A 57,671-nucleotide genomic window follows, 5' to 3' on the forward strand; every position below is an offset into this window, starting at 1 on the left:
AGAGGACAGGTAGCCAAATAATGGCTACCTTCCTACTCGATTTAATTCTGTATCTTTTTCAGATGGGGAATTATGATGTTATTGTAGTGGGTGGGGGCCTGGCCGGATTAACCGCTGCCCTGCATTTGCAATTAAAAAAGGTTCATGTGGCTGTTTTTGAAAGGCAGAAATACCCCCATCATAAGGTTTGTGGGGAATATCTCTCCAAGGAGGTGGTTCCCTATTTGGAAAGCTTAGGCGTCTGCTTACCCAAGCTTAATAATATTGACCGGATGCTATTGAGTACTGAAAATGGAAGGTCTATTACCACAAAGTTGCCCTTAGGTGGATTGGGAATTAGTAGGGTTCATTTAGATCACGCCCTGTACTCTCAAGCGGTATCAACAGGTGTACCCGTCCTCCAAAGAACTATAACCTCCATTGAATATTCAAATTCCAAATTTACGGTTTTGGACTCCAAGGGAGCGCAATACTCTGCTAAGTTTGTGGTGGGGGCTTATGGAAAACGGGATGGGCTAGATAAAAATCTGCAGCGCAGCTTTATTAAAGGGAAATCGCCTTGGCTAGGGGTTAAAGCTCATTATAAATCAACTTCCTTTCCCAGTAATTTAGTAGCCGTTCATAATTTTAGAGGAGGTTATGGTGGGCTATCAAAGACAGAAACCGGAGCAATTAATTTCTGTTATTTGGTTTCGTACGACAGTTTTAAGAGGGAAAAAGATTTGGAGAGCTTTCAGCAGAATGTACTTTGCAAAAACCCGTATTTAAAAGATTTTTTTGAAAGGTCTCAAATGCTATTTGATAAACCTATGACCATAGGACAAATTGCATTTGGTAAAAAGAGCGCCATAACCAACCATATTATACTATGTGGTGACACTGCGGGACTAATTCATCCCTTTTGTGGAAACGGGATGGCAATGGCGGTACATAGTGCAAAAATAGCCTCGCAATTGATTCATCGCTACTTTACGGATTCCAATTATAAAAGGCAGGACTTGGAAAAAGATTATACTACCCAATGGCAAGCCACCTACGAGAAACGATTATGGATGGGAAGACAATTACAGTCCCTTTTACTGAGTCCCGCAATTTTCCAAAGGACCATGCAGTTTTTGAACTATTCTCCTTATATTGTTAGTAAGTTGGTCCAAGCCACCCATGGAAAACAAATAGATACGGTATGAATTTCACCCATCGATTTACAGGAAGGGAACTAATGGACGATCATACTTTAGATGTGGCCTCTTTAGAAAAAGTATTGCTAGACATCAATAGGGTGAACAAGCTGTTACATGGGACTGCTATCACCCTTAACGCTATACGGAAATTGATTAGGGAATATCCAAAAAGCGCGTATAGCATTATGGATATCGGCTGCGGAGATGGACAAATGCTAAGGGAAGTGGCCAGATTTTATAAGGATACGGGGATAGGCTTAGTCCTGATAGGAGTAGATCTCAATGAAAAGTCGTTGGAAATTGCAAAAAGAAATTCGTTGGATTATCCCAACATCTCCTATATAAATCAGAATGTGCTGTTAATGAAAGAGGAGGAGATGCAAGCAGATATTGTTTTGTGCACCCTTACCATGCACCATTTTAATAACCAAGAGATTCCAATATTTCTTAAGAAGACTTTGGGGTTGGCCCGGGTTGGGGTGGTGATAAACGATTTACAAAGAAGCAGAATCGCTTATCAGCTGTTTAGGTTGTATAGTGCAATTTTCATGACAACCGAGGTTGCAAAGCACGATGGACTAGTTTCCATAAAAAGCGCTTTTACCAGATCCGAATTACGGAAATATGCCAGACAGCTCCCAACGGCACAGCATAATTTAAGTTGGAAATGGGCCTTCAGGTATCTTTGGGTAATCCGATTAAAAAGAGAATAACCGATCCATGATTCACACAAGAATAGTAACCGTCACCAAGGAAACCCCTGCTTTTAGTAGGGCTACGAAGGAAATATTGCCTCTTGTTGAAAATTGGTTGAGCGGTCAGCCGGACCGGTATAGACGAAAAGTAATAAAAATATTTGAGGGAGCAGCCGTAGATAAACGGTATAGTATAATGAGTCCAGAGGACGTCTTTACTGCCACCTCCTTCGAGGAAAAGAATGATATTTATGTGCGCGAGGTAAAAAAACTAGGGAGTAGGGTACTTTCAAATGCGCTTGAAAAAAGTAACTGGGAGGCTCAAAGCTTGGATTACATCATAACGGTTAGTTGCACCGGGATTATGATTCCTTCCCTAGATGCTTATTTAATTAATTCACTATCACTCAGAAAAGATGTGGTGCGGTTGCCAGTAACGGAAATGGGTTGCGCTGCTGGCATTTCTGGATTAATCTATGCCAATAACTTTTTGAAAGCGAATCCTGGTAAAAGGGCCGCCGTGGTAGCTGTGGAGAGTCCCACCGCCACTTTCCAACTTTCGGATTATTCCATGGCAAATATGGTAAGTGCTGCCATTTTTGGGGATGGAGCAGCCTGTGTATTGTTATCCTCCGATGAGGATGCTGTGGGACCCAAAATTATAGGGGATGCGATGTACCATTTTAAAGATACCACCCAACTAATGGGATTTCACCTAAGCAATCATGGATTAAAGATGATTTTGGACCCTGGGGTTCCCGGAACCATCGCGACCCATTTTCCAGCTATAATCCATCCTTTCCTTGCCAAATTTGGGACTGATATTGAAGCGATAGATCATTTAATTTTTCATCCTGGCGGAAAGAAAATAGTGGAGACAGTGGAGCAGTTATTTGGAAAAATGGGGAAAAACGTGGACCACACTAGGGAAACGCTACGCTTATACGGAAATATGAGTAGCGCAACGGTGCTCTATGTGTTAGAGCGATTTATGGAAAAGAATATTCCTAAGGGAGAACAAGGGCTTATGTTGAGTTTTGGTCCTGGATTCTCTGCGCAACGGATACTATTAGAGTGGTAGATTACTCAATTAATAATCCCTAATACTGGAGGAGAGAGGTACTTTTAATTACCCTTAAGTCCAATATTCTGAACAAAACAGACTAACCGGATATGAAATTAACGATTCAATTGTGCCTATGGATGTACATCATATTTTAATGAAACTCCCATACGAAGCTCCCTTTTTATTTGTCGATTCAATTATGGAGATTAATGAACAATCTGTTAAGGGAAGCTACACCTTTAAGGAAAACGAATATTTCTATAAAGGACATTTTAGCGGGAATCCGGTAACCCCAGGGGTAATATTAACAGAGTGTTGCGCCCAAATAGGATTGGTAGCATTGGGGATCTATTTGCTAGACGAGGAAAATTATAATTTAACCCACCCACAAATAGCCATGAGTGGTAGCGAAATGAAATTTTTCTTGCCAGTATACCCTTTGGAAAAGGTAATAGTGAGCTCTCAAAAATTATACTTCCGATTCCAGAAATTAAAATGCTCCGTAAAAATGTATAATTCCGAAGGCGATCTAGTCTGTAGTGGAACTTTGTCCGGAATGTTTAAAAATAATATACAATGAAGACTAGGGTAGTAGTTTCGGGATTAGGGGTTTGCGCGCCCAATGGAATTGGACTCACCAATTTCACAAACAGCCTTGCTTTGGGGAAGAGTGGTATTACCTTCCACCAAGAATTGGCAGATTTGGGCTTTGGATGCCAAATTGCCGGCAAGCCAGCAATTAAAGAGGAACATATGAATGCTTACTTTACACCCCTACAACGCAAAGGGTTAAATAGCAGCGGGTTGGTTTATGGGGTAATCGCTGGGATGGATGCTTGGGCAGATGCAGGGCTAAAGTCCACCGCCAAAGACCATCCAGACTGGGATAGCGGAATTGTATTTGGCACTGGGATACTGGGGACCAATAAGTTTAGGGAGGCCATACATCTTATAGACAATAAACAAACCCGCAGATTGGGAAGTACCTCGGTAATGCAGACCATGGCCAGCGGTATAAGCGCCCAATTAGGAGGGGTACTGGGGTTAGGGAACCAGGTAACCACAAATTCCTCTGCCTGCGCCACTGGAACGGAGGCTATTATTTTGGGCATGGAACGGATTAGGGCAGGAAAAGCCAAAAGGATGTTAGTGGGTAGTTGTAGTGATAGCGGTCCTTATATTTGGGGCGGATTTGATGCTATGCGCATCCTTCCAGTGCGTTACAACGATAATCCGGAACGGGGCAGTAGACCAATGAGTGCCTCTGCAGCTGGCTTTGTACCTGGGAGCGGGGCAGGGGCATTGGTCCTAGAGTCCTTGGAGGACGCTCTGGCTAGGGGGGCAAAAATATATGCCGAACTCCTGGGCGGTGTCGTAAATAGTGGCGGACAAAGGGGAGGTGGAAGTATGACCGCTCCCAATAGTGAGGCAGTACAACGATGTATTTTAACCGCTTTGGAAGATGCTGATATTGGCAAAAACGAGGTAGATGTAATAAATGGACATCTTACAGCAACCGCTAAGGACGTAGAAGAAATTAGCAATTGGAGTAAGGCCTTGGGGCGAAGTGGGAAGGATTTCCCCTTTATCAATACTACTAAGGGGCTAGTGGGTCATTGCCTGGCGGCTTCGGGAAGTGTGGAAGCCGTTGCTAGTATATTGCAGTTCAAGGAAAAGCTGGTGTTTGGCAATATAAATTGTAGTGACCTAAATCCAGCAATTTTAGAAATTGTGGATGCATCCAAAATCCCCTTACAAACCTTTTCGTATAATCCCCATATTATTGCAAAAGCCAGTTTTGGTTTTGGGGACGTTAATGCCTGCATTATCTTTAAAGCATATAAACCAGACCAACCATGAACAATAAAACCCATTATGAAAGGCTGAAAAAAATTATCGAGGATTATTTACCCGAAGATGTAGCTACCTCAGAAATTAAGGAAAACAGTAATTTTATAACAGAACTAAATATTAATTCGGCCAATTTGGTAGATATTGTCCTTGATGTAGAAGATGCTTATGGGATTACTTTTGAAAATGAGGATATGGCCCGGATGGAAACTGTTAAAGATGCCCTTAGGATTCTGACTCAAAAAATATCGGACAAAGAATAATCATTTTTAAAATTAAGAGTGACGCTATTAGTCTTTCTTCTGACGAAATCTGTTGGGGAGGAGACTGGATACGAGAGTATCTATTGGTTTTTATTTGTAGCAATTAGATGAAAAAAAACACCCCGAAAACTCATTTTTGGTTTTCGGGGTGTTCTTAGGAAAGTTCTTTATACTAATGTGTTTTCATTTTTCCCTTCCTTTTTTGCAATTGCCTTTCCAAGTCATCAATGGATTCAGCAATAGACATCTCAAACTTTTCGTTGTTGGATTCTGCAAACAATAACGGTCCTGGGGCACTTAGTTTAACACTACAAATAAACCCCTTATTTGAGGCGGAATTTTCTTTTTTGAAGAACACATCGGCACGAACTATAAAATCATATTTGTCTTCTAATTTCTCTAGTCTTTTTGTTACCATCTCCTCTAAGCGAGCACTGGCTTTTACATCAACATACTCAAAATTGATATTCATATATATCTAGTTTAATAATTAGTTTCACTTAATTTATTAATCTCTAATTCTCAAACATTAATATAGTACTTATTTTCATCAAACCCAAGAAAAAAAGACTTCTATGCTTTTACAATCCTCCCTTTCTGTTAGGGGCACGTGGTGTTGGCCAAGATCTCTGTATTCCAGTCTTAAAATCTGTTGGAAGTACAATTTTTTCCTTGGAGGTGGTATTGGGGTCCTCACTTGCCATATAGGTCAAAATTGCTGTTAGAATTACGTTGTTCCTAACATCGTCAAAAACAATTTTATCATAGGTATCCAAATTGGTATGCCAAGTATAATTCCAATATGCCCAGTTTAAAGCGGTTAAGTTAAAGGCAGGTGCACCTGCTGCAATAAACGATGCATTATCCGAACCACCTGTGGCAGGACTTCCTGGGAAATTAGTCTCAATATGTCCAGTGATTTCTTCGGGTACGGCAGATAACCAGTTAGATATGAAATCATAGGAATGTAAAAATCCCGCTCCGTTAATATTCACTACTCTTCCCGTACCGTTGTCCTGGTTAAAAACGGCCTGAATATTATTGACAATCTCAGGATGGTCCTCTACAAATGCTCTAGACCCGTTTAAACCTTGCTCTTCGCTGCCCCATAGGCCTACAAGGATGGTTCTCTTAGGATTGGGATAATATTTCTTTAGGATTCTGGCAGCTTCCATCATTACTAAAACACCCGTACCATTATCCGTTGCACCAGTACCACCATCCCAAGAATCGAAATGTGCCGATAGAATTACGTACTCTTCAGGCTTTTCAGTTCCTTTAATAGTAGCAATGGTATTAAAACTGGGCATCATTCCTAAGTCTTTGGATTGAGCAACAATTTTTAATTGAGGTTTACTACCGTGTTCTACCAAGCGGTATAGCATGGTATAATCTTCCAAGGAAATATCTACCGTGGGAATTTTTTTGGTGCTAGCGCTAAAAATCTTATTGGCCCCAAATCCCCTAGACCAGTAGGAGGTAACAATTCCTATGGCACCTGCTTCTTCCAAAACCGTAGGTAGGGTACGTCTGTTATGACCAATACGCCTCATGTTTTCTGCCCACTCTTCTCTTTGTAGTTGGCGCTTTTCCTTCATTTTTTCAAAAGACTCTTCCGTTGCAAATTCCTCCCAGTTATAATCTGGGCGCCCGGTAAGTTCCTTCATATTAATCATTACTAGCTTTCCTTTTACATTGGGTAGCCAAGCTTCAAATTGTGCAGCATTTTCCACCATGGGTAAGGTTATTAATTCGCCAGTAACTCCTCTCTTACCCGTGCTTGGACTCCAGGCTAACTGGGTTCCGTTTAAGCTTTGTATTCTAGGGTGAACCATATCTATATGGGTTATACCACGGTCCCATCCACGCCATTCTCCCCACTGTTCATTTTCGGCCGGAATTCCCCATTCCTTGTATTTTTCTACTGCCCAATCTCCAGCCTGCTGCATCTGTGGTGTTCCTACCAATCGAGGACCAATAACATCTAGCATTTCATGCGCCAACAACTCCAATTGCGAGTTTTCATTGGCCTCCTTTACCATTTGTTGGATAATTTCCTTGTCTACTTGAGCGAAAGTAAGTTGACCTATGGCAAGGCCAACCACCGTAATAAATAATTTAATTCTCTTCATTTTTAAGGTATTAATTGATTTTGAGTTACTAATAAAAAAATACCGGTTGAAATTAGGGATCAATAGGCATTCGAAAAAAGTCGATTCTTAAGAAAATCCTCACACAACAATGCTACCTAACAACATTTGCTCCCTTGGGAACAGGGTTAGAAAGGTCTTTATATACCGTGCAGTTTATTTTTTAATAATCGAATTGATAAACATACGAACTTCTTTAGGAATATTAAACTCATCAAACTCAAAATTATATACCCTATCCAGGTCCGTTAGTTCTAGATGGTAAGTAAGTGCATCTCTGGCGTTGGTGTTTCTTTTGGGAGATGTCTTTTGTAGGTGGTGAATCAATTGGGATTTTTCCTTATTATCCATCCTATGTTCCCCCTGGTAAGTCTTTGGGATACCGACAAAGCCACCTTCTATAGTCATTTTGTATTTCATACTGTAAGGGGAATTATACCCACCGCGGAAAAACTTTCCATAATGGCGGTAGAGGCAGTGTTGCACACCTTTTCCTCTTTCATTAATTGATTTGCAACCTCCGTAATTACCCCCAACATATCTTGAAAATTGGCAGTACGCCAAAGTTTACGTAAGGTACTAAACCATATTAGGGAACAGTCATCAATGCCTATGGCCATACAGCTTAAATAAAACGCCTTGTTTGGGATTCCAGAGTTAATATGCACCCCATAATTATCGGAAGCTCCTGTATAATAGTTATCCATATGATTAGGCTGACTATCAAATTGGTTGGCTGTGCCAGGAGCTTTCATGGATCGTATTGCTTTTCCGGGAAAATCCCTGCCTACCACTGTATCCCCAATAAGCCAATCTGCCTCGGTGATGTCTTGTGCATAAAAACGTTGTTTTATAATAGTTGCAAAAACATCGGAAAAATGCTCGTTCAGGGCGCCAGACTGTCCCTTGTATTCCAAATTCCCTAAAAATTGGGTTATACCATGGGTGAGTTCATGGGCAACCACATCTATACCAGCTGCAAAATTGGAGAATTGTACCCCATCGCCATCACCGTAAGTAATTTCATCTCCATCCCAAAATGCATTGTTATAATCCTTACCATAATGTACATTGGACCGAATGGCCATGCCTTTTCCATCTATAGAATTTAACATAAAGGCTTCCTTAAAATAATCCCTTACATAACCAGAATAATCATAGGCGTAGTTAGTTGTTTTATCCGCTACTGGGGCTTCTCCCTCACTTCGCGAAATTTTCACCTGTTGCCGATATTCATTTAAACAATCGTAAACAAACCGCTCTCCAGCGCCTTCCAAATCTATTCGTTGAAGAAGGTTGTTAATGGCCAGGTTTCTGCTTAGGGCAATCCGTTGAGTTTCCAAAAGGGTCTTCTTGCAACTGCTGCTGCCCCGCTTGGCTAATTGTTCCAAGATATAGGGGGGAACAATGCTGCATTTAAATTTTTGGCACATAAGATGCTGGATTAAAGGTTATAGCTACAATTTACCAACATTTTTTCACCTACATATAATTTTCCTTACCAATTAACCTTTATTATTGCTCTAGAGGCTTTACTACTAGATAAGTACTTGGGTTTAAAGACATGCTTACTTGGGAGTTTTATAGTTTTAGGGAATAAAACTGCAAACTAGCTGCTAATTAGTTGGTGGATATAGGGTGGAAGGTGGGTTTTTGCAGGATTATTGGTATTATAGGAATAATGTGGTTAAATTTAGTTTTACCTTTGGCCAAAATATAAGAAATGACCACTTTTCAGGATTTAAATCTATCAAAACAAATATTGTACGGAATTGAGGATTTGGGATTTGATTCCCCAACCCCCATTCAAGAACAATCATTTTCGGTAATCCGATCCGGAAAAGACATGGTAGGAATAGCCCAGACAGGGACTGGTAAGACCTTGGCCTATATCCTCCCAATCCTACAAGAATTAAAATTCTCCAAGCAAATAAATCCCCGTGTTTTAATTTTAGTGCCCACAAGAGAGCTGGTAGTTCAAGTGGTAGAGAATATAAACTCTTTTGCCACCTATACGAGTAGTAGGGTATGTGGAATTTATGGAGGAGCCAATATAAATACACAGCGACAAGCGGTAGCCCAGGGTTGCGATATTTTAGTGGCCACTCCCGGACGGTTGTACGATCTTTGTTTAGACCGGACGGTTAAGTTGCGAGATGTGAAAAAGCTGGTGATAGACGAGGTAGATGTTATGTTAGACCTTGGCTTCCGATTTCAGATTACCAATATTTTGGAATTGCTTCCCTCAAAAAGGCAAAATATTATGTTCTCGGCTACCATGACAGAGGATGTAGCCAAGCTTATAGAGGACTTCTTTATCAGTCCGGTTAAGGTATCCATCGCCATTAGCGGTACTCCCTTGGCCAATATTGATCAGACTTCCTATGCCGTTGAAAATTTTTACACCAAAATAAACTTATTGTGTTATTTATTAAAGGACAAGACGCTATATAACAAGGTTTTGATTTTTATTTCAAGCAAAAGAAGTGCCGACCGATTATATGAAGCAATGAATGAGGTGTTTGGTGCTGAAATTGATGTGATACACTCTAATAAGACCCAGAATTATAGGTTGCGTTCCATTGATCGGTTTGATGAAGGGCAGAATAGGATTTTAATCTCTACGGACATTATGGCTAGGGGAATTGACCTAGATAGAGTGAGTCACGTCATTAACTTTGACACCCCAAAGTTTCCTGAAAATTACATTCACCGAATTGGAAGAACCGGAAGGGCCAAGCAAAAAGGGAAATCCATCTTATTGTTTACAGAGATGGAAGAGGATTTTAAATCCAGTATAGAAGCTTTAATGGATTTTTCAATTCCCGTACTAGAGTTCCCTAAGGAAGTAGAAATTTCCGAAAAATTGGCTCCTGAAGAACGTCCTATAGATATGGAACTTGCCAAGGCCAACAGAGCTGCCAACGACCAAGAAGGTGGGGGTGCCTTTCATGAGAAATTGGAAAAGAATCAAAAGGTTAATTTGGGAGGATCCTACAAACGAACTATAGCTAGAAAATATAAAAAACCTCTGACTAGGGGGGATAAGAACGCGGCCAAAAGAAACAAAAACAGAAGGTAGTCTGTGCTTCCCTTTAGGTAAAATAGTCATAAAATAACAACCCCATGAGTAGTAACGATCCATTGCATGGAAAAACATTAGCGGTGATCCTAGAATCCCTCGTAGATCACTACGGATGGGAAGCCTTGGGAACCAAGATAAATATTAGATGTTTTAATCACGACCCTTCCATTAAGTCTAGTCTTACCTTTTTGAGAAGAACACCTTGGGCGCGACAAAAGGTAGAGCAACTTTACCTAAAAACCGTTAAGAGTCAGCATCCCTGATTAAAAGACTGCATATCTTAATGCAAGCGAGTGGAAAATGTCGATTTTCGGCTACTCCTTCCATACAACTTATTTAAGTAACAGGATAAATAAAACGAGCCGTTCTATATGTTGATATTGTGATTTCTAGGAGGGTATTTCAAGTAAACTCATCCCTAATTGTTTATTATATTATCAACTATAGGCCTATATTAAAAAATTCCTATTTACTTACAGCCCTAATATTATTTCAACCAAAATATATAATGAAAACACTTAGAGTAGAAGAAGTTTGCCAATTATTAGGAGGAGAGCTTCAGGGAAGCTATGACAAACCCATAACTGGCGCAGAACAATTAGAACGTGCCCAAAGTTAACAAATCACTTTTATAAGTACCGCCAAATATGCCCGAATCTGGGAAAGTTCGCAGGCTAGCGCAGCCATTGTAGGTGAAAACATATCTATATTACCCGGAGAAAATAGAGCTTTTATCAGGGTGGGGAATCCGGACTTGGCAATGGCTAAATTATTGGAGGCCTTGGAGCCTGAGGGCCCTTTGTTGGAAGATGAAATTCATCCTATGGCATCGGTTCACCCCACTGCTGTTCTTGGTAATGGATGTAAGGTTGGTGCAGGATGTTATATAGGTAAAAACGTAAGCTTGGGAGATGGGGTGATTTTGTACCCCAACGTTTCTGTCTTTGACGATTCTACCATCGGAGACCATACGGTAATTTGGTCTGGAACGGTAGTCAGGGAACGTAGTGTAATTGGTGCCCATTGTATTTTTCACAACAACGTGAGTATTGGTGCAGATGGTTTTGGCTATAGACCTAGTGAAGACGGTAGGGGATTGGTTAAAGTACCACAAATTGGAAATGTGATTATTGGAAATTACGTAGAAATTGGAGCTAACTCCTGTGTAGATAGAGGGAAGTTTAGTGCAACTATCATTGGAGACGGATGTAAAATAGATAATTTGGTGCAGATTGCCCACAACTGTATTTTGGGTAGATCTTGTATCATGGCCGGGAATAGTGGCCTTGCAGGCTCTGTAACTTTGGGGGATGGGGTAATTATAGGAGGCAGTGCTTCAATAAAAGACCATACCACTATAAACGCAGGTGCAGTAGTAGGTGCCGGATCTGGTGTAATGAATGATGTATCTTCCGGGAAAACTGTTTTGGGGTACCCAGCAACGGACGCTAGGGAAATGTTAAAGCAATGGGCAACCTTGAGAAAACTGACTAGGAACTAAATATAAAAACCTGAATTTAATTTAATTTTAAGATAATAGCGCTTATTTTTTTGAGAAATCATTCGTTAAACACCCCTTAAAGTGCGTAGTTTTGCAACGCTATAATTAAGAAAAGGAAATTATGTCGGAGATTTCGATTGCAGATGCTATTGTTGATAAAAAAACAGATAAGGAATTATACAGTTACCAAAAAGGGGCGATAGATAAGATTTTTGATAAATTTGAAACTGCTCCTGATGATTATCATCTTTTATATCAGTTACCAACCGGCGGTGGAAAGACCGTTATTTTCTCTGAAATTGTTAGGCAATACCTTAAGCACCATCAAAAGAAGGTGTTAATTATGACCCACCGTCTGGAACTTTGCAGGCAAACCTCCAATATGTTGGATAGTTTTGGGGTTACCAATAAGGTGGTAGACAGTAAGGCTAATTTGGACGACCAAGATCAGTATAGCTGTTTTGTGGCCATGGTGGAAACCTTAAATAATAGGCTTCAGGACGATAAATTGGATATTTCCGATGTAGGTCTTGTAATTATTGATGAGGCGCACTATAATTCCTTCACCAAACTATTTAAGTTCTTTGAGAGCTCCTTTATTTTAGGGGTAACGGCAACCCCCTTGAGTTCCAATAAGAACTTGCCAATGAAGAATAACTATGATGAGTTGATTGTTGGGGAAAGTATTCAATCCTTGATAGATAACGAGTTCTTGGCCAAGGCAGAGTTCTATTCATACAATATGGGACTAACTTCTTTGGAAGTTGGTTCTAATGGGGACTATACCGTAAAATCATCCGAGGATCTGTACAACAACAGTCAGATGCTGGGGAAACTTTTGGAGGCGTATGAAAAGCATTCCAAAGGAAAGAAAACATTGATTTTTAACAACGGTATTAATACCTCGTTACACGTATATGAAACCTTTAGGGCGGCAGGATTACCTATTGCCCATTTGGATAATACAGCTACCAAAAAACAACGAAAACAAATTTTAAAGTGGTTTAAAAACACGCCTGATGCCATTTTAACCTCGGTAAGTATATTGACCACAGGTTTTGATGAACCTACGATAGATACCATTATATTGAACAGGGCAACCAAATCGCTTACCCTGTATTATCAAATGATAGGTAGGGGTTCTAGGATATTGCAAAATAAATCTACCTTCTCGGTAATAGATTTAGGAAACAATTACCACCGTTTTGGACCTTGGGGAGCAGATTTGGACTGGCAAGCTATCTTTACCGCACCAAACTTCTATTGGGATAGGATTATTAGTGATGAAGAGCTGGAAAGTACTTTTAAATGGGAAATGCCAGAGGCATTGCGCGCAGAGTTTGCTAATACAGAGGACGTTTATTTCGATATTAAGGAAACCTATGTAAACTCGGTAAAGAATGGAGAATCGTCCAAAGTAGTATTGGAGCGTTCCATAGAGCAACATGCCAGAATATGCGTAGAAAATAGTGAGGACGTTTATGACGCCCTTGGCCTGGCCAAAATGTTAGGACCCGATATAGAGGATAGAATACAACGGTATGCCAAATGTATTAGTAAAAGTACCTTTAACTTCCTTAAGTGGCTGAAGGACGATTACCGCAAAAAATTGCATTCGTACATACGTCAGAATTTCGACACTATTTATGAAGACATTCACGGGTACCCTCTCGAAGACTAATTTTAGAAATTGTAAGTAATATAATAATGGGGCTCATCCTCATTTAATATAAACCCTCGCCATAACGGTGAGGGTTTTTTATTGGTTTTAGGCGTGAAAAACTCAACCTTATTTTAATAAATAGGAGTCAAGGACCAGCCAATAGCCCCACCTAATTATAGGGGAGAACTTCCGGGGATAAGGGATGTCCATAAATTCAATCCTACCAATTAGCGTGCCTTCCGTTCTCTGGGTGGTCTAAATATTATCGGTGGTTATTGTCCGGTGCCTTATGAACCCGATTTTAGGGAGTTGATGAACCAATTTTTTTGTGCCCCATAAAGTGCTACTATACAGCGGGTATCCCCCCTGCACTTCCTTAGTATCTAAAATTAGACAGGATATCCTAATTAGACATTGGCACCTCCATTAAAAGGACCTTACTGGGGGCTGTTGCGGTAATATTAATTTTTTCCACCTCCATAATACCAAGTCCGTCCCTTCTTTCCAATGGTAAGTCCTCCACTAATATTGCCCCCTCCAATACAAATAAATATACTCCGTTATCTCTTTTGTTTAAAGTATAGGTAGTGCTTTTATCCTTCTCAAAATTTCCCATACTAAACCAGGCATCTTGATGTATCCAAACCCCTTGATCTTTTGGGTTTGGAGATAAAATCTGATAGAATTCATTCTCAACGGCCAGGTCACTAATCTTAATTTGATCGTACCTGGGAGTTACGTTGGGGGAATGGGGAAGTACCCATATCTGTAAAAACTGTACCTCCTCAGTTTGGCTAGCGTTGTATTCGCTGTGGTATACTCCAGTCCCTGCACTCATTACCTGAATATCGCCCTCTCTTATAAGGGTGGTATTGCCCATACTGTCCTTATGTTCCAAATCTCCTTTAAGAGGAATGGAGATGATTTCCATGTTTTTGTGAGGGTGCTCACCAAAGCCTTGTCCGGCCGCTACCTTGTCATCATTTAACACCCTTAGCATTCCAAAATTCATTCGATCTTGGTCATAATAGTTGGCAAAACTAAACGTGTGGTAAGAATTTAACCAGCCATGGTTGGCATGGCCTCTGCTAGACGCTTTATGTACTACTGTTTTCATACTTCATAAAATTTAACAGGACAAAACTACAACTAGAATAATTAATCCCCTCGCCGGTTGATAAGTAATGGCTTTAATATCAGTATTGAAAATGGATTGCAATGCCTACAAAATAGCGTATCTCTTTATATCATTATAGACTACTAATCCATTAGTTTCAAATTCTAGGTCATTCCAAGAAACTTGTAAATCATCTATTTATAAAAATTAGGTTGAATGGCCAAGTATTCAAAAATTTGGGTAAATTAGCTACATACGTAAAAAAAAACCAACCTATGACTACCATTATTATTTTATTGATTTTTATTGTCCTATTAGCCTTTTTCTTGGTTCATGTTTACAATAAGTTTGTCCGATTTAGAAATTTAGTGAAGGATGCATGGAGCAATATAGATGTTGCTTTGAAACGTCGTTACGATTTAATTCCCAATTTAGTAGAAACGGTTAAAGGCTATGCCTCCCATGAGAAGTCTACCTTTGATGCCGTTATCCAAGCGCGTAATGAGGCACTAGCAGTGCCTGCGGGAGACATCAATACCCAAATAAAGGCCGAACAACAATTGAAACGCAGTTTAGGCGGAATTTTTGCTTTAGTGGAAGCCTATCCAGATCTAAAGGCAAATACCAATTTTTTGGATTTACAAGAAAAGTTAAATCATATAGAGGAGAATTTAGAACGTGCCAGAAGGTATTATAACGGTACCGTCCGAGAGAACAATACGTATGGCGAGAGTTTTCCGGGCGTTTTAGTGGCCGGTATGTTTAATTACCAGAAATATGATTATTACGAGGTAGAAGAAGAAGCTAGAGGTAATGTAAAAGTAAGCTTTCAATAATGGTCTATAGGATTGTACTACTCTTAGCGTTCTTGTGTTGGTCTTTTGGCCATGCTCAGGGCTTTACCGTAAATAATTTTAAGGTAGATATCACCATCCATAAAGAGGGATATTTTGACGTGGTAGAAAATTACGATGTAAATTTTGAGGAGCCCAAGCACGGGATCTACAGAACCATCCAAACCTTATATGAAGTACAAGATTCCACTGGGGCCATTTCCAAAAGAAGAATACAAATTAAAGATATAGAAGTTCCTAATCACAAGTTTGATATTCCCTTCAATTTTATGCAGAAATATCAAGAGAATCTAGATATCAAGATAGGGGATAAAGACATTACGCTCTTGGGGCCACAGCATTACGAAATTAGGTACAGGGTATACAATGCATTCATTTTTGACGAAGCAAATATTCAATTTTATTGGAATATTAAGCCCGATGGATGGGACGCCAATTTCAATCAGATCAGTTTTACTATTAACGTTCCCCAAGATGTGTATTTAAGTAAGGAAAACACCTTCTTATATTCTGGGAAAACAGGAACTACTGGGGTGAGTACTGATTTTCAGACCTATTTTACAAATAGCCAATTTTCTGGTAGCAGCAAATTGGGATCTATTTCTTATCCTGGACAAAGCGTTACCGTATTGATTAAAATGCCCGTTGGAGCCATTGCCGAATATAAGCCGTGGTGGCCATTTTGGACCAATTACGGCTATGTCTTTCCAGTAGGTATGATGATAGTAGCCTTTTTTTGGGTGTGGCGCATCTTTGGCAGAGATGAGCGGGTAATTGCTACAACTACCTATTACCCTCCCGATAATATAGATCCGGCCATGGCAGGATTTCTTATTAACGATAGGGAAGATTATTCAGATTTAATTGCGCTGTTCCCTTATTGGGGTATGAAAGGACTAATTAGGATAGAAGAGATTTCCAAAAAAGGCATTTTTGGATCCAAGGATACCAAAATAATAAAATTAAAGCCCTTGCCAGCGGATGCCACTGTGTATGAACGAGAAATATTTAACGGATTGTTCACTGATACAACCACCAAGGAAGAAAAGGATGAAGTATTGATAAGTAGCCTTAAAAACAGCTTTTATACAAAAATGAACAGTGCAAAGGAGTTACTCAACGAAAAGGCCCAACCATTTTATGAGGGAGAGTCCAAAAAGGTGCAGGGCATACTTTATGTGGTATTAATATTATTGGCCCTAGCACTCACTGCGATTGGATTGTTTGTATGGGGTTTTATGGGAGCGGCGGCTATGATAATCACTTGTTTGGTGCTGATTTATCTTAATAAGTATATGATTAAGAAAAATGACAAGGGAAATAGGCTTCTATCCGAATTAAAAGGGTTTAAGCGGTTTGTAAAAGTAGCTGAAGAAAACAAGTTAAAGATGTTGTTGGAAGAGGATCCCCATTATTTTGAAAGCACCATGGGGTACGCATTGGCATTCGGTATGTTTTCTAGATGGGCCAAAAAATTTGATGCTTTAAATTTACCTCCCCCAAATTGGTATATTGGCCAAAGTGGAATGAGTATGCACGGATTCTCCAAATCCTTTTCCAGTTCTATGTCTCAGGCGCAATCCAATATGGTAAGCATTCCTTCCAGTTCGGGAGGGGGTTCTTCCGGTGGCGGTTCTTCCGGTGGGGGATTTGGCGGTGGCGGTGGTGGCAGTTGGTAATATTGTCCAAAACTAAGCTTAGAATAAGGACTTGGTTATAGGTTCTTATGGTTACCTTTGCTGCTTCTTTTAAACAGCATCTATTATTGTAATGACTAAAACCAAGCACCCCTTTATGGTTATATTGGCATTCTTTGCCATCTATGTAATTTGGGGTTCCACCTATTTATTCAATAAAATCGCGGTACAGGAATTACCCCCTTTTATGCTGGCCTCGGTGCGATTTACCGTAGCTGGCCTCCTGATATTTCTGCTATGTAAGATATTGGGAATTCCACTGACCATAACTAGAAAGCAGTTGAAAAACTGTATTATAGCGGGATTCCTATTTTTATCGGTAGGTAATGGTTTTGTAGTGTGGTCCTTGCAATATGTAGATAGTGGATTGGCAGCCTTGGAGATTGCAGCCCAACCCTTAGTAGTCTTGTTATTGATGCGTATTTTACAGGGTAAAAAAATTATGCCCATGTCCCTCTTGGGGGTGGCTTTAGGGATTTTGGGTATTTTCCTTCTTGTAAGCCAAAATCAGATAGTAAGTAACGAGAATACCTTAGTGGGAATGGCCATGATATTTATGTGTATGTTAAGTTGGGCTTTTTCCAGTCTATTTGTAGCCAGAGCAGACCTCCCTACCAATTACTTTGTGAATACAGGCTTTCAGATGTTCTCTGGAGGGATAATTTTAATGATTGGAAGTCTAGTTATTGGTGAGCCATGGAGTCTACCTTCCCAATGGAGTAGTACTGTGCTATATTCCTTGGGATTCTTAATACTATTTGGCAGTATTCTGGCCTTTACGGCTTTTAATTACCTGCTAAAGATCGTTTCCCCAGAAAAAGTGGCCACCTCCACCTATGTAAATCCTATCATTGCCCTGCTTTTGGGGTGGTTGTATTTGGAGGAGCAAATAACTACACAGTCGGCCATTGCGGCCCTTGTTTTATTAACCGGAGTCTATTTTATTAATACCAAGAAGAAATTAGTGCTGTTTAGTCGGTTTTCCTCTAAAAATTAATATTCTTAGGCAAACTCTCTTGATATTGCATCAGCCATCCATAAAAAACTCGCATTTAAAGCTGTTTATCTTTTTAGGATTATTCTAAATTCCAAATCCCTTGAATATGAGTAGATAGGAGAAAAGGTACTGATTTTCAATTTTTTCCAAAAACAAGCGATATGTAATACATTGCTATTTGGGTGAAAAATTAACAAATCCATAGCAATTATCTTAAAATGGTATTGGTTTCTAAATTCTTAGATATTTCCCCCCGCAGCTTTGCCCAAGGCATTTAAGAACCTATAAGTTTGCATATTATTAATTGAATTATTATTACAATTTTTGGTTATGAGTAAAGTAAAAGCGAACGATACGGTAAAGGTACATTACACTGGTAAGTTGAGCGACGGGACAGTTTTTGATAGTTCTTTGGAAAGGGAACCCATTAATGTCACCTTGGGTCAAGGAAGTCTTATCCCAGGATTTGAAAAGGGGTTGATAGATATGGCCCCCAACGAGAAGAAAACCATCACTATCCCCAAAGAAGAAGCGTATGGTGAAGTTAGAAAAGATATGTTCCACCCTGTAAAGAAAGAGGAATTACCTGCAGACGTAAAACCTGAGGTAGGTATGGGCCTAGTAGCTACTAGTCCAGACGGTGTGGAAAACCAATTAAGGGTAGCTGAAGTGCATGAAGATCACATCATCATTGATGCTAATCACCCATTGGCTGGTCAAGATTTAACTTTTGAGTTAGAACTTGTTAGCATAGGATAATCAATCTATAATACGTATTAGTACGTATTGCAATATAGTATAGGATTTAAAGAGAAGAGGCCACTTATTTAAGTGGCCTCTTCTTTTATGGAGTTGATTTAAACTAATTAAGAGTAAAATTCAATCTGGCAAATAGGAATCTACCGCCTATTCCAAATTGTTGTGCTCTTCTAGACCAATCAAATCGGCCGTCACTCCTATTGCCAAACTCTTCTTTGGCCCTGTCCGGGTATACATCAAATAGGTTATTGGCACCAAGTGTTAGGGTGATAGATTCTGTGGCCTTGTAGCCTACAGAAAGATCGGTTACTAACTTTTCACTAAATACTTGCTGATTGGCCACCGTGGTGGTTGCTTCCGTTACCTCCCCGAAATACACATTCCTTAGGAAGATTACAAACTTATCGGAGGTAAGGTTGTTGGAGAGGTTAAACTTGGTTCGGGGAACCGCTTCCTCTAAATACACCCTACTATCCTCAGGGAAATAGGTGCCTACCAAGCCTGCATCACTCAAAATTTTGGAAGCATTGATTGGCCCTACTTGTTTAGTTTTTGAAAAGGTACCTGCAAGGTCGGATTTCAACTTCCAATTGGCTCCCAAATTGGTATCATGGGTTACCACTATATCCAACCCTTTAGATTCCGTATCAATTGCGTTGGCAAAGAAAGAAGCTGCAGTGGCATTGGCTTGTCGCAACAAGTTGAACAATTCCAGTTGTGCACCGGAATAGGTTGCAGGAACGCCACCGCTTCCTGTACCCGCATCGGCCGTAGGGGCAAACTGCCCTGTATAAACCACGCGGTCATCTATAGATACAAAGTAGCCGTCTACGGTTACCGTAATCTTGGCATCCGGGAATTTAGCGGTTAGTCCAAGACTTATACTTTGGGAAGTTTCCTCCTTTAGCTGAGGAATTCCCAAAAGCTTAGCCGCCCTACTGTCATTGGCAAAGGTTCCCACTTCCTGAGGATTACCCTCATTGTCAAAAATAGTGGAGGTGGAGTTAAAGTTAATTTGGTGTAAGGAGGGGGCTCTGAATCCCGTATTTAATGCACCTCGAATATTTAGGTTATCGGTAGCTTTATATCTCCCGGCCAATTTAAAATTAATCGTGGAGCCAAAATCGCTGTAATTCTCATATCGGGTCGCAAAACTAGCAAGAAATGCCTCGGAGAAGTCGGCCTCCACATCAAAATACCCAGCAACACTACTGCGCTCCCTAGATAATTCGTTTTGAGGAGCAAATCCGGGGAATACCTGGGATCCACCTGGTCTGGAATTTCCAAAGAAATCTTTTGAAGGCTGTTGGGAAGCTAGGGTAATTCGTTGACCATCGGCGGTATATTGCGAGTAAGAAGCTTCCTCCCCAGCTATAATGTCGTAATTTTCTACCCTGTATTCCGCTCCAAAGGCGATATTGAGGCCAGACATGACATCGTCAAAAAATTGGGTGATGTCTAAATTGGAGGTGTTTTGTGCGAATGAGAATCCACCAGCATCAAACAGGGTAGGGGAAGCATTCTGCAGCGAGGCATTAAAGGTATTCCCAATGGTGTATAAAAAGGCATTTTTACCATAGGTGTTGCTTAAGTCCACATTCCAGTCCCCAATCATTCCTTTTATTCCTAGGGAAAACGATTGGTCTTTAATATGTGAGTTTATCTCTGGTAGAAACCCGTTAATATAGGCAGGGGTAAAGGTTCTACTCTGATTGGGCAGCCTGTAAAATCCGGCAGAATTTCCGGTTCTAGCGCTAATTCCTGCAAATGAGTACAATTCAGTACCATTGTTATCTAAAGGCATGGAGAAGTTTGCAAATAAACGGCCCCCTCGTAACGAGGATTGACCAACTCTCATATTAAAATCACTTCTTTGCAAACCTCTGGCAGCTAGTTCGGCAGTGGTTGCATCGGCACTCAATACAGTTCTCAATTCTTCTTTGGTGGTGGCACCGTTTCTATTGATACCTGCCTGATCTGCATACTGAATTACATCGTTTACATCGTCGTCCAATAACTTAGTAATATCATAGCCATCGGCATTGGCCACCCGTTCTACCGTATTATACAGGTTAAAGATTTCTCCTTCCCATTCTTTCATCCTGCTGTACTCTTTTCGCACGTCAAAATCTCCAGAAAGGGTTATAAAACCACCATTATCTCCCAATGGTATTCCATAGCTGGCGGCCACATTGGTAGTTTCGCCATCTACCCCTCCAGTTTGGTCATTAGCCTCTTTGGTGAAATTAGCCCCAGTAGTTACAGTGGTGGTAAGTTCGTTCACATTTTTATTCAGGATGATATTGATAACCCCAGCAATTGCATCAGAACCATATTGTGCTGCTGCTCCATCGCGCAATACCTCTATACGCTGAATGGCCGCTGCAGGGATAGCATTTAAATCCGTACCAACACTTCCACGACCAAAAGTACCGTTCACGTTAATTAAGGAAGAGGTGTGTCTTCTTTTGCCATTGATAAGCACTAAAACTTGATCCGGGCCCAAGCCTCTTAGGGAGGCAGGGTCTATATGGTCTGTACCATCGGATATGGTTTGTGTATTGGAGGTGAATGAAGGGGCAACATAATTTAATATCTGATTTAAATTTACCTGGGGTGCCACATTATTCAGCTCTTTCATAGAGATTACGTCTACTGGGACCGTACTTTCTGTAGCCGTCCTATTGGGATTCCTAGATCCTACAATAATTACCTCAGATAGAGCTACCCCAGAGGTTAATGTAATATTCATTACGGACTGGCTAACCCTAACCTCCTTAGTTTCATAGCCTATATAAGAAACCTTAAGAAGGTCTCCAATAGCAGCTTCTATGGTGAAATTACCATCAAAATCGGTGGTTGCACCTATGGTGGTACCAACAATTACAATGGATGCACCTGGTAGCGGCCCTCCACCCTCTTCGGTAACCGTTCCGGTGACCTGGGCATTGGTTAGGCCAATTGCCCCCATAACAAATGCAATCAAAACTAAATAGTGCTTTTTCATACTTGGTGGTTTTTAGTTATTAATGCTAGAAGTTAAGAATTTTTAGATGACAATCAATATGTTAGGATGTTAATTTGGTGAAATTGCTTCTCGGGAAAAGTGTAAAAAGCACATGGGAGAGGGCATATAAAACTTATTTACTTATTAAAATAAGAGGAGCTTCATACGATGAATATTTTTGATAAAAATGAATGGTAATTTCAATTTTGCTGAAAATTTAGAGTAAATTTAGTTTAGAAATTTTGGATAAAGTAAAAATACATTTATTCAACTTCATAAATTGAAATACATAGCTTATCTTTGTAAAAGTCACATGAGTAGAGGTAGGTTTATAAAACCTAATTATTACTTGGAATGGTCTTTACAAGGGCCATGGGAAAAGCGAAATATCGATTGGTGTTTTTTAGACGACTACCCTCATGGAATATTATATTAACAATTAAATCAAGGAATGGCAAAATCGCAACAAACGTATAATAAAAGCGAAAAAGAAAAAAAGCGTTTAAAGAAGAGAGAAGAAAAGCAAAAGAGGAAATTGGCCAGAAAGGCGGAGGCTAAAGATAATCCAGGAATTCAATTTGCCTATGTAGACCATGATGGCAATTTAACTGATACGCCACCAGATCCATCTGAAAAGGTAGAGATTGATGCTTCTACCATAGAAATAGGGATTCCAAAGAAGGAAGAGGGAGATGAGGAATTTGATCCGCTAAGAAACGGGAAAGTGTCCTTTTTTGATCACTCTAAAGGATTCGGATTTATTATCGATTCTGAAAATAACGAAAAGTACTTTACCCATATTAGCGGTATTATTGACGAAATAACGGAAAACGACAAGGTATCCTTCGAATTAGAAAAAGGGATGAAGGGAATGAACGCGGTCCGAGTAAAGAAGATTTAATTTTCGAAATTTATACTTCAACATATTAGTACCATCGGAATAGCATATAAATTACATCAAAATGTAGTTTTAGTGTTATTCCGATTTTTTTTTTTGGGAAGGTTACTAAATTAAACGGTTTGTCATTCTAGGATTTAGCCAACTAGCCAGCCTTCCTTTCTGCAATACCTGCTCTCTCTCTCTCTCTCGCTCTCTAAATAGAGGTTTTACATTTTTTAAATAAACATAAAGAGGCTTATTATTACGCTTTGAGTTGAATCTACCGTTGAAATTTAACTCATTAAATGACAGCATCTTTTTATGCTGTATTCTACACTTCTTACTTTCAGAAAACTGCCTTATACCTTTTATAACGAATTGGTGGGGCAAAGGGTTATTTTTCACATTCTTAGGGCTTTTATTGTGCATACTCCCAAATAACTTTTATCTTTTGTCTCACTTTATGATTACCTGAAATAACCGCTAAATATTGAGACATTATGAAGAAATTATTCAACTTAAATGTATTATTAATATTCCTGCTATGGGTGTCTTTTGGACAGACCCAAAATCTTGCTTCTTCCCTCCCAGAAGAAGTAGGGATGTCTACCCAGAGGTTAAACCTACTTTCCACGGTGATGGAGCAGTATGTAAAAGATGGGAAAATGGCAGGGAATGTTACCTTGGTCGCCAGGAAAGGCAAGATTGTTTATCATAAGGCCTTTGGACATGCCGATATAGAGGCTGATAGGGAAATGAAAACGGATGCTATTTTTAGAATTGCATCCCAAACCAAGGCAATCGTTAGTGTGGCCATTATGATTCTTCAGGAGGAGGGAAAACTTTTAATTGCCGATCCTATTGGTAATTATTTACCTGAATGGAAATCGACTACCGTGGCACAGAAAACCGATAATGGAGGGTATGAGCTTGTACCCGCCAAAAGAGAAATTACTATTAGAGATCTGCTTACACATACTGCGGGGATTGGATACGGACATGGTTTAGCGAAAGAGCAATGGAAAGCTGCAGAAATCCAAAACTGGTATTTTGCCGACAGGGACGAACCCATTTCAGCAACGGTTGCCCGCATGGCCAAATTACCCATGGATGCCCAACCGGGAGAACGGTTTGTATATGGATATAGCACTGATATTCTAGGGGTGATTGTTGAAAAGGTTTCTGGACAGTCCCTAGATCAATTTCTTAAAGACCGTATTTTAGACCCTTTAGGAATGGCGGACACCTATTTTTACCTACCTGAAAACAAGGAAGATAAATTGGCTACCTCCTATATGGCACATAGTGGTAAAGCTTTAGAACGAGCACCAAACCCTGGGCTGGGGGTGGGGCAGGGGCATTATGTAAAAGGGCCACGGAAAAGTTTTTCTGGTGGAGCAGGGCTCCTCTCAACCTCCTTGGATTATGCTAAATTCTTGCAGATGATGCTCAACGACGGAGCCTATAATGGCAAACAAATCTTATCCCCTAAGACTGTAGAATTAATGATTTCGGATCACGTGGTATCTAGAGATATTCCCTATTCTGGTAGAAGTGGAACCGGATTTGGCCTTGGGTTTTCCATTACTAAGGATATTGGAATGCGTGGAGAACCGGGTTCCGTAGGAACTTTTGAATGGGGCGGTGCGTATGGATCCACTTATTGGGTAGATCCCGTGGAGGAATTGGTTGTGGTGTACTTTAAACAACTTATCCCTACTAATGGGGTGGATGATCACGCCAAATTGAGAAACCTAGTATATCAGGCAATTGTAGAATAAGTTGTTAGCTGCGTCAAATATAGTATGGATTGGATACGAAAATTAGATCGTACGCATAACCTTAATTAGGATTAATGTTTAATCTATTTATTAAACTCAGTGTAAATTCTGCCAGTGATTAGGAGTAAATTGTTAAGCTTCTGCAAACTATCTAGAATTTTTTACCCATTATTCTTTTAAAAATGTAAAATCCCATAGTTTTGTTACACATGATAACCGTAAAAATTAGGAGATTTAAATTTTATGAGTAGAGTAAAAGAAGACGACACGGTGAAGGTTCATTACACCGGCAAATTAAAAAATGGACAGGTTTTCGATAGTTCTTTACAAGGAGACCCCTTGGAAATCACCCTAGGAAAAGGATTGTTGATTCCGGGATTTGAGAAGGGATTGCTAAATATGAAGGAGAAGGAAAAGAAAACCATCAGTGTTCCTAAGGAAGAGGCTTATGGGGATATTATTAATGAATTGTTTCACGAAGTTGGGCTCAATCAACTTCCCCCAGAAATTGAACCAGAAATTGGGATGGCCCTGATGGCCGAAGGTGAAGACGGGACCAAAAATCACTTGCGCATTACGGATGTCAAAGAAAACACCGTAGTACTAGACGCTAACCACATACTTGCTGGTCAAGACCTGACCTTTGAATTAGAATTGGTTGAAATAGTATAGAGGTTATTTTACCTTACCATAGAAAAGCCCGACTAGATAATTAGTCGGGCTTTTCTATTATGGTCCTAGTTCCAACTATTATTGGGACTCCTTTAGAATTTTAAGAACTAAATCTTTGGTCAGCTGTTTTCCATTGGCCTTGATCTTTAAATCTTCAAAAGAAAATCTAAAATCACATCCCTCACGGAAATTACTACAGCCGTATGCCGATTTCCCTTTTACAATTTCTCCCGACTTGCATTTGGGGCAAAGGGGGACTTCCTTTTTCGGACTAGGCGCTACCTTGGGTTCTAAACACAACTTAAACGCTTCATCAAAACGAAGCAAACCTTCAACTTCCTGCTCGTTATTGTGTTTAAACCCTTTGAGATTTACGGTACATCCCTTTGTTAATAGCCTTAGGAATTGATTTTCGGAGATGGTCTTTCCGTGAATAGCAAACGGCAACAAAAAATCACAACCAGATTTATAGGCGCTGCAGCCGTAGGCCGACTTCCCCTTTAGAAGTTTGCCCTCCTTACATTTGGGGCAGCTAGTTCCTTGTACCTCTTTTTTCTTTTTTACCGATTTTTTTTGGTCGGATTTTGGAACAGCAGTGGTATGGGAGATATTGGCGCGCTTGGTTTCACTCCGCACTTCGTAGACCAATTGATCTACCATGCGTTTCATATTCTTAATAAAAACAGCAGCACTAAACTCACCTTTCTCTATATCTTTTAATTGCTTCTCCCATAGACCTGTTAGTTCGGCCGATTTAAGTAGTTCGTTCTGTATGGTATCTATAAGTTGAATCCCTGTAGTGGTAGGTAATACCTGTTTTTTATTTCGTTTTATATACTTGCGCTTAAAAAGGGTCTCAATAATACTTGCCCTGGTAGAGGGCCGGCCAATCCCATTTTCCTTCATTAATTCGCGCATTTCTTCATCATCCACTTGTTTCCCCGCGGTTTCCATAGCCCGTAATAAAGTGGCTTCAGTAAATTGTTTGGGTGGCTTGGTCTCTTTCTCCATAAAGGAAGGTTCGTGGGGTCCTTTTTCCCCCTTCACAAAACTGGGTAAGACTCCCGCTTCCCTTTTCCCCTTGCCATCGGGTGTATCAAAAACAATTCTCCATCCCTTTTTTAGGATTTCTTTTCCCGTAGCCTTAAAATTAATGGTGGTCACTTTTCCTATGACCGTGGTATTGGAAACTTCGCAATCCGTATAAAATGCAGCAATAAATCGCCTTACAATAATATCATATACCTGTTTTTGGGCAGGATTCATGTTAATTTCCACCCCAGTCGGAATAATGGCATGGTGGTCTGTAACCTTTTTATCATTAAATACCTTGGGAGATTTTTTTATCTTCTTACCTAATAGAGGAGTACATAATTCTTCATACATGCTTAGATTGCGTAGAATCCCCTCTATTTTGGGATACATATCATTGGGAAGAAAGGTGGTATCTACCCTTGGATAGGTTACTGCTTTTTGCTCGTATAGTTTTTGAACGATTTTTAGGGTTTCATCGGCCGAAAAACCAAATTTAGTATTACAATACACCTGTAATCCAGTAAGGTCGAATAATTTTGGAGCATATTCCTTTCCCTTTTTTTTCTTGATGGACACAATCTCAAAATCGTGCTCCTTTACCTTGGCCGCTACGGCTTCCCCTTCCTCTTTCTTTAGAAACCGGCCTTCCTCATAACTAAATGTAGTTTCCCGGTATAAGGTTTGTAGTTCCCAATAGGGTTGGGGTTTAAAATCTTCAATCTCCTTATACCTGTTTACTACCATGGCTAGGGTAGGGGTCTGTACCCTGCCCACCGATAGCATTTGTTTGTATCCCCCATGTTTCACAGTATAGAGTCGGGTTGCATTCATCCCCAACAACCAATCCCCAATGGCTCGGGAGAATCCGGCATAGTAAAGCTGGTCATAATCTTCCGAGGGTTTTAGTTGGGAGAATCCTTCTTTTATTGCTTCGGTAGTTAGGGAAGAGATCCACAGTCGTTTTACCTCCCCCGTATAATTGGCCTGATTGATAACCCATCGTTGGATGAGCTCTCCCTCTTGCCCAGCATCCCCGCAGTTGATTACCAACTCTGCCTTTTTAAAAAGCTCCTTTACAATATTAAATTGTTTTTGAATTCCTGGGTTATCTGCTACCTTGGTCTTAAACTTGTCTGGGAGCATCGGTAAATTATTAAGATCCCAACTTTTCCAATGTGGCTTATAATCCTTGGGTTCCAATAAAGTACATAGATGTCCAAAGGTATAGGTTACCGCATAGCCGTTGCCTTCAAAATACCCATCATGTTTGGTGTTGGCACCTAAAACTTGGGCAATCTCTCTAGCTACACTAGGTTTTTCAGCAATACAGACCTTCACGTTTGTTTCTATTTTTAGTGGGTGCAAAATACTCAATTTTCACCGAATGGCTAATGCTTTCCTAAGTATCAAGTTTTCAGTAAACTTCCCCGTATTTTACTTTAGTTTCCATGTACAAACATCTTTAATATAGGACGGTTAAATTATTATAATCTTTAATAATCAGTAAATAGTGAAAAATTTAACACAGGAAATAAGCTGGTTTTTTTTCGTTTATCGTAATATTGCAATAAAGAGATACAAAGGAATGGGACTTACCAAATCAGAGAAATTTACCGACCATCAGAATGCCATCGCATTGGTAGCCAAGGCTTTTGGACATCCTGCAAGAATTGCAATTCTACAGCATATGTTTAAAATGGAATCTTGTATTTGTGGTGATTTGGTAGAGGAAATTGGCTTAGCCCAGCCTACCATTTCCCAGCATCTTAAGGAATTGAGAAATCTGGGACTTATAAAGGGAACCATAGAAGGAACCCGTATATGTTATTGCATAGATCAAGATAAATGGGAGGAGATAAAAGTAATGTTCCAAGACTTTCTAAAACAAAATCCAGTTAACGATACCTGTTGTTAGTAATGGTTGACTTATTTAATTCAAATTAAAAAACTAAAAAATATTATTATGACACTGAGAGAAATAAAATCGCATTTACAGTCTTTGGATACTATTGCTTTCCAACTGCCCAACGGCCAATTTGTACCCAGCCATTTTCACGTAACAGAGGTTGGAAAAGTGCACAAACACTTTATAGATTGCGGGGGTACCGTGAGGGAAGAAGAGGTTATTAATTTTCAGCTCTGGGAAGCAAATGATTACGATCATCGAATTCATCCAGAAAAATTGAGTCAGATCATCGCGCTATCGGAAAAAACCTTGAATTTAAAAAACCATGAGATTGAGGTGGAATATCAAGGAGATACCATAGGGAAGTATGGGTTAGAATTTAACGGCAGCCACTTTATACTTACCAATAGGCAAACAGATTGTTTGGCAAAGGACAATTGTGGAGTCCCAGAGACCAAACAGAAGATTAAGTTAGAGGAATTGGGTGCCAATCAGCAGAATGCCTGTGCTCCTGGATCGGGTTGTTGCTAATAAAATTCTATATGGTATTTAATAAAATTAAAGCATTTTTGGAATGCGTGGACCTAAAGTCCATCCCAGAAGATAGAAAAATGAGACTACAATCTTTAATAGATCATTTAAAGTCTCAAATGCCCCATGCGGAAATCATTAATCTAAACTTTATCTGCACCCACAATTCAAGAAGGAGTCACTTATCACAGGTTTGGGCACAAGTGATGGCCTACCACTTCCAATACAATAAAATCCAATGTTACTCTGGGGGGACAGAGGCCACTGCCATTTTTCCCATGGTAATTAACACCTTGGAGAACACCGGCTTTGTCATCAATAAATTGTCGGAAGGTACTAATCCCATATATGCTATTAAATATGCGCCTAACCAGCTGCCAATAATCGGGTTCTCCAAAGCTTTCGATCATAGTTTTAATCCTATTAGCCAATTTACAGCAGTCATGACCTGTTCTGAAGCCAACGAAGCCTGTCCAGTAATTACAGGTACAGAGAATCGGATTTCATTGACCTATGAAGATCCAAAATTGTTTGACGACACTTCACTGCAAGAGGAAAAATATTTGGAACGAAGTACCCAAATTGCCACAGAACTATACTATGTTTTTTCAAATTTGAGGTAATTAGTAATAGCATATCTTTAAAAAGACAGAGGTGGTGCCAGGAGGTTCTGTTTATCACTAGCTTTTATGGAATGACTAGGTTTTTGCAATGGATTTATTAAATTTAAAAGATTTTCTTAAAGATAAAATATGAGACGTACTTCCCTTGTTTGTTCCTTTTTATTAGCGGTAGTGGTATGCCATGCCCAAAAATCCATTGAACTTTTTAATGGTAAAGACCTGTCTGGTTGGCATATAGACATACCCGATATGGATAATAATCCAAAGGCGATAACACCGTTTATAGTACGTAATCAACAACTGGTAAGTCTTGGTGAACCTCGTGGTCACTTAATTACGGACAAGCAGTATGCCGATTTTAGGTTGAATGTAGAATATCGATTTCCGGGGAAACCAGGAAATTGTGGAGTATTGGTCTTTGCCTCAACCCCAAGGGCCCTTTATGGTATGTTCCCTAAATCTATTGAGGTGCAAATGATGCATGAAAATGCGGGCGATTTCTGGTGCATTGTTGAAGATATTACTACAGACAATATGGAGGAAAGAAGGGGACCTAAGGCAGATTGGGGCATCACCGAAGGAAAATTGCGAAGGATAAAAAACTTAACTGAGGGCTCGGAAAATGCCTTAGGAGAGTGGAACTATATGACCATAGAGTGTCTTAACAATGAAATAAAGGTCTGGCTAAATGGTGATTTAGTAAATCACGGGTATAATGCTACGGCCAGTAGTGGACAGATAGCGGTACAGGCGGAGGGAGCAGAAGTCGAATTTCGAAAAATAACCCTTACACCTATTAAAGAGTTAAGTATGCAAGAACCTCAGTAAATGCAGGTTATTTTAAATTTTAAAAAGGATTGGCCCCTAATTGGATCAATCCTTTTTTATTGAAGGATTTCTTTTTACTACATAAATACTCATAAAAATTAACGATTAAAATTTCTGTATTGTGCCCATTGTACTCTTTTACAGTCCCTAAAGGAGGAGAAGTAGTTAAAGGTTTTAGACTCGGTTGCTGTTTTTGAACTGGATGCTCTCATGATTTTTGATGTTTTTAGGTGGATAGTGATTTTACTTAACGATTAAAATTTCTGTATTGTGCCCATTGCACTCTTTTACAGTCCCTAAAGGAGGAAAAGTAGTTAAAGGTTTTAGACTCGGTTGCTGTTTTTGAACTGGATGCTCTCATGATTATTATATTTTTTTAGGTGGATAGTGATTTTACTTAACGATTAAAATTTCTGTATTGTGCCCATTGCACTCTTTTACAATCCCTAAAGGAAGAAAAGTAGTTAAAGGTTTTAGACTCGGTTGCTGTTTTTGAACTGGATGCTCTCATGATTACTATATGTTTATGTGAATATTTATTCTTTTGGTTCCATTTCTTTGGTCGTACCACCTGTCAGTAACCCAACCAAGTTTGCTTTTAAAATATATTTTAGGTCTTCTTAAATGTGGGTATACCGTTTCCATGTTGTATGTTTTTTGATGGTTTACACGATTAAGACGAAGGATGAATATTTTTGTTACAGTACTATGTATAAAAAGGTACCTTTTTATGATTTAATTAACACCTTTGGTTGTTGAATCCTATTAAATAGGGGGTCGGTGTTTTTGTGTGTTATGTAGATTTGCGGATCCTTGGTGTTTTCAAGCTATCCCTTCAGTAGGGGATGACGCTTCATTGTACTATGATTAAATTTTGGAGGTTACTTTAAATAGGGTCCATTTTCTTCTATTGAAAATTATATTGTATCTTATAGGGTATAACAGCCACTTTCCTAAACTTTATATAAAATGCGTATTTCGTATCTTTTAGTAGTGAGCTCCATTTTTTGTATGCTAACTAATTCTGTGGCACAAGAAGACAGGGCTTTAGAAAGAAAAATCATGGTAGAAAGACAACTTATAGCGAGGGGTATCAAAGACCCTTCCACCTTAGAGGCAATGAAACAAGTGCCTAGGCATAAATTTGTGCCTAAAAAGATTGCAAAGCAGGCGTATAGCGATTATGCCCTTCCCATAGGCAATGAGCAGACCATTTCCCAACCGTATATTGTAGCATTAATGACCGAAGCACTAGCGTTGGGTTCAACAGACAAGGTACTGGAGGTTGGCACCGGGTCTGGCTACCAAGCGGCGGTATTGGGCGAAATTGTAAATTCGGTATATACCATAGAGATTATTCAAGACCTAGCTCAATCGGCTAAAGAGCGGTTAGATTCCTTGGGGTACAACAACGTTACCGTTAAATGGGGAGACGGCTATCACGGATGGCCAGAAAATGGCCCCTTTGACGGGATTATGGTTACGGCCGGTGCCGAAGAAATTCCCGAACCTTTAATTTCCCAATTAAAAGTAGGTGGGCGTATGGTGATACCTGTGGATGATAGGGACGGAACTTATTTAATAAAAATCACTAAAAAAGCTAATAAACTTAAGAAGAAGATTCTGGCTCCGGTACGATTTGTCCCCTTCACAAGGGATAAAAGGGATCATTAGTTGCTTGTTTTGGATATGGTACTAAGGCGGGGGCTCTCTTAAATAGGAGCATCATTTAAATTAAGTTAGTAATTGCTGCTAGGGGAGCCACTTCGCCAGGTTCTAGATCCCACAATCCAATATTTCCAATTCGCACCCTTACTAACCTCACTGTGGGAAAACCCACTGCTGCCGTCATCTTACGCACCTGTCTAAACTTTCCTTCGGTAAGGATTATACTTATCCAGGAAGTGGGCCGGTGCCGGCCAATTCTAAGTTTGGAGTTTGGTTCAACTAGATTAGGAGGCTCATTTAATAAGGAGATTTCTGCTGGTTTGGTAGTATATCTTTTTCCATGAAACCCAATTTCCACCCCATTTTGTAGCGCTTCCAATGCATTGGTAGTGATATCACCATCTAATTGTACATAGTATTCTTTTTCTACCCCCATACGATTAACCTGGTCACTTAGTTTCCCATCGGTAGTAAGGAGAAGGAGTCCCTCAGATTTTTCGTCTAATCTTCCAATGGGCATAATTAGAGGAGGGAAGGGATAAAACTCCCCAAGAAATCGCTTTTTTCTGGCCTCCTTGGAGTCATTGGAGGTAAACTGACTAAGGACGCCAAAAGGTTTGTGTATTTTAAAGTGAACATGGGAATCTACCATCATCGGAAGTTTAGAATCGGGATTTTGAAATAAAATGAAAGACAAAGCTAAATTAAAGACGCAAGGAAACCAAGGGTAGTACAAGGAAGATGTACATGGGAGTAACGTTATCTATTAAGGTAGACATAAAATCATGGGATAATTAGATACTCTTTATCCTGTTATAATGAGGGACTTACTTGCACAATACCAGGAAGTTTGGTAAATTTACTTGTATCCCCATGATGATTTTCATGTTCAGCAAACTGGAATTCACCATGAATGCTCCAAGTAATTAAAAGAGCAGGCTATTTAGTAAAAGGGAGAACAGACGAAGTCATCCCCTCCCATTTTTTTTCACTCCCTCCCTGATTATTATATATCTTGTTTTTTGAACTAAAATCTATGTACCATGAAAAAAATTATCATCCCAATTTTTGCCTTGCTGTTAGTTGGATTTAATCTTGCGGATTCCCCATTAACAAAGGCAGAACGGACCCGTGCAATTAAGGAAATGAACAAGAGCTCTCAGCATTTAACTAAGACGGTAAGAGGACTTAGTGAGGCGCAATTAAATTTTAAAATGAATCCGAACTCCTGGTCTATAGCTGAAAACACGGAACATATTGCACTTTCTGAAAGCATCATATTTGAAATGTTGGAAAACCTATTAAAGGAACCTTCAAATTCAAACAGACGTTCGGAAGTTAATTTATCAGATGACGCAGTGTTAGGCATAATCACTGATAGAAGCAATAAGATTAAGACCCAAAAGCCCTTTGAACCGTCCGGAAAATACGGAACTCATGAAGCAGCGCTAAAAGCATTTAAGAGTAAAAGGAAGGATAACATAAAATTCATTAAGAAAACGCAAGAAGACCTTCGAAACCGATATGCCGAATTTCCCTTTGGTACTATAGATGCCTATCAGCTTATACTCTTTATGTCTGGACATACGGAAAGACATACGCTTCAAATAGAAGAGATAATGGCGCATGCGGACTTTCCATCCAAATAGGGAGCGTAAGGCATTAAGCTACGCTGATATGCTTAATTAAAATCAGCCTACATTGTAGTGATGAAGGAGTTTTTAAGGGATGGAAAACAGGTATATCAACCCCATTATTATGACCCTTGTAAAGTGTTTATTCCTATTAGTACTGCTATTCCCTCAGGGAATGCTGAAACCTTATGCTTAGTGAGATTTTCTACCTAATATTGTGAAAAATGTTTCCTGTAAGCAATACCTATCCAATTTAATATATTGCTATAGGAAACTGAAAGTTTGCAGTATATTAAGGTATGAAAGAATCTGAAAGACAATTAAAAGAATTTGGTATTCGGCCAACGGCTATGCGAATTTTGGTCCATCAATTTATGAGCGGTCAAACGTCGGCCGTGAGTCTCTCTGCTGTGGAAGATAATTTTGAAAAATCGGATAGAACCACCCTCTACCGCACCCTTAAAACATTTGAGGAAAAATGTATGGTCCACCAAATAGATGATGGCACGGGTATTCCAAAATACGCACTTTGTAATCACGATAGGGATGAAGGAAAACATGCAGATCTTCATTTACATTTTCATTGCACGGAATGCAACCAAACCATTTGCTTAACTGAGCATAGAATTCCAACCATTCACCTTCCGGACGGATTTGTCCCTGAAGACATAAATATGTTGGTTAAAGGTATTTGCGATAATTGTAATCATTAAATGCACTGCCATTGCACGTACATAAGTGGTATTTTTGGGGTAGAATTATTTTAATAAATGGAAACGAAAAAAGTGCAAATTATTAAAAGCCCCGCCTGCAACGAACATCACCATGGAGGAGTTTTTGGAGAAAAAACTGAATTGTATTTTGCTATTTTAAGCGGTGTATTTTTCTTTTTAGGAATTATTCTATCCAAACTAACCCAACTTCCAGAATGGACCTCCCTCAGCAGCTACATAATTGCCTATCTTTTTGGAGGTTACTATACCTTACTAGGAGCGGTAGTTAAAATAAGGAAAGGGGAGTTCGAGATTGATTTTCTAATGATAGCTGCCGCCTTGGGAGCTGCTTATATTGACAGTTGGGCCGAAGGGGCATTACTACTATTCCTTTTTAGTTTGGGGCATGCTTTGGAGCACCACGCATTAAACAAAGCAACAAAATCTATAGAAGCGTTGGGAGAGCTATCTCCAAAAACCGCTTTAGTAAGAAAAGGAAATACTACAGTGGAAATAGCTGTAGAAGACTTAAAAATAGACGATATTATAGTTGTAAAGCCCAATAGTCAAATATCGGCAGATGGTGTTATAGTAAAGGGGAGTAGTAGTATAGATCAATCTTCCATTACCGGAGAAAGTATTCCTGTAGACAAAACTGCTATCGATCCAGAAAGAAAATTACCCGATTTTGACAAAATAGAGGCCTCCCATGTAGTTTTTACGGGGACTCTAAATGGGGATAACCTGATAGAGGTACGGGTATTAAAACTAAGTAAGGACACCACCATTTCTAGATTAATTAAAATGGTGAGCGAGGTAGAAACTAAGAAGTCGCCCACTCAGCTGCAAACCAAAAAGTTTGAAAAATGGTTTGTGCCCGCAGTCATTAGTTTAGTAACCACCTTGTGTTTTGCCCATTTGGTTATAGATGAAACGGTTAGGGAAAGTTTATACAGGGCCATTAGCGTATTGGTAGCCTCCAGTCCTTGTGCATTGGCCATTTCTACTCCCAGTGCTGTATTGAGCGCTATTGCCAGAGGGGCTAAAAAAGGAGTCCTTATCAAAGGTGGTCGCGCCTTGGAGGATATGGGTACCCTTAAAATAATTGCCTTTGATAAAACAGGAACACTTACGGAAGGAAAACCAAGGGTAACCAATCTACTACCTCTAAACGGTTTCAATAAGGAGCAGTTTTTAGAACTGGTGTTAGATGTAGAGAGTTTAAGCAACCACCCCCTAGCCAGGGCCATCGCCAAGGATATAAAAGGGGAGTACAGGATTGAAAATAAACACAAATCCTCCAATCTACAAGCGATTCAAGGGAAAGGGGTAACAGCTCAATACAATGGGAGTCAGGTTTCTATTGGAAATGTACCAATGATGGAGGATGCCCAGATAACAGTAGATGCAAAAACGCACGGACAAATGGATGAGCTGCTGCAAAATGGAAATACGGTGATGCTGGTGGGTTACCAGAATACCTTAATTGGTCTAATTAGTGTAATGGATGTCCCCAGAAAAACTGCAGCCTCAACTTTAGAACGTTTGAAAAGGATAGGCATTAAGCAAATGATAATGCTGACTGGAGATCATCAACGGGTAGCCGCTTCCATAGCCAAGCAAATTGGATTAACCGACGCCAAAGGCAATTTACTACCAGAAGATAAGGTTAAAGCCATTGAAGAGCTAAAAAAGCTTAACAAAAAGGTTGCCATGGTAGGGGATGGGGTAAATGATGCGCCTGCTATGGCTATTAGTACCGTGGGGATTGCAATGGGAGCTGCTGGTAGTGATGTGGCCCTAGAAACAGCAGATGTAGCCCTTATGTCCGATAAAATAGAAAGCCTTCCCTTTGTAATTGGACTAGGGAGAAAGTCTAGACAAATAATTAAACAAAATCTATGGATGAGTATGGGGGTTGTCGCTTTATTGGTGCCCGCTACTATTTTCGGATTCGCCAATATTGGTGTTGCCGTAGCAATCCATGAAGGTTCTACCCTTGTGGTGGTTTTAAATGCCCTTAGGCTACTTCGTTACGATCTGGAGGAATAGACTAGATACACTGGTAGTTTCGGGAATTTCGTATTGGCAGTAAATCTTTAAATCGTCATTTTTAATTGATTCTCCTATAAGTTATTATGCGAATAATTTGTACCTTAAGTAGGCCTAATTAAGGATAAGGGAGGACGGTAGAAAAGGCTCTTTCACAATCCTTGGTTTATACTAAAAAAAAGAGAAGATGGGAACAATAAAAGCTTATGGAACCAACGCTGCCGCTGAAGATTTAAAACCGCTATCTATTAAGCGAAGGGATGTTGGCAACAAGGATATTAAAATAGACATTACCCATTGTGGAGTTTGCCATAGTGATATTCATACGGCCCGAAATGAGTGGAAAAACACCACCTACCCTGTGGTGCCGGGACATGAAATAATTGGACGTATCGTAGAAGTGGGGAGTGATGTGAAAAATTTTAAGCAGGGCGACTTGGTTGGTGTGGGGTGTTTGGTAGATTCTTGTCACCACTGTCCGCCTTGTCAGGATCATTTGGAACAATTCTGTGAAAATGGCCCTACGTTTACTTATAATAGTAAAGATAAACACCTTAAGGGACAACAGACCTATGGGGGATACTCCACATCGGTGGTGGTAGACGAGCAATTTGTGTTGCGGATCCCCGAACAAATTGACCCCGCCGCGGCCGCGCCCCTTTTGTGTGCCGGTATTACCACATGGTCTCCCCTCCGTCATTGGAAGGTGGGAAAAGGTGATAAAGTGGGAGTCGTTGGTTTGGGTGGTTTAGGGCATATGGGGGTGAAATTTGCAAATGCACTTGGAGCCGAAGTGGTTATGATTACCACCTCCCCAAATAAAGCCAAGGATGCCAAAGCTCTGGGAGCCCACAAGGTACTGATATCTAAAGACCAAGAAGAAATGGATGCTCATAGAAATAGTTTCGACTTTATTTTAAATACTATCCCGGTAGGTCATGAGATGGATCCATATATATCCCTCTTAAAAATTGACGCTACCATGGTATTGGTGGGGGCGGTAGAGCCCTTAAAACCTTTTCACGGTGGAGGTATTATAATGGGAAGAAAGCGCATAGCGGGATCCTTGATAGGTGGAATTAAAGAAACCCAAGAGATGCTCGATTTTTGTGGAGAGCACCAGATTGTATCGGATATTGAGCTTATTAAAATGCAGGATATTAATACCGCCTATGAACGAGTTATTAATTCCGATGTAAAGTATCGGTTTGTTATAGACATGGAATCCCTTAAAGATTAAATCTTTACCGGATTTATCCTCAACCGTTTTCGGAAGTTTAAAAATCAATAACCTCAAGGCAGGCCAAGGAGGCATAGGACAACACCCCCCATAACATTGGCACCCCTGTCTGGTTGTTACGGGGAACATTCACATCTTATTTAGTAGGTAAATGTAATTCCTAAACTTAAATTGGAGGACCGGTCAATATCGTTTACCGCAGAAAAACTACTGTAAAAATAATTATAGAGTGCAGAAAGGCTTATAACTTTGGACAAGGGTAATTCTGCTTTCATCTGTAATAGGATTCGATGGTTTCCAAAGTCGTTGTACAATGGCTGAAAGTATATGGTTTCCGTTAGATTTAAAGAAGTTTCTTTAAAGGAATGCGTTGCAGAAAGGTAGCTACTGTTTCGGTGGTTGTAAAACTGCTGCCCCGTATCTGCTATTTTCTCTATTTCATACATATATGCATTGCCAAAATATACCCGAGTCATTTCTGAAGAAATCAATTTTAATCGGATTCCAGCGCCAACGAGGTTTCTAGAAGTTATGGTAAGCTTAGTATTGTTCTGGTTTTGGATAAAAGCTTCAACACGAAACAAGGAGGTTAGTTTCTGATTGTACCGCAGGTGAAAGAACCAGGAGTTTTGAAAATCCTTTTCGTTACTTCTAATAAGCTTATAATTTCCAATAAAGAAAAATATTTTTTGTAGGTCTTTTGTTTTAAATTGAGTGGTTAAGTTAGAGCCTATCTGAAATAAATAATCCCCGTTATTATCGGTATAATTAAACAATAAATCGCTCTTTAATGCAAACCGGACAGAATCACTTTGCATCCTTTTGGATTCTATGTTCACCAACTGCGCATTTACACCATTAGATAGGAAGTATATAAGCGTGATAAGTAGTGGCTTTAAGTAATAAAACTTAGCTGTTCCAATTAGTTCCATATACTATTACATTCCCTATTTTAACCGTTTATCATTGACAGAAGAAAAGATAGGAATTCTTTTATTTTATTGAACTATTAAGCTACCAAGCCAATAATACAGCTATGTTTTAATGGATCGGTAAATCTTTATATAGTCTGGGTAAATATAAATAATCCTTTCCTAAACGCTATTCAAAAATATTCCCACTGTAGCGGTACACCATCTTGTAATAGTAGTAGATTTCCCTAATCCATTTTTAGTTCAGTATGAAAGGGTAATAGTCACTGCAGATCTTTGATTCCTTAAAAATTGGTATCCTCGATATTACTAGGACCAATCATTGCATTTTGACTATCTTTGGTAATTACGATTTAAAACGAAGAGTAAATGAAAAAAGCATCTACAATTTTAATGTTAACCGTCTTGTTTACTGCGTGTAACAACTCTAAAGACAAAAGCAAGGGGACGCTCTCAGATCCTTCTGAGAATCCGTTGTTGGTAGAATCTAACCTACCTTATTACGCCCCCGATTTTACACAAATTAAAAACAGCCACTTTAAGCCTGCATTATTACAAGGGATAGCAGAGCAAAAGGAGGCCTTGGAAAAAATTGCTAACAACCCGGAAGCAGCAACTTTTGACAATACTATATTGGCATTGGAAAAGAGTGATGCTACTTTAAATAGGGTGCGAAATGTATTCTACGCCCTCACAAGTGCCCATACCAATGACACCATCCAGGCGGTTCAAGTAGAGATGGCCCCTAAATTTGCAGAATTACGTGATGCAATTTACCTAAACGATAAACTCTTCCAAAGAGTAAAGTCCCTTTACGAAACCAGGGAAAGTTTGAAATTGGATGCAGAGTCGTTAAAGTTATTGGAAAACTACTTTGAAGATTTTGAAATTGCCGGCGCGAATCTGCCTGCCGATAAAAAAGAAACCCTAAGATCTTATAACTCCAGATTGGCCACTTTAACCACAAAATTCAATAAAACCTTATTAGAGGCCAATAATGCAGGAGCGGTGATTTTTACCGATAAATCCGATTTAGCAGGTCTTTCGGAGGCGCAACTAAAGGGTTTAGAAAATGAAGACGGGGAAGGATGGAAGGTTCCTCTTCAAAACACTACTCAGCAGCCCTTATTGCAAGCCATGGAAAACAGGGAAAGTAGGGAAAAGCTTTTTTCTGCTGCTTGGCATAGGGCCGATGGTTCAGACTATGATACGAAAGCGCTTATTATTGAAATAGCCGAATTACGCGCTAAAAAAGGGGCTTTGCTTGGTTTCGCTAACTATGCCGAATGGAGCTTGCAGAATACCATGGCCAAAAATTCTGAAAATGTGATGGAATTCTTTAATGGTCTGGTTCCTGCTGCAACCGCCAAAGCAAAGGCTGAAGCTGCGGAGATACAACAAATGGTGAAGCAAAAAGGGGGCGATTTCACCTTAGAAGCTTGGGATTGGAACCACTATGCAGAAATGGTGAGGATTGCAAAATATGACTTGGACGAAAATCAGATCAAGCCCTATTTTGAGTTGAAGACCGTTTTGGAAAAAGGCGTTTTCTATGCGGCCGAAAAATTATACGGTATTACCTTCAAGGAAAGGACAGATATTCCAACCTATCATGAAGATGTGATGGTTTACGAATTGTTTGAAGAGAATGGGGATCCACTAGGCCTTTTCTATGCAGATTTCTTTTCTCGTCCTAGTAAGCGGGGAGGGGCTTGGATGAGTAATTTTGTTACCCAATCCAAATTGTACAACAAAAAGCCGGTAATCTACAACGTGTGTAATTACCCAAAACCAGCTGCGGGAGAACCAGCACTTTTGACCTATGATGAAGTGAGCACCATGTTCCATGAATTTGGACATGCCCTTCACGGCTTTTTTGCAGATCAGCAGTATCCTTCACTTTCTGGGACATCAGTATCTAGGGATTTTGTTGAGTTCCCGTCTCAGTTTAATGAGAATTGGGCCTTATATCCAGAAATATTGAAGAATTATGCCCTTCATTACCAAACTGGAGAGACTATTCCGCAAGCGTTGATAGACAAGATTAAAAAATCTGGCACCTTTAATCAAGGATATAGCCTAACTGAAAATTTAGCTGCTTCCAATTTGGATATGCAATGGCACACCATATCAGCAGATACCACAATTGAGGATGCCAATGCCTTTGAAAAAGAGGCCTTGAGTAAAACAAAACTCGATGTGGTAAAAGCAGTACCACCACGTTATAGGTCTACCTATTTCGCTCATATTTTCTCTAGTGGTTATGCTGCTGGTTATTATTCTTACCTATGGACGGAAATGCTGCACCACGACGCTTTTGATTGGTTTGAGAACAATGGCGGACTTACACGTGAAAATGGACAGCGATTTAGGGATATGATCCTTTCTAGAGGAAACACCTTACCATTGGAAAAAATGTACGAGGATTGGAGAGGTGGAGCGCCTAAAATTACACCTATGCTAAAAGCAAGGGGCGTACAATAATTAATTTAAAATAGGTTCTTCTATTAACTCAGGACAAGCCCATGAGGTGCTGGATGAAAAAAAACCTATAATTTTCAGCTCTCCGTCTCTATGGAACGGAGGGTATTTAAATCTTACATAGTGCGTAAAAGGGACCTGAATAAGGTCCCTTTTTTATACTTTAAAAGTGAGATACTGCCAGATACCTGTTGTAGGGAGTTCCATAAAATAACGTTTCATTTCTTTGGAATGTAAGACAGTATTGCTACCCCCTACTTTTTAAATAAATCTAGGGTACCCAACAAGAGCTTTATTATAATATATTTATGGCATTAATAGATTAATCGCGCTAATTTAGTGCCAGCCTAAATGTATGTATCCTATGAATAATTCATATCCTAAAAAAGTTTACCTAAATGGGGACATTCTAGATTCCCAATCTGCCAAAATTTCCATTTTTGATAGGGGATTTTTATTCGGGGATGGAATTTATGAGGTGATGGTAAAGATTAATGGACAGTTTTTTTATAGAGATGCCCATCTTAAGCGTTTGGCTGAGAATCTGCGCACCATAAAAATCGACTTTGATACCAGCAACCTAGTAGCGGAAATTAACCGCTTGCTTAGGGCATCAGATTTAGCGGATAAAGACTGCTTGTTGTACATGCATGTGAGTAGGGGAGTTGCTCCCAGGCAGCATAATTACCCTAAGGCTATAACTCCTACCGTAATGATGTATGCCACACCAAGGATCTTGCCAGAAATTAATACGATGAAGGCTTCCGTAGTGACTTCTGAGGATGTTAGATGGGGCAGATGCGATATAAAGATGACTTCTTTATTAGGCAATGTGATGGCCAATGAACATGCGATGCAACAAGGCTGTTTTGAAAATATACTTATCAGAAATGGGGTGGTAACAGAAGCTTCCCACTGTAATGTCTTTTTTGTAAAGGAGGGGGTGGTTTACACCCATCCGGCCGATAGATTTATCTTGAATGGTATTACTAGGCAATTAGTCCTGGAGCTTTGCCAGCAATTAGGTCTGGAAGTACGGGAAGAAGGAGTTCCTCAAAAAGAACTATTGAAAATGGACGAAGCATTCTTAACAGGGACTACCACCCAGATAGCATCTATAAGGCAACTGGACGACCATTTTTATTACCACGGAGAAAACGTGGGGGAAATCACTAAAAAGCTTCAGGAGGCATTTTTAAAATTAAAGAATAATCATAAGCAATTAACCTAATTTAAACAAGTTAGGCTCTCTAGAATCCCTTTTAAAAAGGGATTTTTTTGTTTTAAATAGAATATCCGATTTTAGGAACTCAAAAACACCTAATTAGTCTTATAATTTAATTAAAATCACTAACTTGTATAAAAATATGCCTATGCCAATTTACATGGATCGTCATGACATTCCCGAATCCATTACCGCAGAACACGTGGCAAAAATGCATAGGGAAGATTTAAAAATCGAACACCTTTATAATTGCAAGGGAATGACCTATTGGTGCGATGAGAAAAGACGTACCGCCTTTTGTTTGATAAAAGCACCCAATAAAAAGGCCATCCAAGACATGCATAACCATGCACACGGTGATGTTCCCCATAGAATTATTGAAGTGGACGGAAGCATTGTAGAATCTTTTTTGGGGCGGATTGAAGATCCTAAGAAATCTCAAAACACCACGTTAAATATCATCAACGACCCCGCTTTTAGAACCATAATGGTGATACGATTACGCGTGGTTAAATTCAATTCCGCACATTCTAAACAATTTCAACAAAAGATACAATCAAACATTACGTCCATTTTAACCTCCATAGCTAAATTAAAAGGGCGTATAGTTAAACAAAAATCAGATTATTTTCTAGCCTCCTTTTCTTCCGTCAGCAAAGCCGTGCATTGTGCCCAGGGAATTTACACTCAGCTTACGCCACTGGCCTCTAATGGAGGTAAAGATGCCCAATTGAGCATCGGACTGCATGCGGGAGTACCTGTTACTGAGAAAGAAAGTATTTTTGAGGACACTATTAAACTAGCAGAGCGATTTAGCGCTCTTATTCATGATAAAGTTGTGCTATCTCCGGAGGTAGGGGAGTTATACGAAAGTGAAAACTTAAATGTAAAACTAACCCATAAGTATATAAAGACGCTCACAACAGGAGAGGAAAAATTAGTGGATCGCATTATGGATTATACTGAGAAGGAATGGCATAATGCAAGCTTCAGTTCCAATAATTTCAGTAAGAACTTAGGATACAGTAAGTCCCAATTATATAGGAAAATGCAAGCCCTATGCGGAAAGTCGCCCAATAGCTTTATAAAGGAGTACCGCTTGGAAAGGGCACTGGAGCTGTTAAGAAAAAACAATAAGAATATTTCGGAGACCGCCTTTACCACTGGCTTTAATAGTCCAGCCTATTTTTCAAAATGTTTTATGGATAGGTTTGGCATCCTTCCTTCCAGCTACATTCAAAATTACACCGTTTAGTTGTTGACACCCATAATATTAGGTTGCTTACATTTTGTTGTTTTTTGAACCAAAATTAGCTGCTCCTGCCTTATATTATCAATATTTTTACATTAAAGCAGTGTTTATCACCCAAAAACAGCTAGTGTTCTTTTTAAAGAAACTTGTAGTGGTGCCGTTATAAAACTGCTACGATGTAATACTCCCCCTCGTATAAAATAAAAAACCAACCGCCCTTGTTTTACTGATTCGACACTTCCCACACCTCGTAGAATATTATGAGCGGGAATGATAAAATGGTTGCACAATTCCTCCAATCTATACTTTTGGAAGACTGTAGAGTTGGAGGGAATCAACTAGTTAATTATTGTATTAACCTCTAAATTCCAAGTCATGAATTACAAGATCAATTTTTTAAAAATTAAAACAGTCTTGCTGCTATCCATCTTTTTAATTGGATGTGAAGTTTACGGACAGGAGGAAATGAAAATGGGGGAAGAATCCTCGCAGTTAAGAACCCATGAGGACAAGGAGCTGCAGTGGGGACCCTGTCCAGATTTTATGCCAGTTGGTTGTACCATAGCAGTTTTGCATGGAGATCCGTCCAAAAAAAATGTGGATATTTTCTTTAAAGTTCCGCCAAACTATGACATTCCCGCACATTATCACAGTTCTGCAGAGCGAATGATTCTTGTTTCAGGTGAATTACAAGTTACCTATGAAGGCGAGAAGGAGAAAATAATGAAAGTTGGCACCTATGCATATGGACCTGCCAATAAACTACATACCGCAAAATGTCTCGGGAAAGATCCATGTGTGCTTTTTATTGCATTTGAAGAACCCTTGGATGCTTTTCCAAAGGTCACTAAGCATTAATTCATCAATAATGCTAATAGAAAAAGAATAATAAAAACGAACAGTTAAATTATTGAATTATGGAAATGGTTGTAGATATGGATACGGGTATTGTAGCCTCCTTTACGGAGCAAATAAAGGGGGAGGTAATTATGCCGTCTCACGAAGATTATCATCGTAGCAGAAAGGTATATAACGGGATGATAGATAAAAGTCCTGGAATGATAGTAAAATGTGTTGATGTAGCCGATGTAATAGCCTCCGTTAACTTTGGGCGAGAAAACAACTTATTGATTGCCGTGAGATCTGGGGGACACAATGGAGGTGGTTTGGGAATATGTGATGATGGCCTGGTTATAGATTTATCGGGTCTCAAAAATGTCCGCGTGGATACCTCCAATAATACGGTACGGGTAGGCGGGGGCAACCTATGGGGCGAGGTAGACCATGCTATCCATGCCTTTGGATTGGCTATTCCCTCAGGAATAATATCTACCACTGGCGTTGGGGGCCTAACACTTGGTGGAGGAGTAGGACATCTTTCCAAGAAATTTGGACTTACCATTGATAACTTGTTGGAGGCCGATATGGTCTTGGCGGATGGTAGTTTTGTAACGACAAACAAAGATCAACACTCAGATTTATTCTGGGCCATCCGTGGGGGTGGAGGAAACTTTGGGGTGGTAACCTCCTTTAAATTTCAGGCTCATCCCATTAAAACTGTAATTGGTGGGCCAACCCTATGGCCAATAGAACAGGTAGCGGAAATTATGGCGTGGTACGATAAATTTATCAGGAGTGCTCCGGATGATCTAAATGGATTTATAGCTACGATGGTTATACCTGGACCTCCTTTTCCAGAATTCCTACACAATAAACAGTTTTGTGGAATTGTGTGGTGTTATACTGGGGATCCCGATAAATTTGACGCGCTCTTTAAAGAGGTTTTGGATCTTAACCCCATATTTCAACATGTTGGAGAAATGCCGTATCCTTCTATTCAAACTTTATTTGATAACATGCTTCCTCCAGGCCTGGAATGGTATTGGAGGGCCGACTTTTTTAATGAATTAGGGCAGGAAATACGGGAGGCTCATTTGGAATATGGTTCTAAAATTCCGACCGTTTTATCCCAGATGCATTTATACCCAATACTAGGTGCTGCCAGTAGAGTTGGGCCAGAGGATACTGCCTGGGCCTATAGGGATGCTAGCTATGCGGGTGTTATTGTGGGGGTAGACCCTAATCCAGAAAATAGGGAGCTCATCACAGATTGGTGTAAAAATTATTGGAAAGCCCTTCATCCGTATTCGGCAGGAGGAGCCTATTCAAATTTTATGATGAATGAGGGACAAGATCGGGTAAAAACTAGCTACCGACACAACTATGATCGACTGGTAAAAATGAAGCAAAAATACGATCCCACTAACTTGTTTAAGGTCAATCAAAACATAAAACCATAAGAATTGATCTTATTAATATAAGCATTGTAGAGTTACGTTCCAGAATTTACTCAGGTAGTTAAAAAAGGAAGAGTTTGACTATAAGTAGTGGTTTAGCCTCTATTTTTCCCAAGTGAAATAGAGGCTAAACCTGCTAATTACCCATTATAGCGTAATATAATTGTAATAACCTATTTACTTAAGGCCTCTAGTAGCTTTTCTGCCACTAATTTGGAGGAAGCGGGATTTTGCCCTGTAATTAAATTTCCATCTTGAAGCGCATAAGCCTCCCAATCTCCCGCTTTGGAATAGATACCTCCCTTTTCCTTTAGCATATCCTCTACCAAAAATGGAACCACATCCTTAAGTTGAACCGCAGCTTCCTCAGAATTGGTAAATCCCGTTACTTTTTTTCCTTTTACCAAAGGACTGCCTTCACTGCTAGTAACCTCTTTTAGTGCGGCTGGTGCGTGACAGACAAAAGCAATAGGTTTCTTTTGATTATTAAAACTTTCAATAAGTTGAACAGACGTACTATCCGTTGCCAAATCCCATAAGGGACCGTGACCACCTGGATAAAAAACGGCGTCATAATCACTAGCTTTTATATCGGCTAATTTATGGGTGTTTTTAATTTTTTCCTGCGCCTCCGGATCCTTCTTGAAACGCTCCGTATCCTCCGTACGCGCATCTGGAGTGTCACTGCTGGGATCAATAGGGGCAGGGCCACCTTTGGGGGTAGCCAAGGTTATGGTTGCGCCCTTATCCAATAAGGTATAGTAGGGATTGGCAAATTCCTCGATCCAAAAACCCGTTTTCTTGCCAGTGTCGCCCAATTTATCATGGGATGTTAATACAAATAATATGTTCATCTTCTTAATTTTTTAGATTAGTAATTCATTTATCGATTATTAAAATCATTATGCTTTAACAATCATTTTCCCTTTGTTCTTTCCTTTAAAAAGGTCTAGAAATGCTTGGGGCGTACTTTCAAATCCCTCTACAATAGTTTCCGTATAGGATAACTTACCCTCTGCTAGCCATGTTGCTAATTGTTCTATTGCTTCAGGGAATTTGTCAGCGTAATTAGAGACGATAAACCCTTGCATTAAGGCACTATTTTTAATTAGGAAGGGCTGTACACTTATACTTTTCGGTAGTTCGGTATTATTATATACGGAAATAGCACCGCAAATAATCATCCGTGCAAATCGGTTAATGTTAAAGAGTACTGCATCGGATATGGGTCCGCCTACATTGTCAAAATAAATATCAATTCCATTGGGACAGGCTTTTTTCAGCGCGGCAGTCATATCTTCGGTACTGTTGTAATTTATAGCGACATCAAATCCAAAATCGGATTCCAGCATTGCTACCTTCTCATCCGTACCTGCTATACCCACTACTTTGAGACCTAATATTTTTCCAATCTGTCCCACAACGCTTCCAACGGCCCCTGCAGCTCCCGAAACCACTAAGGTTTCTCCCGCTTTTGGTTTTCCAATTTGTGTAAGGCCGAGATAGGCGGTAAGTCCCGTCATACCCAATATGCCCAAATAAGCACTAAGGGGAGCCTTATTTCCGTCTATTTTTAATAAGCCCTCTCCTGTGGAAATTTGACTCGTTTTCCATTCTAACATCCCAGATACAAATTCCCCTTCTTTAAACTGATCGTTTTTGGAATCCACTACTTTGGCAACCACGCCAGAAGTGATAGGTTTCCCCAATTCAAAAGGAGGGATATACGATTTGGCATCGCTCATTCTACCCCGTAAATAGGGGTCTACGGATATATAAGTGGTTTCCAAAATCATTTCTCCCTCCTGGGGTTGCAGTTCTTCCTCTGTGCTTATAAGTTTAAAATCCGATAAAGTGGGGGTGCCCACAGGGCGCTGGTTTAATAGTATTGTTTTTGTCATAATGTTCTATTTTAATTCAATTATTATTGAATACTGATTATTATACTTAATAAGGAGTTTTTAGCTTAACTCATTTAAATCTATTTGGAACCGATATACTGTTCCATGCTGCCCGGTACGCTTGTTCCAAATCTACCTCATCTATTTTAAAGGCACCTCGGTTTTGCATCACCATAAGAAAAGACAATGGGTTTATAGTATATGCGTAGAGTAGGTAGGGGGAAATGGGTTTAATAATACCTTCCTTTTGTCCGCGCTCCCATAAATCTAATAGCGGCTGCAAATGCACCAATCCTTTTTGTCTACTATCCTCCGAAATCATAGGGGTATTGTCGCATTGGGCTAAAAACAAAGCTTCTTCTGTTTCCTTTAGCTTGAAATCGGCAATCCGCCTCCAGATAATTTCAAATCCGGCTTCTACCGGTAATTTAGGATCATAGTTTTCAAAGGCATAGGAAGTAAATTGCGATTTTACTTCCAAGTATACCTTGTTTACTAAATCTTGCTTGTTTTCAAAGTATAGGTAAATAGTAGCTGGGGACACATTGGCCATTTTTGCAATTTTGGACATTGGGGCAGCATGAAAGCCATTGTTGTTTACTAAACTGATAGTCGCTTCCATTAAAGCATTCCGTTTATCAATACTTTTTTTAAGTTTTACCATAACATATTGGATTAAGGTGGTTTACCATCCATATATTGGAGATATAAAACCAAAGGTATTGCGAAAGTAGCAAAACTGAATGAACATTCATTTTTCTAATCCGACTTTAACAGGAAATTAGTACCGTGTGAAGCCTTGGTAAAAGGGGACTATAGTATGCGATTGTGCAAAATAAACTGGGGGAATAACTGTTGGGGGAGATTAAACTTATATCTCTTCAAAACAAGTAGGATGGGTATTTAAATTTTTGGATGAAATTTTAGCTGTTTAAAGATAATGAATAAGGATAAGATAAAATTATGCGCCTTGTGTTTATAGTGCGTGTTAGTATAATATATTATCAAGGTGCTGACGCAATCTATCTTCACTTAAAAGAAAGTTCTTATCCGTTTTAAACACCGTCATAACCTCCTGTTTAATTTGGCTTAGTTCTTTATAGGAATAATCGAATACAGCAATACCATTTTCAATTTTCTCTATACAACTGTCCTCATCATCATTTAAAAATTCGGCATACACGCGATCAAAGGTTCCCCCGTCAATTTTAGATTTTATAAATTCCAATTCTTCGGCCGACACCCTAGCGTCTGCATTGGCACAAAGCAGCAAAATATAAATTTTCAATTCTGTTTTAGACCAGTGGAATCTGTTGTTTTTCATGGTCGCATCGTTTTTTAACGTTCAGATAATAATGACCTCACAGTCTTTTTAGCTTTTTTTATTCTCATAATTATACAGGCATAGCCTCCCATAGACTGAAGCGCTTATATAAAGCATTATCCAACTAAAATCCAAGAGGTTCGGGACGAAGGGAGCCTATTGGTGTCCGAAAGAATAGTTTATATTATCGAAGGATAAAATCACTATAAAATACAGCTCCCAATTGCAGGTATCTAATTAACAAGGGCTTGTCTTTTGCCGAATAATGGCCTAATACCGATAAAAAGTAGCGTCCAAATTAAAAGAATATAAAGGTACCAGCTGTTAGAGATGAGTTCTAAATAATCCAATCTTCCTTTCGAAAGGCTTAAAATCATCAATACCTGTGCACCATAAGGTAGTAGTCCTTGTGATATACAAGAGAAAATATCCAAGATAGAAGCAGTTTTCTTATTGTCTAACCCGTAGTCATCGTTTATTTTTTTGGCAATAGATCCTACAATTATAATAGATACCGTATTGTTTGCGATCGCCATATTAACGCTTGCTACCAAGGCTCCAATGCCATACTGTGCAGAAGCTTTACCTTTTATTAGGCCCTTTATCTTTTCAAGAATATAGGCAATCCCCCCATTTTTTGCTACCAAAGCAGCCAAACCACCTGAAAGAAGAGACAACAAGAATATTTCCGTCATATTGGTAAATCCAACATAAGCAATCTTAGTCGATTCCAGTAGCGTGAAATCCCCATACAGGATTCCTAGTGCGCCACCGGACAGAACACCTAAAAGCAGCACTACAAAAACATTAACCCCTAAAACAGATAGGGCAATAACCAATAAATAAGGCATAATTTTTATAGCGGAATAGTTTTGGGAAACCACTTCGGCATCTTGGTCCTGGACCCCCAATCCTTGAATAATGAGGATTAGGATAGTGAAAAGTGCAGCCGGTAGGGCAATTTTAATATTCTGTTTAAACTTATCACTCATCTTACAGCCAAGAGATTGGGTAGCTGCAATTGTGGTATCGGAAATTAATGATAGGTTATCTCCAAACATGGCGCCCCCCAATAAGGCACCGCACATAATTGGGAGGGAAACATTACCAGCATCGGCAAAGCCTACTACTATTGGCGCCAAAGCGACTATAGAGCCTACGGAGGTCCCAGTGGATATGGATAAAAAGGAGGCTATAATGAAAATTCCAAAATAAATATATTGGAGGTCTATATAATGTAATCCAAAATTAACAATGGCATCTACACTACCTGTAGCTTCGGTGATAGCGGCAAAAGCCCCGGCCAAGAGATAAATAAGGCACATGGTCAGTATCTTATCATCTCCACATCCTTTCAGCAGCGTCCCAATTTTAGAATTTATAGACCGTTTAAAAATTAAAAAGGCAACTATAATTCCGGCAATAACCGCTATAGGGGAAGGTAAAGCGTAAAAATCATTTAGGTAGATCCCAGCGCCTAAGAAAGTAAATACAAAAACCAATAGAGGAATTAAGGCTGAAAAATTGGGGCTGGGCTGTTTTAGGGATGCCATTTGATATGTTTAATGGAATTTCAAAAAGAAGCGGGTTGGCCATGGAAATAGGGGTAACATTGGTTCCAAATCCATTTGGCTTATCCCTTTAGCACCTTGCTCGTTAATGCAGGTTGCTATCCCTTTTTGGAGATTCTTGATAATTAAGTGGGCAAAAATAACCCTTTACCTTACAACAGGTCTCTAAAAATGGGATTTTTATTTTATGGGTTCATAGGTTTCATCTTAGCTACGGTGGCTAAAGGTTAAAAACAGTGGGAGTCTTAGGGAAAGAAGGCTTTAGGTGGGGTAGCTACTAAGATTTACAGAGGATATTTTGTAGCAAAAAAAAGGATAAGGGCTGAGATTCCTGCTCTAAAAAATAGGGCAAATTTGAAAAAAAAATGAAATAAATCAAATAAATTACTGAATTCTAAATTATTGTCACCACATTTGCATACTTAAAGTATTTACAATTTAATTATTATTACAATGAACAAAGGAACAGTAAAATTCTTCAATGACACTAAAGGTTTTGGTTTTATCACTGAAGAAGGCGTAGAAAAAGATCATTTTGTACACATCTCTGGATTAATTGACGAGATTCGCGAAGGCGATGAAGTTTCTTTTGATCTTCAGGAAGGTAAAAAAGGATTGAACGCAGTAAACGTAAAAGTAATCGACTAAGATATATTTGAATGTTTATAAAAGCCTGTCACGTAATGTGACAGGCTTTTTTTTTGCCTTTTAATCGGGGATTGGCTTTTTGGGAAGCCTTATTCAGATAGAACCGAAATAAAAATTCCGGAAACTAGTAAAAGAAACAATAACAGGAGGCTAAAAGCCAAGAAGCGAATAGCTCTATTTACAAGTTTAAATTTTGCATCGGCGATTTTAGAATTAACATAAATTTGCTGTCCCAATTGATCAAAAAGCTCCACCTCATCCAAACTAACCTTATAAAAGGTTTTTGAAAATTCTTTTATCCCACCATACTTGGTAATTACATCTTCGAAAAAAAACATATTCTTATCAAATTTCCCCTCAATCTTGGGCATAAAACAGCGAATACTAAAATAAATAGACGCTATGGTAAGGCAGGTCCATACTGCCATTAATAGGTAGATATAGGTATACTCCTTGGCTGTAGACAAAATGTGAGCATGATTTAGATAAATAATATTAAACAAAATACCATAAAAAGAGAGAATGAGTCCGGCCTTTATTTCCGAGGCTTTAATGAGTCCAAAGACATAATTGATACTTCCCCAATAATGATCTACCAAGTCTTCCGTATGGCTTCCTCTTCTATAGGGTGGCATTAGTTTTTCTGTATGTAATTCTTTTGGTGGTTGCTGTGGTTGGTCCATAAATCAAAGCTTATATATCTATTAAGGGGGTATTGCTCCAACACCTTTATGCAAGAACTACTACAAGATACTAAATACCCTTCATTAAATTGTTTTACAGATTCTCCTTTCCTCATTTTTTTCATAGACTTAATGAGTTGTTTTGAGCCAATTTGTTACATTGGATAATTAATAACTCCCTTCCGGACATTAAAAGGGGTGATTCGTCCTAATTTTAGACCTACCAAAGTATTTGTATACTACTTTAAGGAGAATAATGTATAAATATGTCCGACTATGTGTACCTCTAAGAACTATTTCGTTTTATTAGTAATGGCATTGCTGATGTTCCAAGGTATTACCTATGCACAAATTACACATGTTGTAACCCTGCACGTAGATCCGGAGTATTTGGACCAGGGCAACAACAAGAAAGCTTATTCCTTTACAGTAAGCGATGAAACTGAAACAGAAAATGAAGATGATCCTGAGACCTTCACTATTATTGTAAATGAAGAGGATGAAATTGCTTGGGAAGGTGTTACCAAAGAGGGAGAGGCTATAGATATAGAAGCAATAATCATAGAAGATGATGTTGACAATCCCCACCGAAGAAATATATTTAGAAGTAGAAAGCTTAACGGTAGAAGGGGGCAAGATCACCCTAGAAAAAAGGTGAAAGGGAAGGTAAAAAAGAACACTAAGGGCAACACGTATAAATACATCATTCAATTTAGTCTAGAGGGTAATACCTATGAAATTGATCCGAAAATTAGGGTGTAAGTCTAATTCTCCTATTGGTTGGTGTACTTCCTCCGTCTATGGGAACCTATGGCTTTGTCTTAAATTAAGGATTTTCTACTTTAGCCTATGCCTAGCATGTTCTTCCATTAGCTATGGCCAGAATCAAATTATTGCCGATAGTCTTGAGTCCATCTATCTTTCTGGTAACTATGGCCCTCATGATCGCCTACAGATTTTAGCCGATTTGGCAAAATATCACCCTATCCCTGAAAAGTCCTTACTCTATAGTGAAGAACTCCTAAAAACAGCCTTAGAACTTGATAGCACGCGGTATATATTTACTGCTTATAAAGAAAAGGGAAATTCACTTAGACTAAAGGGAGATCTTAGTGAGGGATTGGCCAGTTACTTCAAGGGGGTAGAACTTGCAAAGAAGGAAAATTTAATCCAAGAACTGGGCTTGATGTATATCGCCATTGCCAATGTGTATTCCATTATGGGGAATCACAGCAACACCATTTTAAATTACAAGAATGCCATTGAAATAATGAAGGAACTGAAAGATTCCTTGAATTATGCCGTAGCCTTGGAAAATCTAGGAGATGAATACAACGTGAATATGGCTAAGCCAGATTCAGCCTTAATATTTTTTAAGGAATCTGGAGCTATTTTTAAAGCCTTGGATTACAAAACTGGCTTGGCATATAACTTAGGGAATATTGGATTGGCCTACGCCCAATTAGGAGAACCTATCATTGCGGAAAAGAAAATCTCCGAGGCCATTACCCTTTTGGAAACCCTGGGCGATTACTATCCTATTTGTGTTTATCTCACCTATATGTCTGACATCTACATGGAACGAAACGATTGGGATGCTGCCTTGGGTTATGCCCTTAATAGCCTAAAACTTGCTGAACAATACGAGCTAAAAGATCAAATAAGTGCTGCCTATTTACAACTTTCAGATTTATACGACAAAAAAGGGATGCCTAGTGAGGCCTTTGATTATTACAAACAACATATTGTTTACCGGGATAGTGTAAAGAACATAACAGCCGTTCAACAAATGGCCGATATGCGCACCAAATATGAGGTATCTCAAAAGCAAATAGAAGTAGACCTCTTAAACCAGCGTCAAAAAACCCAACAGGTAATTGTTATTGCAACGGCCATCGCCTTATTTTTAATTGGGCTTTTGGCTTTCGGACTCTATAGGCGTTATAGATATATAAGAAAAACAAAACAGATCATAGAGCGTGAGAGGGACCGATCGGAAAAGCTACTTCTCAATATACTCCCCGAAGAAACTGCCGCAGAATTAAAGCTAAATGGAAGTGTAGAAGCCAAAAAGTTTGAATCCGTTACTGTATTGTTCACAGATTTCGTAGGGTTTACCCATTATGCCGAAAATTTACCTCCCGAAAAACTGGTAGAAAGTATAGATTTTTATTTTACCAGGTTCGATGAGATTATGGAAAAATATGGGTTGGAGAAGATAAAAACCGTAGGGGATGCCTATATGTGTGCAGGCGGACTCCCTTTTCCCTCCGAGGATCACGCCTGTAGAATGATACGGGCTGCTTTTGAAATTCGCGATTTTGTTATAAATGCCAAAAATGCCCAACAAGAATCGGAAGCTAGGTTTAATATCCGAATAGGGATTCATACGGGACCTGTTGTTGCAGGAATCGTAGGGACCAAAAAATTCTCTTATGATATTTGGGGAGATACGGTAAATGTAGCCTCTAGAATGGAATCTATGTCCGTCCCGGGGAAAATCAATATTTCACAAAACACCTACGATTTTGTAAAATCGGATTGTAAAAGTGACTATCGAGGGGAAATCCAGGTGAAAAATCACGGGAAGATCCGCATGTATTTTGTAGATGAATGTAATTTATAGGAAGTAAGAAAGCTTCAAAGCAGTAGTCGTCAGCATCTACCTCACTCTACCAATCTATTAAGTAGCGCCTCAATTAAATCGCTATTGGTAGAGATGGTTGTGCTATACTTCTCCAGTCTTTTTCCAAAATCATCGGTCTCCACAACGGTTACATGGATGTCAAAATAACCGTAATCCCTTACCTTGTTATGGCGGTCTACAGACACTGGGAGCAAGGGGAACCAATTATTTTGATGTTTTGCTAGCATAGGACTGTTTTCATCGTATGGATTGCCTATCTCCATATTGGAGAAACGATATTCAAAACTGGCAATTTCTTTTTTATTGAATGATTGACCGGCATCTACCCAGGTAGAAACCAAACGTACAGTGAGCAATACATCCAAATTTTCATCGCCTTGGTTTAATTTGGCTTTCGCAAAATACACGGCAACCTCCGTTGGGTTTAAGGACATAAAAGTTTTTTCGGGATTTAAATCGAAGTGAAAAATAAAATTACTGGCAAGTTCAGACGTGGTAGTATTTTCCTCTTTGTGGGAAATCCTTGCGTATCTTCTCAATTCAAAACCCCTGTATTTTGGAAGTAAAATATTCTCTCCACTCCCAGGGATATAAAAGTCATTCCCAGATCTACTTTCGGCATACGAAGCCGTATATTTTTGCGCTTCCTTATGGATCAATGTTTTTGTACCGCTAACTCCCCACTTAATAACCTGGGGTATAAGTAAGCCAAAAATAGGAGTCATTAACCCTTGGTTTTCCTCTGTTACCAAGGAATCTTCTGCTTTCAGAAGTATCAGCTCCACTTCCTCTCCTTTAACCGCATAAGAATTCTTGTAAGCTCTACAGCCCACCAATAAAACAATAGAGAGGAAAAGGATACTCCCTTTTTTCACCAGTATTGAGAATGGTAGATATGAATAATATGGCTTCATACTAATTGGGTCTTTTAGAGGGGGAAGTGCAGCACTAGCGGGTTTCATTTTATAGAGACCCCTATAAATTTAATAAATTATGACCCAAGACCATCATTATCCACTTCAAAGCTTTTAATTTATTTATTGAAAAAGGATATAAGCAGTTTACACTTTGCCCTAATCACTGGTATCGATTAAATATAGCTGCTACCCTCTATTAATCGTTGGGTTATGCCTATATTTATTCTATCAGGAGACAAGGTTTCACTTTAGAATATTTGTCTATGGCAGGGAAAGATAAATGATAAATATGGGTAATGGACCTCATACAAACCATGTATTATGCACAGATCTCCGTTCGTTTCAGGTGACGATAGTGCAAAACTATATAAATCTATTAGAAGCTATTTATGAATTGGATATTAATCGTGGAATTTGCCTACCTACTCTTAGTATTTTTGGTGGTCCTCCGCGTGCTGTATGACACCCGAAGTGGGGCAAAGGCACTTGCGTATATCCTATTCATTGGCCTCATTCCGATTGTGGGTATATTGTTCTATTTCTGGTTTGGGGTCAACTATCGGAAAAGAAAGCTCTATACCAAAAAAATAGTACAGAACGATAAATGGCGTGCAGGGATAAAAAATAGGATTTTCACCTATTCTTCCGGAATATTGAATTCTGGACTCATCCCAGATAAGCATCGGAACCTAGTAGAATTTATCCGCAAGTCTAGCTACAGCCCTTTAACCGGCAACAATACAGTGAAGCTTTTATTTAATGGAGAGGAGAAATTTCCACAACTCCTTAAAGCTTTAGAGGCTGCCCAGTCTCACATTCACATAGAATATTATATTTATGAGAACGATGCAACAGGGAATGCCATAGCACAGGTATTGATTAAAAAAGCACAAGAGGGGGTGGAAGTCCGTTTCTTGTACGACGATTTTGGAAGTCATAACCTAGGGACCCAGTTTCTAAGAAGATTAACCGATGCTGGTGTAGAGACAGCCCCCTTCTATAAAATAAAATGGTACGCCTTGGCCAGTCGCCTTAACTACCGCAACCACCGAAAAATCATAGTAATAGATGGTAAAACCTCCTTCATAGGGGGGATCAATATCAGTGATAAATACAGAAACGACACTAAAGAAGGTAAGGGATTGTATTGGCGAGATACTCATTTGATGATTCAAGGCAATGCTACACTATACTTACAATACGTATTTCTGTGTGATTGGAATTTTTGCAGTGAAAACAAGTTGGAATTTATGCACAAATATTTCCCACCCATAGTAGAGGAGGGGGAGATTGCGCAAAAATTGGTGCAAATTGTGCCATCTGGGCCCGATTCTACCTTGCCCGTTATTTATTACTCCTTAATTCAGGCAATTGGGGCTGCAAAAGAGCAAATATTAATTACCAGTCCCTATTTCATTCCTGGAGAGAGTTTAATGGATGCACTTATTATAGCTGCAAAAAGTGGGGTAGTGGTAAAAATATTGGTCCCTGGTATTTCGGACTCCAAAATGGTGAATACAGCCGCTACGTCTTATTATACCGAGTTATTGCAACATGGGGTACGGATATACCAGTACAACAAAGGATTTGTCCATGCAAAAACTATGGTGATAGATGGGGAATTGGCAATTGTGGGTTGGGCAAATATGGATTATAGAAGCTTCGACCTTAATTTTGAAGTGAACGCCATGCTTTACAGCGATCATTTTGCAACTAAAATGCAAGATGCTTTTATGGAAGATTTAAAACATTCCATGGAGATAAATGCCCTTAACTGGTTGCAACGGCCAAAGTATGTCCATTTATGGGAGCGAATCGTACGCCTGCTTTCCCCATTTCTGTAAATCACCTACATAACCATTTAATTGATTAAATAGCTAGTAATTAGGTTGTTGCTAGCCTTTAAGGAAGTAGAGATTTAAACGTTTTTTAATTCAAGGAATAAAACAATGGATTTAATGGACCCAACATTTTGCTAATTCCTATATCTGTAGTAATTTAATGTATCCCGAAACACTTAATGGCTCAACTACCTAAACAGCTCCATTTTTTTTGGAGTTGTAATGGTTAACAATTAAACAACTGATAAATGAAGGCAATAGGATTTAAACAATCGTTACCCATATCCGATCCAAATAGTTTTATAGAGTTCGAAATAGAAAAGCCTAAGCCAAAAGGACACGATCTATTGGTGAAAATAGCTGCTATCTCTGTGAACCCGGTCGACTTTAAGATTAGGCAGAGTGCTGCCAAGAATACGGTCTTAGATACTCCCAAGATTATTGGCTGGGATGCTGTTGGTACGGTAGAAGAAGTCGGTGATAAGGTATCCAAGTTTAAGGTA

General features: G+C 39.4%; 51 protein-coding genes, 1 pseudogene and 1 riboswitch (1 of these 53 running past the window's edge). Of the genes and pseudogenes, 36 read left to right on the plus strand and 16 right to left on the minus strand.

The window, feature by feature from the left end:
• From BV214_RS06560 to BV214_RS06585, 6 genes are all read left to right on the plus strand, one after another.
• A partial coding sequence (locus tag BV214_RS06560; RefSeq protein ID WP_317045168.1) for an NAD(P)/FAD-dependent oxidoreductase occupies positions 1–1,187 on the plus strand: 1,187 nt, incomplete at its 5' end.
• A complete protein-coding gene (locus BV214_RS06565; RefSeq protein WP_086476702.1) occupies positions 1,184–1,894 on the plus strand; it encodes a methyltransferase domain-containing protein in 711 nt (236 codons plus the stop codon). The genes BV214_RS06560 and BV214_RS06565, both read left to right, overlap by 4 nt.
• Positions 1,895–1,901: 7 nt before the next feature.
• Positions 1,902–2,957 carry a type III polyketide synthase gene (locus BV214_RS06570; RefSeq protein WP_086476703.1) on the plus strand — a complete coding sequence of 352 codons (1,056 nt, stop codon included), beginning with the start codon at positions 1,902–1,904 and terminating at the stop codon, positions 2,955–2,957.
• A 139-nt stretch (positions 2,958–3,096) separates the two neighbouring features.
• Positions 3,097–3,522: a 3-hydroxyacyl-ACP dehydratase FabZ family protein gene (locus BV214_RS06575; RefSeq protein WP_245806756.1), complete on the plus strand. Its 426-nt coding sequence runs from the start codon at positions 3,097–3,099 to the stop codon at positions 3,520–3,522.
• Entirely contained in the window at positions 3,519–4,802 is a 1,284-nt protein-coding gene (locus tag BV214_RS06580) for a beta-ketoacyl-[acyl-carrier-protein] synthase family protein (protein WP_086476705.1), read from the plus strand. The genes BV214_RS06575 and BV214_RS06580 overlap by 4 nt, the downstream gene beginning before the upstream one ends.
• Positions 4,799–5,056 (plus strand): acyl carrier protein, encoded by a 258-nt coding sequence (locus BV214_RS06585; RefSeq protein WP_086476706.1) that lies wholly within the window; start codon positions 4,799–4,801, stop codon positions 5,054–5,056. Before BV214_RS06580 ends, BV214_RS06585 begins: the two co-directional genes overlap by 4 nt.
• A 172-nt stretch (positions 5,057–5,228) precedes the next feature.
• Here BV214_RS06585 and hpf read toward each other — a convergent pair whose 3' ends face one another.
• From hpf to BV214_RS06605, 4 genes are all read right to left on the minus strand, one after another.
• Positions 5,229–5,528 (minus strand): ribosome hibernation-promoting factor, HPF/YfiA family, encoded by a 300-nt coding sequence (gene hpf, locus BV214_RS06590; protein WP_086476707.1) that lies wholly within the window; start codon positions 5,526–5,528, stop codon positions 5,229–5,231.
• A 109-nt stretch (positions 5,529–5,637) separates the two neighbouring features.
• A complete protein-coding gene (locus tag BV214_RS06595; protein WP_086476708.1) occupies positions 5,638–7,188 on the minus strand; it encodes a M20/M25/M40 family metallo-hydrolase in 1,551 nt (516 codons plus the stop codon).
• A 174-nt stretch (positions 7,189–7,362) separates the two neighbouring features.
• Positions 7,363–7,626, minus strand: coding sequence for a hypothetical protein (locus BV214_RS06600; RefSeq protein WP_086476709.1), 264 nt, complete (start codon positions 7,624–7,626; stop codon positions 7,363–7,365).
• Positions 7,623–8,639, minus strand: coding sequence for a M4 family metallopeptidase (locus BV214_RS06605; RefSeq protein ID WP_086476710.1), 1,017 nt, complete (start codon positions 8,637–8,639; stop codon positions 7,623–7,625). The genes BV214_RS06600 and BV214_RS06605 overlap by 4 nt, the downstream gene beginning before the upstream one ends.
• Before the next feature lie 290 nt (positions 8,640–8,929).
• Here BV214_RS06605 and BV214_RS06610 point away from each other — a divergent pair, with 290 nt between their 5' ends.
• The 4 genes and pseudogenes from BV214_RS06610 to BV214_RS06625 all read left to right on the plus strand — a co-directional run bounded on the left by BV214_RS06610 (position 8,930) and on the right by BV214_RS06625 (position 13,473).
• A complete protein-coding gene (locus tag BV214_RS06610) occupies positions 8,930–10,288 on the plus strand; it encodes a DEAD/DEAH box helicase (protein ID WP_086476711.1) in 1,359 nt (452 codons plus the stop codon).
• Positions 10,289–10,332: 44 nt separating this feature from the next.
• Positions 10,333–10,554: a VF530 family protein gene (locus BV214_RS06615; RefSeq protein WP_086476712.1), complete on the plus strand. Its 222-nt coding sequence runs from the start codon at positions 10,333–10,335 to the stop codon at positions 10,552–10,554.
• A gap of 245 nt (positions 10,555–10,799) precedes the next feature.
• Positions 10,800–11,792 (plus strand): annotated as a pseudogene (gene lpxD / locus BV214_RS06620) (UDP-3-O-(3-hydroxymyristoyl)glucosamine N-acyltransferase).
• Between the two features lie 121 nt (positions 11,793–11,913).
• Complete coding sequence (locus tag BV214_RS06625) at positions 11,914–13,473, plus strand: DEAD/DEAH box helicase (RefSeq protein WP_086476713.1); 1,560 nt, start codon at positions 11,914–11,916, stop codon at positions 13,471–13,473.
• Positions 13,474–13,858: 385 nt separating this feature from the next.
• Here the strand turns inward: BV214_RS06625 and BV214_RS06630 are convergent, their stop codons facing one another.
• The gene (locus BV214_RS06630) at positions 13,859–14,572 is read right to left on the minus strand and encodes a pirin family protein (RefSeq protein WP_086476714.1); all 714 of its coding nucleotides are present in this window, start codon (positions 14,570–14,572) and stop codon (positions 13,859–13,861) included.
• A 275-nt stretch (positions 14,573–14,847) separates the two neighbouring features.
• Here BV214_RS06630 and BV214_RS06635 point away from each other — a divergent pair, with 275 nt between their 5' ends.
• From BV214_RS06635 to BV214_RS06650, 4 genes are all read left to right on the plus strand, one after another.
• Positions 14,848–15,408 (plus strand): LemA family protein, encoded by a 561-nt coding sequence (locus tag BV214_RS06635; RefSeq protein ID WP_086476853.1) that lies wholly within the window; start codon positions 14,848–14,850, stop codon positions 15,406–15,408.
• Positions 15,408–17,105 carry a DUF2207 domain-containing protein gene (locus tag BV214_RS06640; RefSeq protein WP_086476715.1) on the plus strand — a complete coding sequence of 566 codons (1,698 nt, stop codon included), beginning with the start codon at positions 15,408–15,410 and terminating at the stop codon, positions 17,103–17,105. Before BV214_RS06635 ends, BV214_RS06640 begins: the two co-directional genes overlap by 1 nt.
• A 91-nt stretch (positions 17,106–17,196) precedes the next feature.
• A complete protein-coding gene (locus BV214_RS06645) occupies positions 17,197–18,120 on the plus strand; it encodes an EamA family transporter (RefSeq protein WP_086476716.1) in 924 nt (307 codons plus the stop codon).
• A 330-nt stretch (positions 18,121–18,450) separates the two neighbouring features.
• Positions 18,451–18,879, plus strand: a complete 429-nt coding sequence (locus BV214_RS06650; RefSeq protein WP_086476717.1) for an FKBP-type peptidyl-prolyl cis-trans isomerase — start codon at positions 18,451–18,453, stop codon at positions 18,877–18,879.
• Between the two features lie 103 nt (positions 18,880–18,982).
• On the opposite strand, the gene BV214_RS06655 is transcribed toward BV214_RS06650, so the two are convergent.
• A complete protein-coding gene (locus BV214_RS06655; RefSeq protein ID WP_086476718.1) occupies positions 18,983–21,886 on the minus strand; it encodes a TonB-dependent receptor in 2,904 nt (967 codons plus the stop codon).
• Between the two features lie 451 nt (positions 21,887–22,337).
• On the opposite strand from BV214_RS06655, the gene BV214_RS06660 reads away from it, so the two are divergent.
• The 3 genes from BV214_RS06660 to BV214_RS06675 all read left to right on the plus strand — a co-directional run bounded on the left by BV214_RS06660 (position 22,338) and on the right by BV214_RS06675 (position 25,219).
• Entirely contained in the window at positions 22,338–22,787 is a 450-nt protein-coding gene (locus BV214_RS06660; protein ID WP_086476719.1) for a cold-shock protein, read from the plus strand.
• A 479-nt stretch (positions 22,788–23,266) separates the two neighbouring features.
• Positions 23,267–24,547: a serine hydrolase domain-containing protein gene (locus BV214_RS06670; protein ID WP_086476721.1), complete on the plus strand. Its 1,281-nt coding sequence runs from the start codon at positions 23,267–23,269 to the stop codon at positions 24,545–24,547.
• Between the two features lie 243 nt (positions 24,548–24,790).
• On the plus strand, positions 24,791–25,219 hold the full coding sequence (locus BV214_RS06675) for an FKBP-type peptidyl-prolyl cis-trans isomerase (RefSeq protein WP_086476722.1): 429 nt from the start codon (positions 24,791–24,793) through the stop codon (positions 25,217–25,219).
• 78 nt (positions 25,220–25,297) lie between these two features.
• Here the strand turns inward: BV214_RS06675 and BV214_RS06680 are convergent, their stop codons facing one another.
• Positions 25,298–27,592, minus strand: coding sequence for a type IA DNA topoisomerase (locus BV214_RS06680; RefSeq protein WP_086476723.1), 2,295 nt, complete (start codon positions 27,590–27,592; stop codon positions 25,298–25,300).
• Positions 27,593–27,839: 247 nt separating this feature from the next.
• Here BV214_RS06680 and BV214_RS06685 point away from each other — a divergent pair, with 247 nt between their 5' ends.
• The 5 genes from BV214_RS06685 to BV214_RS06705 all read left to right on the plus strand — a co-directional run bounded on the left by BV214_RS06685 (position 27,840) and on the right by BV214_RS06705 (position 31,816).
• Positions 27,840–28,169 (plus strand): ArsR/SmtB family transcription factor, encoded by a 330-nt coding sequence (locus BV214_RS06685; RefSeq protein ID WP_086476854.1) that lies wholly within the window; start codon positions 27,840–27,842, stop codon positions 28,167–28,169.
• Between the two features lie 48 nt (positions 28,170–28,217).
• Positions 28,218–28,691 (plus strand): DUF6428 family protein, encoded by a 474-nt coding sequence (locus BV214_RS06690; protein ID WP_086476724.1) that lies wholly within the window; start codon positions 28,218–28,220, stop codon positions 28,689–28,691.
• An 11-nt stretch (positions 28,692–28,702) separates the two neighbouring features.
• Positions 28,703–29,314, plus strand: coding sequence for a low molecular weight phosphatase family protein (locus BV214_RS06695; protein WP_086476725.1), 612 nt, complete (start codon positions 28,703–28,705; stop codon positions 29,312–29,314).
• A 129-nt stretch (positions 29,315–29,443) separates the two neighbouring features.
• Positions 29,444–30,142, plus strand: coding sequence for a 3-keto-disaccharide hydrolase (locus tag BV214_RS06700; protein WP_086476726.1), 699 nt, complete (start codon positions 29,444–29,446; stop codon positions 30,140–30,142).
• A gap of 969 nt (positions 30,143–31,111) precedes the next feature.
• Positions 31,112–31,816 carry a protein-L-isoaspartate(D-aspartate) O-methyltransferase gene (locus BV214_RS06705; protein ID WP_086476727.1) on the plus strand — a complete coding sequence of 235 codons (705 nt, stop codon included), beginning with the start codon at positions 31,112–31,114 and terminating at the stop codon, positions 31,814–31,816.
• A gap of 55 nt (positions 31,817–31,871) precedes the next feature.
• Here the strand turns inward: BV214_RS06705 and BV214_RS06710 are convergent, their stop codons facing one another.
• Positions 31,872–32,462 carry a pseudouridine synthase gene (locus BV214_RS06710; RefSeq protein WP_086476855.1) on the minus strand — a complete coding sequence of 197 codons (591 nt, stop codon included), beginning with the start codon at positions 32,460–32,462 and terminating at the stop codon, positions 31,872–31,874.
• A 391-nt stretch (positions 32,463–32,853) separates the two neighbouring features.
• On the opposite strand from BV214_RS06710, the gene BV214_RS06715 reads away from it, so the two are divergent.
• The 4 genes from BV214_RS06715 (at position 32,854) to BV214_RS06730 (ending at position 37,449) form a co-directional block, all read left to right on the plus strand.
• On the plus strand, positions 32,854–33,459 hold the full coding sequence (locus BV214_RS06715; protein ID WP_086476728.1) for a DinB family protein: 606 nt from the start codon (positions 32,854–32,856) through the stop codon (positions 33,457–33,459).
• 284 nt (positions 33,460–33,743) lie between these two features.
• Complete coding sequence (locus BV214_RS06720; protein WP_086476729.1) at positions 33,744–34,157, plus strand: Fur family transcriptional regulator; 414 nt, start codon at positions 33,744–33,746, stop codon at positions 34,155–34,157.
• A 57-nt stretch (positions 34,158–34,214) separates the two neighbouring features.
• Positions 34,215–36,209, plus strand: coding sequence for a heavy metal translocating P-type ATPase (locus BV214_RS06725; protein ID WP_086476730.1), 1,995 nt, complete (start codon positions 34,215–34,217; stop codon positions 36,207–36,209).
• Between the two features lie 187 nt (positions 36,210–36,396).
• The gene (locus BV214_RS06730) at positions 36,397–37,449 is read left to right on the plus strand and encodes an NAD(P)-dependent alcohol dehydrogenase (RefSeq protein ID WP_086476731.1); all 1,053 of its coding nucleotides are present in this window, start codon (positions 36,397–36,399) and stop codon (positions 37,447–37,449) included.
• A gap of 140 nt (positions 37,450–37,589) precedes the next feature.
• On the opposite strand, the gene BV214_RS06735 is transcribed toward BV214_RS06730, so the two are convergent.
• A complete protein-coding gene (locus BV214_RS06735; protein WP_086476732.1) occupies positions 37,590–38,381 on the minus strand; it encodes a DUF481 domain-containing protein in 792 nt (263 codons plus the stop codon).
• A 369-nt stretch (positions 38,382–38,750) separates the two neighbouring features.
• On the opposite strand from BV214_RS06735, the gene BV214_RS06740 reads away from it, so the two are divergent.
• From BV214_RS06740 to BV214_RS06760, 5 genes are all read left to right on the plus strand, one after another.
• The gene (locus BV214_RS06740) at positions 38,751–40,865 is read left to right on the plus strand and encodes a M3 family metallopeptidase (protein WP_086476733.1); all 2,115 of its coding nucleotides are present in this window, start codon (positions 38,751–38,753) and stop codon (positions 40,863–40,865) included.
• Between the two features lie 361 nt (positions 40,866–41,226).
• Positions 41,227–42,093, plus strand: coding sequence for an aminotransferase class IV (locus BV214_RS06745; RefSeq protein ID WP_245806757.1), 867 nt, complete (start codon positions 41,227–41,229; stop codon positions 42,091–42,093).
• 142 nt (positions 42,094–42,235) lie between these two features.
• Positions 42,236–43,342 carry a nickel-binding protein gene (locus tag BV214_RS06750; RefSeq protein ID WP_086476856.1) on the plus strand — a complete coding sequence of 369 codons (1,107 nt, stop codon included), beginning with the start codon at positions 42,236–42,238 and terminating at the stop codon, positions 43,340–43,342.
• Between the two features lie 372 nt (positions 43,343–43,714).
• The gene (locus BV214_RS06755) at positions 43,715–44,197 is read left to right on the plus strand and encodes a cupin domain-containing protein (protein ID WP_245806758.1); all 483 of its coding nucleotides are present in this window, start codon (positions 43,715–43,717) and stop codon (positions 44,195–44,197) included.
• A 59-nt stretch (positions 44,198–44,256) separates the two neighbouring features.
• Entirely contained in the window at positions 44,257–45,639 is a 1,383-nt protein-coding gene (locus tag BV214_RS06760; protein WP_086476735.1) for an FAD-binding oxidoreductase, read from the plus strand.
• A gap of 170 nt (positions 45,640–45,809) precedes the next feature.
• On the opposite strand, the gene BV214_RS06765 is transcribed toward BV214_RS06760, so the two are convergent.
• The 5 genes from BV214_RS06765 to BV214_RS06785 all read right to left on the minus strand — a co-directional run bounded on the left by BV214_RS06765 (position 45,810) and on the right by BV214_RS06785 (position 50,414).
• Complete coding sequence (locus BV214_RS06765) at positions 45,810–46,490, minus strand: type 1 glutamine amidotransferase domain-containing protein (RefSeq protein WP_086476736.1); 681 nt, start codon at positions 46,488–46,490, stop codon at positions 45,810–45,812.
• Positions 46,491–46,538: 48 nt separating this feature from the next.
• On the minus strand, positions 46,539–47,537 hold the full coding sequence (locus BV214_RS06770; RefSeq protein WP_086476737.1) for an NADP-dependent oxidoreductase: 999 nt from the start codon (positions 47,535–47,537) through the stop codon (positions 46,539–46,541).
• A gap of 70 nt (positions 47,538–47,607) precedes the next feature.
• Positions 47,608–48,201: a TetR/AcrR family transcriptional regulator gene (locus tag BV214_RS06775; protein ID WP_086476738.1), complete on the minus strand. Its 594-nt coding sequence runs from the start codon at positions 48,199–48,201 to the stop codon at positions 47,608–47,610.
• A 324-nt stretch (positions 48,202–48,525) separates the two neighbouring features.
• Positions 48,526–48,861, minus strand: coding sequence for a hypothetical protein (locus BV214_RS06780; protein WP_086476739.1), 336 nt, complete (start codon positions 48,859–48,861; stop codon positions 48,526–48,528).
• Between the two features lie 233 nt (positions 48,862–49,094).
• A complete protein-coding gene (locus BV214_RS06785; protein ID WP_086476740.1) occupies positions 49,095–50,414 on the minus strand; it encodes a Na+/H+ antiporter NhaC family protein in 1,320 nt (439 codons plus the stop codon).
• Between the two features lie 49 nt (positions 50,415–50,463).
• A riboswitch (SAM-I-IV-variant riboswitch) is annotated at positions 50,464–50,562 on the minus strand.
• Positions 50,563–50,885: 323 nt separating this feature from the next.
• On the opposite strand from BV214_RS06785, the gene BV214_RS06790 reads away from it, so the two are divergent.
• Entirely contained in the window at positions 50,886–51,080 is a 195-nt protein-coding gene (locus BV214_RS06790; protein WP_086476741.1) for a cold-shock protein, read from the plus strand.
• A gap of 89 nt (positions 51,081–51,169) precedes the next feature.
• Here the strand turns inward: BV214_RS06790 and BV214_RS06795 are convergent, their stop codons facing one another.
• Positions 51,170–51,763 carry a Pycsar system effector family protein gene (locus tag BV214_RS06795; protein WP_223883329.1) on the minus strand — a complete coding sequence of 198 codons (594 nt, stop codon included), beginning with the start codon at positions 51,761–51,763 and terminating at the stop codon, positions 51,170–51,172.
• A gap of 276 nt (positions 51,764–52,039) precedes the next feature.
• Here BV214_RS06795 and BV214_RS06800 point away from each other — a divergent pair, with 276 nt between their 5' ends.
• The gene (locus BV214_RS06800) at positions 52,040–52,525 is read left to right on the plus strand and encodes a hypothetical protein (protein ID WP_086476743.1); all 486 of its coding nucleotides are present in this window, start codon (positions 52,040–52,042) and stop codon (positions 52,523–52,525) included.
• Complete coding sequence (locus BV214_RS06805; protein ID WP_086476744.1) at positions 52,497–54,389, plus strand: adenylate/guanylate cyclase domain-containing protein; 1,893 nt, start codon at positions 52,497–52,499, stop codon at positions 54,387–54,389. Before BV214_RS06800 ends, BV214_RS06805 begins: the two co-directional genes overlap by 29 nt.
• A 41-nt stretch (positions 54,390–54,430) precedes the next feature.
• Here the strand turns inward: BV214_RS06805 and BV214_RS06810 are convergent, their stop codons facing one another.
• Entirely contained in the window at positions 54,431–55,324 is an 894-nt protein-coding gene (locus BV214_RS06810; protein ID WP_140157733.1) for a hypothetical protein, read from the minus strand.
• Positions 55,325–55,716: 392 nt separating this feature from the next.
• Here BV214_RS06810 and cls point away from each other — a divergent pair, with 392 nt between their 5' ends.
• Both cls and BV214_RS06820 read left to right on the plus strand, forming a co-directional pair.
• On the plus strand, positions 55,717–57,171 hold the full coding sequence (gene cls / locus BV214_RS06815) for a cardiolipin synthase (RefSeq protein WP_086476746.1): 1,455 nt from the start codon (positions 55,717–55,719) through the stop codon (positions 57,169–57,171).
• A gap of 245 nt (positions 57,172–57,416) precedes the next feature.
• Positions 57,417–57,671 carry the beginning of a zinc-binding alcohol dehydrogenase family protein gene (locus BV214_RS06820; RefSeq protein WP_086476747.1) on the plus strand. 759 nt of this gene lie beyond the right edge of the window, so the window shows 255 of its 1,014 coding nt (coding positions 1–255); its start codon is at positions 57,417–57,419; its stop codon lies off the right edge, out of view.

The organism is Arenibacter amylolyticus, from assembly GCF_002150785.1.
GTDB classification, from domain to species: domain Bacteria; phylum Bacteroidota; class Bacteroidia; order Flavobacteriales; family Flavobacteriaceae; genus Arenibacter; species Arenibacter amylolyticus.

Excerpts from the sequence above, each read along its gene's own strand:
- BV214_RS06565 (WP_086476702.1), top strand. The coding sequence starts at position 1,184 with ATGAATTTCACCCATCGATTTACAGGAAGGGAACTAATGGACGATCAT.
- BV214_RS06570 (WP_086476703.1), top strand. The coding sequence starts at position 1,902 with ATGATTCACACAAGAATAGTAACCGTCACCAAGGAAACCCCTGCTTTT.
- BV214_RS06575 (WP_245806756.1), top strand. The coding sequence starts at position 3,097 with ATGAAACTCCCATACGAAGCTCCCTTTTTATTTGTCGATTCAATTATG.
- BV214_RS06580 (WP_086476705.1), top strand. The coding sequence starts at position 3,519 with ATGAAGACTAGGGTAGTAGTTTCGGGATTAGGGGTTTGCGCGCCCAAT.
- BV214_RS06585 (WP_086476706.1), top strand. The coding sequence starts at position 4,799 with ATGAACAATAAAACCCATTATGAAAGGCTGAAAAAAATTATCGAGGAT.
- hpf (WP_086476707.1), bottom strand. The coding sequence starts at position 5,528 with ATGAATATCAATTTTGAGTATGTTGATGTAAAAGCCAGTGCTCGCTTA.
- BV214_RS06595 (WP_086476708.1), bottom strand. The coding sequence starts at position 7,188 with ATGAAGAGAATTAAATTATTTATTACGGTGGTTGGCCTTGCCATAGGT.
- BV214_RS06600 (WP_086476709.1), bottom strand. The coding sequence starts at position 7,626 with ATGAAATACAAAATGACTATAGAAGGTGGCTTTGTCGGTATCCCAAAG.
- BV214_RS06605 (WP_086476710.1), bottom strand. The coding sequence starts at position 8,639 with ATGTGCCAAAAATTTAAATGCAGCATTGTTCCCCCCTATATCTTGGAA.
- BV214_RS06610 (WP_086476711.1), top strand. The coding sequence starts at position 8,930 with ATGACCACTTTTCAGGATTTAAATCTATCAAAACAAATATTGTACGGA.
- BV214_RS06615 (WP_086476712.1), top strand. The coding sequence starts at position 10,333 with ATGAGTAGTAACGATCCATTGCATGGAAAAACATTAGCGGTGATCCTA.
- BV214_RS06625 (WP_086476713.1), top strand. The coding sequence starts at position 11,914 with ATGTCGGAGATTTCGATTGCAGATGCTATTGTTGATAAAAAAACAGAT.
- BV214_RS06630 (WP_086476714.1), bottom strand. The coding sequence starts at position 14,572 with ATGAAAACAGTAGTACATAAAGCGTCTAGCAGAGGCCATGCCAACCAT.
- BV214_RS06635 (WP_086476853.1), top strand. The coding sequence starts at position 14,848 with ATGACTACCATTATTATTTTATTGATTTTTATTGTCCTATTAGCCTTT.
- BV214_RS06640 (WP_086476715.1), top strand. The coding sequence starts at position 15,408 with ATGGTCTATAGGATTGTACTACTCTTAGCGTTCTTGTGTTGGTCTTTT.
- BV214_RS06645 (WP_086476716.1), top strand. The coding sequence starts at position 17,197 with ATGACTAAAACCAAGCACCCCTTTATGGTTATATTGGCATTCTTTGCC.
- BV214_RS06650 (WP_086476717.1), top strand. The coding sequence starts at position 18,451 with ATGAGTAAAGTAAAAGCGAACGATACGGTAAAGGTACATTACACTGGT.
- BV214_RS06655 (WP_086476718.1), bottom strand. The coding sequence starts at position 21,886 with ATGAAAAAGCACTATTTAGTTTTGATTGCATTTGTTATGGGGGCAATT.
- BV214_RS06660 (WP_086476719.1), top strand. The coding sequence starts at position 22,338 with ATGGCAAAATCGCAACAAACGTATAATAAAAGCGAAAAAGAAAAAAAG.
- BV214_RS06670 (WP_086476721.1), top strand. The coding sequence starts at position 23,267 with ATGAAGAAATTATTCAACTTAAATGTATTATTAATATTCCTGCTATGG.
- BV214_RS06675 (WP_086476722.1), top strand. The coding sequence starts at position 24,791 with ATGAGTAGAGTAAAAGAAGACGACACGGTGAAGGTTCATTACACCGGC.
- BV214_RS06685 (WP_086476854.1), top strand. The coding sequence starts at position 27,840 with ATGGGACTTACCAAATCAGAGAAATTTACCGACCATCAGAATGCCATC.
- BV214_RS06690 (WP_086476724.1), top strand. The coding sequence starts at position 28,218 with ATGACACTGAGAGAAATAAAATCGCATTTACAGTCTTTGGATACTATT.
- BV214_RS06695 (WP_086476725.1), top strand. The coding sequence starts at position 28,703 with ATGGTATTTAATAAAATTAAAGCATTTTTGGAATGCGTGGACCTAAAG.
- BV214_RS06700 (WP_086476726.1), top strand. The coding sequence starts at position 29,444 with ATGAGACGTACTTCCCTTGTTTGTTCCTTTTTATTAGCGGTAGTGGTA.
- BV214_RS06705 (WP_086476727.1), top strand. The coding sequence starts at position 31,112 with ATGCGTATTTCGTATCTTTTAGTAGTGAGCTCCATTTTTTGTATGCTA.
- BV214_RS06710 (WP_086476855.1), bottom strand. The coding sequence starts at position 32,462 with ATGGTAGATTCCCATGTTCACTTTAAAATACACAAACCTTTTGGCGTC.
- BV214_RS06715 (WP_086476728.1), top strand. The coding sequence starts at position 32,854 with ATGAAAAAAATTATCATCCCAATTTTTGCCTTGCTGTTAGTTGGATTT.
- BV214_RS06720 (WP_086476729.1), top strand. The coding sequence starts at position 33,744 with ATGAAAGAATCTGAAAGACAATTAAAAGAATTTGGTATTCGGCCAACG.
- BV214_RS06725 (WP_086476730.1), top strand. The coding sequence starts at position 34,215 with ATGGAAACGAAAAAAGTGCAAATTATTAAAAGCCCCGCCTGCAACGAA.
- BV214_RS06730 (WP_086476731.1), top strand. The coding sequence starts at position 36,397 with ATGGGAACAATAAAAGCTTATGGAACCAACGCTGCCGCTGAAGATTTA.
- BV214_RS06735 (WP_086476732.1), bottom strand. The coding sequence starts at position 38,381 with ATGGAACTAATTGGAACAGCTAAGTTTTATTACTTAAAGCCACTACTT.
- BV214_RS06740 (WP_086476733.1), top strand. The coding sequence starts at position 38,751 with ATGAAAAAAGCATCTACAATTTTAATGTTAACCGTCTTGTTTACTGCG.
- BV214_RS06745 (WP_245806757.1), top strand. The coding sequence starts at position 41,227 with ATGAATAATTCATATCCTAAAAAAGTTTACCTAAATGGGGACATTCTA.
- BV214_RS06750 (WP_086476856.1), top strand. The coding sequence starts at position 42,236 with ATGCCAATTTACATGGATCGTCATGACATTCCCGAATCCATTACCGCA.
- BV214_RS06755 (WP_245806758.1), top strand. The coding sequence starts at position 43,715 with ATGAATTACAAGATCAATTTTTTAAAAATTAAAACAGTCTTGCTGCTA.
- BV214_RS06760 (WP_086476735.1), top strand. The coding sequence starts at position 44,257 with ATGGAAATGGTTGTAGATATGGATACGGGTATTGTAGCCTCCTTTACG.
- BV214_RS06765 (WP_086476736.1), bottom strand. The coding sequence starts at position 46,490 with ATGAACATATTATTTGTATTAACATCCCATGATAAATTGGGCGACACT.
- BV214_RS06770 (WP_086476737.1), bottom strand. The coding sequence starts at position 47,537 with ATGACAAAAACAATACTATTAAACCAGCGCCCTGTGGGCACCCCCACT.
- BV214_RS06775 (WP_086476738.1), bottom strand. The coding sequence starts at position 48,201 with ATGGTAAAACTTAAAAAAAGTATTGATAAACGGAATGCTTTAATGGAA.
- BV214_RS06780 (WP_086476739.1), bottom strand. The coding sequence starts at position 48,861 with ATGAAAAACAACAGATTCCACTGGTCTAAAACAGAATTGAAAATTTAT.
- BV214_RS06785 (WP_086476740.1), bottom strand. The coding sequence starts at position 50,414 with ATGGCATCCCTAAAACAGCCCAGCCCCAATTTTTCAGCCTTAATTCCT.
- BV214_RS06790 (WP_086476741.1), top strand. The coding sequence starts at position 50,886 with ATGAACAAAGGAACAGTAAAATTCTTCAATGACACTAAAGGTTTTGGT.
- BV214_RS06795 (WP_223883329.1), bottom strand. The coding sequence starts at position 51,763 with ATGGACCAACCACAGCAACCACCAAAAGAATTACATACAGAAAAACTA.
- BV214_RS06800 (WP_086476743.1), top strand. The coding sequence starts at position 52,040 with ATGTGTACCTCTAAGAACTATTTCGTTTTATTAGTAATGGCATTGCTG.
- BV214_RS06805 (WP_086476744.1), top strand. The coding sequence starts at position 52,497 with ATGAAATTGATCCGAAAATTAGGGTGTAAGTCTAATTCTCCTATTGGT.
- BV214_RS06810 (WP_140157733.1), bottom strand. The coding sequence starts at position 55,324 with ATGAAGCCATATTATTCATATCTACCATTCTCAATACTGGTGAAAAAA.
- cls (WP_086476746.1), top strand. The coding sequence starts at position 55,717 with ATGAATTGGATATTAATCGTGGAATTTGCCTACCTACTCTTAGTATTT.